Raw genomic sequence first — 57671 nt, 5'->3', positions numbered from 1 at the left:
CACTTAAAGAAGCAAATATTATGGTAAAAGGAAAAAATGCGCAAGGAGTTCTGAAATATCTTTTCTCTCATAATCCAAGCGATTTGAACATGATAAATATGTTGATTGAAGAGTATTTTAAAGGATTATGTGAAAATATTTCCGCTCAAATAATTCACTTTTTGAAAGAAATAGTAAATTGCATCCGTTCGGGAGGAAAAGGTAATATCCCCCCTTATAGACTTTCTAAAAAAAGCTATGGTTTCGGTATAAAAATAGAAAATTTCAGGGATAGTGGTATTTATAATTTAGTTCATAAGAACGATCCAACTTGCTATGCTCAATTCAGCTGTGATACACAAAATCATGAGTCGAAGTTAATTATAAAATATTTAACCCCTATACTTAAACATAAACTTGAAACTATGCTTAATGAAGGCTTTTTTGATGGATTAGCGACAAATTATTTTAAAATTACATTTATAGGCGAAATAGAGCCATTAATTGAAAAACGCATTAACGAAAGTTATCTCAAAGAGCAGTTAGAAAAAATAGATGAATATCTTCAACAACTCGAAAAATCCGATCTGTATGATGTGACGCTATTGTCTATATTATTGAGAAAATATTTAGATACTTCCTGCCTTATTCAAAAATCTTTTACCGATAGGATTCTAGCGTTATTAAAAAAATATCTTTATTCAGGCGATGAAGGTATAGAACACCATACGTGGTCTTTAATACCGACTTATGGATACTCTCAAACAGATTTTGCTAACGAGCTCAAACTCATTTCAGCTCAATATTTGTGGGAAAATTATCGATATGATTATGCTATAATGGAAATTAATGAGCTGGTTCAACGAGGATACCTTCCAGCAATTTATCAAAAAAGAGCATGGGAAAAAAAATTCATCACCGATGGATATAATAATTATAATTATGCTAATCAATCTGAAATAATGTATGATTATGAATCGTTGATAGAACAAGATATTTTTTGTGAAACGGATGCTATTATCGCTCGAGCCATGCCTGATGGTAATATCTATTTACGCTTTAAGTCAGAAAGTGAACAAGCATATTCAGAGGCACTTGATTATTTAAATAGCTTAATGGCAAAAGGCTATTCAAAAATATTTGAGGGTTATTGGCTAAGAATTTATTTCGTCGCAAAACCTCAATTCTACAGTGCATTTAACAATATTATTGAAGAATACCCAGCATTAGCCAGTGACTCTCATGCTTTTTTCCGCAAAGCAGCCATGTACGAAAGTTTACATGATAAAATACGAAAATTTGTTGAATTAACAATGGAGAAATTTCACCATTGTTTAGATCTCCAAGATGAAGATAATTCTGTCGCAGGCACATTCGCTGCCATTGCTTTGGCAATGACGGATGTGAAACATATGGATATGGCAATAAAATTTGCACTTGAGACCGATGATGAACACGAATTTTTGGCAAGTTATTTTGGCAAAATGTTGCAAGACATTGGGGGATTACTCCAGAAACAGCGGTTGCGATTGCATTATTGCAATTGAGCTATCAAGAACAACCTAATTTATCCAGTCAATTTTATAAAATACCGCAAAATCTTGCGGCGCTGACTGATTATTTTAATAGTGATGATATCCCTCATAAAAGTCGTAAAATTATTACTCTCGCTTCGAGCCTTTTTGGTAACGAAAAATATAGCTTAAAAAAACTAAAAGAGTTGTTTAGTGATGCGACTGATCCATTGGCAAAAGAAATTTATGCTGATTTTCATAATTTAGTTTTAGACGCTCTTAAGGAGGAAGGAGAAGGTAGCGGTCAGCCAATTATTTATAATATTTCACCTAAACCAGAAAGCGATTCCGAATCGCTAATCATTAATGAGCAAGATTTTATCGAAAATCCACCTTGTATCATTACACCATTGCAAGCTAAAAAGCGCGGGTTTGATGTTAGAGAATTGGAAACTTATGATTCCCCATGGAGAGCAGTAATTTTTGCCCCATTAACGATAACTAATCCTTACATTTTCGATGCTATTATCCAATATTGTAAGGTGCAAAATGACATAGGTACTCGCTCTGTTATCCTTTGGGGCGCTGAACAGGCATACTGTTTTGGTAAAAAGGTTGTGATTGATTTTAGTGGCACCCCCTATCAAGTGGGTATGGGAATTTATGGTAAAAACCAAGCTCAGCTAATTTATGGTGTAATGGATTTTGCAAAGATTGCTGTTGCAATGAACAAACAAGCGCCCGATAAAGAGAAGTTATACGCACTAAGAAAACAACACTATTATTTCGATAGTCCCAAAGGAAGCCCAAACATTGATAAATCCAAGCCCGGTATAATGTATTTGGATGAAGCTTTAGGCGCTGGGGTTTTTAATGATAATAATTATCGGGCAATCAAACAGCTTGAAAAAATCACCCCAGATATGGGCGAAGTGTATGATGCCTCACTGCTGTTTATGGCACATATGCAGCAGAAAAAACTAGATTATGCCATGGAGAAACTGCAAAGAAAACTCGATACTACTGAACTAAAACAGGTATACCAAACAGCACAAAAACGCCTGCCACAATATCAAGAATACTGGCAGAAAAAGTTAGCGAAATTATAAAAACGCTAATGAAATTAAAATTGATCTCCTTCTGGGCTTACAGGGCTAGGAGGAGGTCAAATAAAGGCAATATTTGATAATTTTCATATATTTATTCCCTTGTTTATCTTTCTCTTAATTTTTATCATAGTTTAATTAAAACTTATATCTAATAATGAATTAATCCTAAATTGTGATGATTTTTTTAGCGATATATAACTCTTATAGTTCTTTTCAGTAATCAAGAAAAAGGTGAAAAGGAAAAGATCAGTAAGATCATAGTTACTTATGGGTATACTAGTAGTTGCAGCAAAACATACTAATCCCAACACTGCCTCATTAATACCTAATGGATATCTAATACCCCTAACTGCAGAAAAACTATTATTCAACGTCCGATTTCAGCAGTTGTTAAATGTTATCCGACAAAGTATGTGATTATTATTTTTATAATTTAAACAACTTTATCTTGCTCCCATTGAATGCTTTGCAGAACTGGGGCAACAATTTTCTGCTTCTTAAAATTATCACAAACAAAAATTTATAACATTAATAAAATAAGCATATCTTATTAAGATTTCTGTATTTTCATTTTGAAAATGTCTTGACAAGTGTTTGTACCTTGGTTACTCTAACAATAGTTAGATATCTAACTATTTTCTTGTGAATTATTAGATACTCAACAAATAAAGGAAAATTTGATCTTATGAATTTAGAGAAAAAATATAAATCTTTAGCAAAAATCATTAATAAAGATAATTTAGCTAATAAATTGGCAGTAGATGCATGTTTTAGTTTACTTTCAGCTGCTAATAAAATTGATAAAGAATGTGCCTCAAGGTTAGGAGATTATCAACTTTCAGAAGGTCGTTTCATGGTATTAGTTTTATTACTTGAGTACGAAGTACTTTCTCCACAAGAAATTGCAAAATTAAGTGGAGTAACTAAACCAACTATAACTACGTTCATATCTTCTCTATTAAAGAAAGGATTGATCAATAAAACTGAGGCCGAAAGTGACGGTAGAAAAATGAATATTACATTGACAGCGGATGGTCGTGAACTCATTACTAAATTATTTAAATCCCATAGCCAATGGATTACTAACATTACAAATGAACTGACTAATTCTGAAATGGAAAATCTTATATTTTTATTAAATAAAATGTTTCAGCATAAAGGGGATTGACAACTTTTATCATTTGAAGGATGGCTATTATACTTCAGTAAGGAAAAATTCTTTTAGCCGTTTCACATTTAAATAAACAGTCTGAATGCAAGGATAATTTAAAAAATAAATAGAGTGTAGGTATTTAGAGTTTACCAGAAAAACAATGGGTAATTATTACATGGTGATATCTAACCCTTAATTAATAAAGAATTCATTATGTTTCTTAAATTATTAACTTTCATTGCAAGGAAAGTTTTTTTGCCCAAATTTTTATGGCTGTAAAAAAAACACCTCTTATACTTTTAAAGTTAAACAACTTGTCATGTTAGTAAACAGCAGAGTTTAAAGCTTGAACCAGATTATAGAACGACACTCAATTAACACAACGTTTTGTTAAAAAGCACTACCTACAATTGATAAACAAAAGAAAGGAATATAATTATGAAATTAAATGAAAAATTTAAACATATTCAAGAAGAAATGGCGCAACAATTACCTAGCGATATTTTAAATATCTTCGGAAAATCACTACAAGACCTTCTAGCACAAAAATTAGAAACTAACGCACTTAAATTAGGAGATATTGCTCCAGATTTTACTTTACTTGATACAAACGGTTTACCTGTTTCGCTTTATGATGTCTTGAAAGATCATCTGGTAATACTTAGTTTTTTCCGGGGTAACTGGTGTCCATTTTGTATAGCAGAATTAAGACATTATCAAGAGGCTATAAACAACGATAAAATAAAGAGCAGTACAGTTATTGCCGTTTCACCTCAAACAGTTAATTACAATTCTCAAGTTTCTAAACAAAATGATCTTCAATTTAAGATACTATGTGATCAAGGTAATAAGATTGCTGAAAAATATGGACTTGTATTCGTACTTCCTGAAAACGTCAGAGATCTTTATAAGAGTGTAGGTGCAGATTTAGAAATATTTAATAATGATAATACTTATAAGTTACCTATTCCTGCAACTTACGTAATTGATCAAAACAAGAAGATTATCTTTGCTTCGGTTGATGCAAACTATATGGAAAGAGCTGATGTCTGCGATATCGAATTTAAATAATGATTGTATAGCTCATTAAGCTCCTAGGTTATTCGTCTACCTTCTTATAATTTAAATAGTTTTACTTTTGATAAAGATTTACGTGAAATTAACTCAAAACGAATATTACCGTTAGCAACAGTATTGTCATTGATGTTTGATTAATAAATGCAGGACAAAAGCATCAGATTTATGATATTGAAGCTGATTAAAAAATTTAAAGATCGAATACGACTGGATCACTCTGTTATATTGGAAATTGAAAACGTAATATCATTTTTAAATTTTAATTTTTGTAGACTTTAAAGGACTATACTCGAAGTAATATTGGAGCGGGAAACGAGGTTCGAACTCGCGACCTCAACCTTGGCAAGGTTGCGCTCTACCAACTGAGCTATTCCCGCTTATTGAACTCTTCGAAAGAAGAGGTGTGCATTATACAAAAATTTTGATAACTAGCAACCTCTTTTCTGCACTATTTTTTATTTTTCCAGCTAAGTGTTTCAAAAACACCAAAAATAAAAAGTCTAATTGCTTTAAATTTGTCCTCTTGTTTTTCTTGATTAGTCATTGTTGTCTGCAAAATCAATGCTTGTAAACCATGAATAATAACAAAAGCCGCTAAGCCAACATAGGCAACAACATTTGCAGGTTTTGGATAAGGGAAGATCAAATTGAATAATAAAAATAACCACATGAAAGCGTAGATAACTTTACCAACAAATATAAACATATTAACTGTTTTCTCTAATAAAAAGATAACTATGAACCTGACCAGCTGTTTTTTCTCGATGTAGATGCCAATTACTCGGAATCTTGTTTAACAAGTTTAACCCAATTTCGGCCTCAATATAAATATAACTATTATCATTAAGCCAATCATTATCCTCCAATTGACTAATTGTTGTGGCGACTAATGATTGATGAAACGGCGGATCAATAAATACTATATCAAATTTCTTATGTGCTGGCTTCGAGAGCCAAAGTAACGTATCAGTATGAAAAACTTCTATACCTTCCGCAACAACAAGCTGTTTGTTTTTAATTAATTGATTGGCAACTTGCTTATCTTTTTCCAGCATAGTGACATTTTTAGCGCCTCGAGAAGCAGCTTCAAAGCCCAGAGAGCCACTTCCTGAAAAGCAATCTAAACATTCACTATCATGCATAACAGGCATTAACCAATTAAACAAAGTTTCTTTGACACGATCTGTTGTTGGACGCAAACCCTGTTTGTCCAGTACTGATAATTTGCGTCCACGCCATTTTCCAGCAATGATTCTTATAAAACCATTCATATTGTACCCTTGATTAGAATAGTTCCGTTGTACCGCCTTGTGAATCAGTGACACTGGTACCCACTTCTTGTGTTGCATAAGTAGTTGGCTCAGTACCTTTTATAAAGTACTCAGACATCGTTTTGGAACCAGATTGTGGTAATAATCCTGTTCGTTGATCAATAGTGACGCTAACAACATTAGCAGGTTGCTTATCTTGCACAACTGGAACATCTTGTAGCGCAACTTTCATATAATCAACCCATACCGGATTAGCAGTCACAGCACCGGCTTCAGCACGATATGTGCGCCCTAGTTCGCGGCGATGATCATCAAAGCCCATCCAAACAGTTGTCACAATGTTACCACCGAATCCAGAAAACCAAACGTCTTTTGAAGCATTTGTTGTACCGGTTTTACCACCGACATCTTTTCTACCTAATGCTTTTACCCGCCAAGCTGTGCCATTCCAATCTGAGCCACCAAATACAATTGAGCGCAGGCCATCTTTCATAATAAAGGCTATTCCACTGTTAACAGTGTGCGGTGCATATTTTGGTGTAACATTTGTTGAGTTTTCACCATTAATATCAGGTAAAATAAGATTATCTTCTGGATTAAGGTTCGCTTGTTCAGGTTCCTCGTTGCCAGATTCATTTGATTCATTTTCAACATTATCTAACGATACAGGCATGGTTCCAATTGCGATATCATCATTATCACAATCATGACAAGCAATGAGTGGTTGATGCTGATAAATCACGTCATTACGATCGTCGTATTCTATTCGTTCAATTAAATATGGTTTGATTAAGTAACCACCATTAACAATGACCGAATATGCCCTAGCAACTTGTAATGGCGTAAAGGATGCTGAACCTAAAGCTAACGATTCATTGTATGAAATATTTTCTTTAGGAAATCCAAAACGCTCTAAATAAGTTGCCGCATAATTAAGTCCAACTGCTCGTAATGCTCTAACCATCATTACATTTTTAGACATGCCTAAACCAATTCGCATACGCAGTGGACCGGCATAAGTTGGTGGTGAATTTTTAGGGCGCCAAGTTACACTTCCGGTTGTTCTAACAATTGGCGCATCATTAAGCAATGTTGCCATTGTTAAGCCTTGTTCTAACGCTGAAGTATAGATGAAAGGTTTAATGTTAGAACCTAACTGACGAAGAGCTTGTGTAGCACGATTGAATTTACTGAGATTAAAATCATACCCACCAACAATCGCTTTAATTGCACCATTATCAGAATCTAATGAAACCAATGCCGCATTAACCGCTGGTATTTGCGCCAGTTCCCAGATATCGTTATTTTTTTTAACCCAAATAAGTTGGCCTGCTTTTAACACATCAGTGACTTTTTTAGGTGATGCGCCTTGTCGTGTATCACTAATAAAACGTCGTGCCCACTTCATTCCTTGAAAGTTAATGGTGATATTACTTTTATCCGTCAAAACTGCCGTTGCTTGTGTATCATTAGATTCGGTGACAACTGCTGGACACATACCAACATGACAAGGGTATTTGTTTAAAATAGCTTGAATTTGCTCAGCATTCCATGGCGTTTCATTTTTTTGCCATAACTCTTTTTCCGGCCCACGATAACCGTGTCGAATATCGTAATCAACGATATGTTTTTGTACAGCTTCGTTAGCTGCTACTTGGTCGGTTTTGGATATCGTTGTATAAACTTTATAACCATCTGTATAAGCATTCTCCCCAAATTTGTCATACATAAATTGTCTTGCCATTTCAGCGACATAAGGAGCGGAAAATTCAATTTGAGGTTCATGATAACTAACGTTTAAAGGTTTTTTAATTGCTTCATCATATTCAGCTTGAGTAATGTAAGATTGATCTAACATTCGCCCTAATACCCAATTACGTCTTGTTAAGGCACGTTCTGGGTGCGCAATTGGATTGAAAGCAGATGGTGCATTAGGTAGCCCTGCAAGCAACGCTGCTTCATCAACAGTAAGCTGATCAGGTGTTTTACCAAAAAATGTATAAGACGCTGCCCCAACACCATATGCTCGAGATCCAAAATTAATCATGTTTAAATACAACGTCATGATCTCTTCTTTGGATAATTCTTTTTCCATACGTATAGCTAAAATCATTTCTTTAACTTTACGGGCAATACTTTTTTCAGGCGTTAGGAAGAAATTTTTCGCAACTTGTTGGGTTATCGTACTCCCACCTTGTGAAAAGCCATGTTGGGTTACCCCAATGTACATAGCTCGCATAATACCAATAGGATCGATACCGAAATGCTCGTTAAAACGTGCATCCTCAGTTGCAATAACCGCATTTACAACTTGTGGAGGAATTTGGTTATACTGTAAAGGCGTTCGGCGACGTTCACCAAAAATAGCAATTAATTCTCCGTCTTTACTTAACACTTGCATTGGAGTTTGTAATTTTACGTCTTTTAAGGTAGCTACATCCGGTAAATCTTTGGAATAATAAGCATACCCAGCTATGCCTATTATTAAGCCACAAATAAATAGCGCGAAGAAAATTTTCAGAAAAAATTTCAAGATTTTAAGTAATATCACAAAATATTCCTATCCAATTGATTTTATTTCAAAAATAGTACAAGTATCTATTTTATATTGCTTTATATATTTTTAAACGACGAGTATATACTAGTTATGATAAAAGACGCAAAATAAAAACGAGTAATTATTATTTTAATCATGACAAATATTTACACCTGTTCAAGACATTGAGGTTATAAAGGTAACGTCGGTAAACAGGTTACTTGCTTTACACAATTAAAGCAGTTCTGCTTTGGTAGCGCTTAAATATTATCAAGTAAAAAAATAACTCGTTTCTGTGTATTATCTCACAATATTTATTGATATTAAAAAATTTCTAAAAATTATCTGACATCATTCCATTTTATTAGTCTTTTGAATTTCGATTATGTGGAGCACACAACTTAATATCTCTTACTTACAGATATATATGAGTACTGCATTTTATTGTTTATTAACCTGCGCTAGTTTAATAATATTTGCAAATACCGCTCTTAATGCCTATACGTTTGTCATTGTACTTCTATTAATTACTCAATGGTGGCGTAGTATTTGTTACTTTAGGACGATCAAAGGAGAATTAGCACTTTTTGATTATATACACCAAATTTACTGGCATAATCAACGCTGGCATATAATGCGTAAGCCCCTACTGTTTCGTTATGTGATCATTTTAAATTTAAAATCCCGCCATGACGGTAAAAGGCATACGCTTTTTTTAATGATTGATAACTTAATGCCTAATGATTGGCGAACATTGCATTACCATTTAAATATCATTGATTTAAGTTAAACAGATAGCGTTTCAATTTTTAATTGATAACAACTATTGTGATTTTTTTATCCAAAATTGGAAAGGTTTTGTTTCGATTTGTGAATTGATTAACTCATGATCCATATGTCGACAAAAACTAGGAATATCACGAGTCGTTGCTAAATCATCCGCAATAACATAGAGAACTTGCCCAACAGCAAGCTCTCTAATTGTTTTGCGGACCAACATGATTGGTTCGGGGCAACGTAAGCCCAATGTATTAAGCTCTTTATCAAATTTCATCATTTATAACTTTGCTTAATTATTTATAAAAATAGCTTTTCCAAGTAATGTGGCACAGCATCATCAGCATTTGAGCCAATAACTTCATGAGTTGGTAATAATGATTTTAACTCTGAACTACCGTCTTTCATAATACACCCCTTACCGGCCATTTTTAACATTTCATAGTCATTCATACCGTCACCAAATGCAATGCTATCATTAAGGGTAAAACCTAATTTTTCAACAACTTGTTTTAATGCACTACCTTTAGAAACATTTTCAGCCATAACTTCAAGGCAGTTGAGTGTAGAAAATGCGGTACTTACTTTATTACCAAATTTTTGCTCTATTCGATTTTTTAACTTCACTAAGTGAGGATATAAAGCATCATCAGTAGTGGTAAAATAAATTTTCGCAATATCATTGGTATCAAAATCATGTGGATTAAAAAACTGATAAGTAAAATGAGTATCTCTATGAAAACTCAATGAAAACTCATCTTCCTTATTGATCAACCAATTGTCTCCATGATAAATATGTGTGTAAACTAATGGATCATCAACACACTCTTTAGCAAGTTCACTTGCGATACTTGGCTCAATACTATGGCTGACGATTAAATTACCTGCACTATCATGAACTCTGGCACCATTAGAAGTTATCATAAAGGCATCAATTTCCATATTTTCTCGCATTTGAGCAACATCAATATGATGCCGGCCTGTTGCAAAAACAAAATGAATATCCTTATTGCGTAATGCTTGAAGAATCTTTTTCGTATAAGGTGATAAGCTATGCTCAGGAGTTAATAATGTGCCATCTAAATCAGAAGCTACAACACGAAACATAATATTTCTCTACTTTGGTAATCAATTGAAATCCTACCGATAAAACTGTACTTTGAAGCAATATAAAAGTAAATCAAAGTAAAACGGTAAAAATGAGATTGATTATGATACAACTCTGCTGAGATTTACTCAACTAATTGTGGTGTTATAAAGATAACTAATTCTCTTTTTTGCTGCTTTTTACTTTTATTATTGAATAAATTACCAATTATAGGCAGTTTACTTACTCCAGGCACCTTACGGGTATGACTGTTATTAATCTGCTGAAAAATTCCGCCTAACACAACTGTTTCACCACTTTTTACCATTACTTGAGTTTTGATTTCTTGCGTTTCAATTGCTAATGCTTCGCCACCATCTCGCCTTTTTATCGATTGCCCTGCTGTATTTTGGGTAATGAAAAGATCTAAAATCATTTTATCATCGGCAATAATTTTCGGTGTTACTTCTAAACCTAAAACCGCTTGTTTAAATTCAATTGATGTTGCCCCATTACTACCACTTGATACTTCATAAGGAATATCCGTTCCTTGTTTAATGGATGCTGTATTTTGATTAGCTGTGAGTAAGTTTGGGCTAGCAATAATTTCTAGCTGATTTTCAGCCTCTAAGGCAGATAGCTCTAAGTTGAGTAAACCGCCTGAAAGTTTAGCTAAATTAAATCCCACGGTAGAAGTTGCACTTGCTACATCAATCCCGACATCAAACTTATTTAAACCCAGCGAAGATCCACCCGAATATCCCCATTTAATTCCTAATTCATTCATGCTCTCTTCACTCATTGTCACAATATGCGCTGATATATGAACTTGAGAAATGGGTTTATCAAACGCTTTTACCAATTTTTTTATACCTTCAAAACGTTCAGTTATATCAGTAATAATCAGTGAATTTGTTCTTTTATCAATAACGGCTTTGCCTCGTGGTGACAATAATTCTTGCTGTTCTATTGCTTCAATTAAAGTCATTGGTTGCGCATGATTAACGGCGATAGACATTATCTCTAATGGTTGTTTTAACTGTTGTTCTTTCAGCTCTTGTTGTTCTCTTTCTAACAAAATCTGAGGGTCAACCGCTTTTGATACAAATAAAATATTGTCTTCTATTTGAGCTTGTAACTTAGCCGAATGTAAAACAATATCTAACGCTCTTTGCCAATCAATATTTTGTAGTTTGATTGTTTGTTTAATTGATACATCATCATCCAACACTAAATTCAACTGTTTATTGTCAGCCAAAGCTTGCAAGATAATTGCAACATCAGTTTGATAAAAGTTGATTGAAATGAAGTTGTTTTGTTGCTCATCAAGGGGAAGCTCGGTTTGTGCTGAACTAAGCGGTATGCTAAATAAGAAAAAAAGTGAAATCATAAAGAATTTTGAGATAACACTTTTCAATATTGACCTGAAATTAACCATTTCTATAAACCTTTTAGCTGATAAATAAAACATTATTTATGAATCGGCATGATCCATGTCACCTTATCGGGACAATAATGAGCTAGCTGAGCTTGCCAAAAAATCTTATTATGTTGCAAAGATTCAATTGACCATGGAAAAAGTTCATTGGGGATCAGATTGTCAGTTATAGCTAGCCACTGGTTGTCTTTAGTTAACCAGATCTGTCGATATTGATTATTTGATTGCTGGACCATACCAATAAACTGCCAATCTTGTATTTGACTAATTAGCATTTGAGTTTGCGCTTGACAGGTTAATCGATCGGATTGATGAAAGGGATCACGTAAAACTGCAATGACTAAGGTTGCATAGCTATTTATAAATAGAAACAATACTATTTTAAATGCGTTATTCTTCACTCTAATTCCTCTTTAAATGATAAAGTAAATGTTATTTGTAAATAAGTTTCTTGATTGGTAATTTTCAGATTCTGAAAATCTAAATAGAAGTAATTATCATCAAATGATGAAATTAAGCTGATAAAGTCAGCAAATTGACCATGTAATTGTATGTCCCAGTTAACCGTCGATTCAGCTTGATAACGTTTAAAGGAAATTAATTTTAATCGGTTAGACTCGAAAGCGAGTGCTAATTCATTTTCTGAAATAAAACTTAATAAACTCTCTTTGCTGGCTTGATAACGCCGTAATTTCGATTCTAATAATTCTATTTCGGCTTTCTTTTCGTGGTATAAATTGGCTTGTTGTTCAATCTGTTGCTTAATGTCTTGAATAAATAAAAAATATCCTATTAACACCACTGTTACTGACAACATAATGATGATTAAATACTGCTGCCAGATAGGTCGACTTAAAAAATCACTCATCATTTAGTTTAATATCCATTTCAAATGAAAGCATATCTTCATGATTGGTTAAAGTTATTATTTGGCTTTTACTTATATTTTCTAACTGCAATAACACCTGATTAAAATGGATAATTTCAATATAACTTAAGCTATGCCCTGTTATGGCAACATTTTGAGGGACATATTGATATGAATTCAACCAAACCATGTCAGGTAGCTTTTCGGAAAGTGTCAATAACGACTGTTTAATTTGCCGTTGACTTGGTGAAGGATTGGGTATGTAAGTTGACAATTCTGCCAAATACTGTTGCTTGACAAGTTGCTGCTTTGACAGCTTAGCTTCGTAATCATTCAGTTGAGTTTGCGCGTTTATCCACCAATAGATAAATTGACAGATAAGCACGCCAATGAGGCAAACCGTCATCATGGTTAGCTGGAATTTGTGCCGGCTTAACTTAGTTTGACGCCATGGTAAAAAATTGAAGCGAATATTGTCATTAACATAGCCGATAAAAACCAGATTCAATTCATTTTTGTCGAACAAATCAATCCAATAATTAACATCACTACGTTCACAGACTGTTACTTGAACGCTATTTTTGGGGCGCCTAAAATAAACATAATCAAAAAAGAGCTCTTTTGCTGAGCGCCCAAACAACTTATACATTGAAGCTTCAATATATAAAGCCAGTTCATTTGAGCTGAGTTTAACATCGGGTAGTGTCAATGTTTGTGACTGTACATAGCTTTCACTAAGATTTAGTGCATATTTACTCTGTTTAGGGTATTGGTTTTGTAATTTTGCGACAAATTGTTCAATCTCATCTAGCGATTGGTAATAATACTCCCCCTGCCCTTGATGATCGCTTACGTTTAAATGAGTTTTAGGCTTAACAAATTTATAACGCAAAATGTTAGGTTCAATATTGATAACAATACGGCTTTTATTAAAAATCATGATCGACTGTCTTTTTTTGAGCTAATGATATTTTTTTAATGCTAATGCTATTTAGCAAAATAAAAGCTTAAAAAAGGCATTTTTGGGAACTAACATCCAAAAAATGTTTAAAATTACACCGAACGGGGCTAATTTCGTAGAAATATAAAAAAAAAGGTTGACTGAAATAAGACGTGCCTTATAATGCACATCCACACGGTAAGGGTGATTAGCTCAGTTGGGAGAGCACCTCCCTTACAAGGAGGGGGTCACTGGTTCGAACCCGGTATCACCCACCAATCTTTACCGTGACGTTTTAGAAATAAAACATGGGGTGATTAGCTCAGTTGGGAGAGCACCTCCCTTACAAGGAGGGGGTCACTGGTTCGAACCCGGTATCACCCACCACTTTTGTTTACTTTTTCTATATGGGTTGTTAGCTCAGTCGGTAGAGCAGCGGACTTTTAATCCGTTTGTCGAGCGTTCGAATCGCTCACGACCCACCATTTTCTTCTCCTTATTTTTGCAACCAACTTGAAAAACATTGCCTTAAACAAATACTACGATACCTTTACGTCTCATATAACATAAAGTGATGAGATAAAAAATTCTAGCAACAAAAAGCGATTAAGGTAAAACAGGAAGGCAAGAGAGAATAGCTTGTAAAAACAGGATTACTATGGCTGGATAATCATCATCTACCACAGTAAATATTTAAGTATGCGTTAACTTCCTAAAAAGACATACATGATTAATCGATAAGCAATATAAAACATTACTAAACCAACGATACAATCTAATATCACCCACATTCTTTTTTGTTTAAATAATGGGGTTAAAAGTCTGGCACCATAACCAATTCCAAAAAACCAAAGAAACGAAACACAAACCGCACCAATCAAAAATGCCATTTTTTGTTCGCTACTTAATGTGCCGGCAATGCCACCAACAATAACAACCGTATCTAAATAGACATGTGGGTTTAGTAACGTCACAGCTAATGTCGCAAGCACAACTTTCATTAGGCTATTATTTTTATTATCTTGCGATTCAACTTGCATGCTGCTTGTCCCTTTTAAGGCACTTTTAAAAGCATTATATCCGTACCAGATTAAAAATATTGCGCCTAATATAGCAAGTATATTGGTGATTAATGGATTGGCACTGATAAATGAGCCCACACCTAAAATCCCAATTGACATTAAGGTAAAATCACAAATAAAGCAGATTGCTGACACAAAAAAGATATGATTTTTTAATAAACCTTGTTTTAGTACAAATAAATTTTGCGCACCAATTGCGATAATCAAGCTAGCTGAAATTAATGCGCCTCGCATTATCTCTGAAATCATGTTTTTATAACACCCTAAATAAATTGAAAAATATTAGCATATTATTACCAGCTTAAAAAGGTGACTCAACGACAATTTCAATGATCAAAATGCGTTACTTTTTCCAATCAGTCAAGAAGCGTTGATGACGATTAAATAATAACATGACACCACCAACAATAAGCCATAGTAAGCCGACGATTTTTGCATCGTTATCAATATTTAGTAGTACCGGTAATAAAACTAAAATACCAATAACAGGTAAAATAATATCGAAAATCAAAGAAGCCACACCATTATGACCTTTAACGAATTTAAAATAGCCTATCACTGAGACATGTAACATGATAAATGCCGTCAATGCCCCTATATCGACAAAAGAAACTAACGTAGGGAGTCCTCGAACACTATTTGCTGCAATGGCAGCTATGCATAAATTAAAAGTGGCAGCAAAAACAATAGCGATTGTTGGCACGCCCGTTTTCTTTCCTACTTTAGATAATATTGAAGGTAAGCGTTTATCTCTGCCCATACTAAATAATAAACGACTAGCAGCAGCTTGCCCAACCATAGCAGCGAAAGAAGCGCCAATTGCTTTCATTAACCCTAAAGCCCAGCCAAGGTAAATACTAATCTCATCGTTGACGATAGTGTAGTATGCCTTTCCTTGTAATTCTGGATGATTATTTAAATATTCCGGCGTATAAGGGCTGAGTAGCGCGCCGATATAAATTTGTAAGACAAACAAGCCACCGGCTAAAATTAGACAGCAGATAATCGCTTTACTTACTAAACTCGGTTTACCACTGTTCTCTTCGGCAAAAGCAGCAATCGCATCAAAGCCTAAGAAAGATAAAACTGCCACTGAAACACCAGAAAATAGGTTTCTCCAAGTAAATAGGTCGCCGCCAATTAATGGTTGTAGCCAATCTCGTTTAATTCCCGTGGTTGCCAGTATCCAGATACCGGCAATGAGCACACAAGCCAGTACCGTGATTTCAAGTATTAATATAATTAAGGTGATTTTTGCCGATTTTTTAAAACCAATAAGGTTTAAACAAGTGGTGACAACCACAGCCAAAAAAGTCCAGATCCATACAGGAATTTCAGGAATTAGCGCATTGAGCGAGATACCGCTAAAGAGATAAGCTACCGCAGGAATAAACATGTAATCGAGTAACAACAACCAGCCAACCAAAAATCCCGCATTAGGATGAATGCCGGCTGAGCAATAGGCATAAACAGCACCAGCATGAGGTAATGCCTTAACCATTCTCGCATATGAACATGCCGTTAATGCCATAACAAGTGTTGCCACTATGTATACTAAGACAACAGCACCATCTGTCGACGCATCTAAAATACCATACAAACCAACTGGCGCAGCAGGTCCAATAAAGAGCAATCCCAAGATCACCAGATCTCTAAATCGCATGGTTTTATTTAACTGTTGCATAATCATTTCCATATATAGATCAATTGAAGTGATCAAAATGTTAAATGATTATTAAAATAATGACTAATATCAACTTGTTATAAATATATAACCATTTGATTTAAGCATGGTTCTTAACATGACGCTCTAATTTCATAGCTATAAACCATTTTTGCTGTTTTTCCCAGCATAATTGATGCACTACAATATTTTTCTGAGGCAAGCTTTAAAGCTTTTTCAACAGACTCGTTTGTAATATTTTTTCCGCTTATAACAATATGAAAACGAATTTCAGTATAAACTTTAGGATGAGTCTGTGCTTGTACTTTTTCGATATCAATCCAAAAATCAGAAACATCTTGTTTGGCAGTTTTCAAAATAGCGAGAATATCATAAGACATACAGCCAGCAGCGCCATGTAGAAGTAGCTCCATGGGGCGTGCGCCTCGATTTCGTCCACCATGCTCAATGCCACCATCCATGACTAAAGCATGACCACTTGCTGTTTCACCAATAAAACCAAAGTCATCAATCCATTTCAAACGATCTTTCACTTTTTTATTCCTTCTATATCAAGTTAATGGTTAAAGTTTAAGTACTAACATAATTTATTTTATTAATTATGTCACTGATTTACTGATGATGTTGCCATTAAGTTAGCTTACTGCTGTTATATTTATAAAAGTATTAATTGAAAAAAAGTAATAAATGCAATTAATATAGGATAATTCATTCAATGCTCACAATAAATACTCAGTTGTTTTATCTATTGTTTTTCATAATGATTAAAAACTTAAACAGCAATTAATAGGCATTATTCAAAGGCTTTATTATGATTCTTGAATTTTTGATCTTAATTTTTATCGGCGCAGTAGCCGGGCTATTAGCGGGTATGCTTGGTATTGGTGGAGGCGCATTAATTGTTCCGGCTCTTATTTTCTCCCTTGATTATTTCGATATTGGTGGGCATTGGACGAGCCATATCGCTGTGGCATCATCGTTAGCGACAATTATCGGCACGAGTTTGTCTTCCAGTTGGTTGCATAATAAAAATCATAATATTGAATGGTCAATTTTAAAGAAAATGGTGTTAGGTTGCATTATCGGAACGATTGGCGGTTCATATTTGACGCCTTACATTCCCGGAATGTGGCTAAGAATGATATTTGTTATTTTTCTAACTTATATAGGTTTAAAATTTATTTTTAAAACTCGCAATGTTGCTAACAATCAGACTAATGAAGTGGCTTTATTGGGTAATCATATTTATGTTATTGTTGGTGCGCTTATCGGTATTTTTGCTGCGCTGGTCGGCATTGGTGGTGGAATTTTAGTTGTGCCCTTTTTGAAAAAATGTGGCGTTAATATGCGTAAAGCAATCGGCACCTCAGCAGCCTTTACACTACCTGTAGCAATTGGCGGGACAATTGGCTATATCATTGCGGGCTGGAATATTGCTGATTTACCGCCTTACAGTCTTGGTTTTGTCTATTTGCCGGCTGTTATTGCTATTATGTTGGCAAGTATACCCATGGCCAAAGTGGGGGTGCAACTTGGGGAAAAATTATCAATCGATAAGCTAATTAAGTTTTTTGGGGTATTTTTGCTGTTAATTGCAGTTAAATTATTGTTATCTTAAAAAAGCATAATTGTTTGATAAAACGAAACGAATTTAAAGCAAAAAAGGTCGCAATGCGACCTTTTTAAGTTCAATAGTGCTTACTAGCAATTGCTATCTAGCATCTTTAACAGCTAAACCTAAATGCCATACTGCCATTGCATAATGCGTGCTGTGATTATAACGGGTTATCACATAAAAATTCGGTAAACCATACCAATATTGATAACGATCACCCATATCAAGGCTTAATAAGCTCACTTCTTTATGCCCATCGATTGAACTTTGCGCTTTCAGCCCTGCTTTATTGAGTTTCTCTACTGAATATTTAGTACTAAAGCCTGTTTCTAAAGAAGGAGCTTGACCATCAGCTTTTACCGCCACTTTTTTATCTTTTTGCCAGCCGTGTGCTTTAAAATAGTTGGCAACACTTCCAATTGCATCTACCGGATCCCATAAATCAATATGACCGTCGTTATTGAAATCAACCGCATGATTTCTAAATGCTGACGGCATGAACTGACCATACCCCATTGCACCAGCAAATGAGCCACTTAAATCGAAAGGATCCACTCCTTCATCCCGACACATAATTAGATAATCTTCCAGTTCGTTAGAAAAGTATTGAGCACGTCTTGGGTAGTAAAATGCCAATGTAGATAAGGCGTCGATGATTCTCGTTTTACCCATTACTCTACCCCAACCGGTTTCAACACCGATAATACCAACAATAATTTCTGGCGGTACACCATATTGTTTATATGCTTGTTGCAACTCTTTATTGTATTTATTCCAAAAATCTACACCTTTAGGTAGATTACTTGGGGTAATAAATTTATTTTGGTAACGAATCCATGCACCATTTGGTCCCGTTACTGGCCCCGATTTTGGTGCTTGTTTATCCATTAAATTAATCACCCAATCAAGCTTATTGGCTTGCGCCAGCACATCACGTAATTGTTGGCGATCGAAACCATGTTTTTTCACCATTTTATCGATAAATTTTTCTTTATCTGTCGCTAATTGAGCGTTTTTCGGTTCAGGCCGATTATGATCTTTTTCTAAATAGACACCACCGGAGACATTTGAATGCCCGCGGTGCGCAACCATTGGTGACGTTTGTGTTTTCTGGCTACTACAAGCAGCAAGCGATAAAATCATAACTACACTAATAATGAGACGTTGCATAAATTATCCAAAATTAAATTAATGAAGAAATCGACAATATCATAAATTATTACTTGTTATTCAACAATATTCGGACAAGATTTTCCTTCCGATACTTGTTCAATATTGGTTAACGTTGTCTCTGAAATATTCAATAAGGCTTCTTGAGTTAAGAAAGCTTGATGACCAGTAAAAATAACATTATGACAGGCTGATAAACGGCGGAATACATCATCTAAAATGACATCATTGGATTTATCTTCAAAAAAGAGGTCTCGCTCATTTTCGTAAACATCCATACCTAGCGCACCGATTTTGGTCTGTTTTAAAGCATCAATTGCCGCAGTTGAATCAAGTAAACCACCACGGCTGGTGTTGATAATCATCACGCCATTTTTCATTTTGTTGAAAGATTCTTTATTTAATAAATGATAATTTTCTGGTGACATCGGGCAATGTAAGGTAATCACATCAGAATTTGCATATAATTCATCTAATTCGACATACTTTGCACCGAGTTGAACTGCTGCATCATTAGGATAGGGGTCGTGCGCTAATATGTGCATGCCGAAACCTTTTAAAATCCGAATGACCGCTAAACCAATTTTACCGGTGCCAATTACGCCGGCAGTGCGATTATGCATATTAAATCCGGTTAACCCGTCTAATGAGAAGTTAGCATCACGAGTACGTTGATAAGCTTTGTGTGTACGACGGTTCAGGGTCATCATTAAAGCAACCGCATGTTCAGCAACAGCTTCTGGTGAATAAGCTGGCACGCGAACAACGGTAATGCCCAATTTTTTGGCTTCAGCTAAATCAACATTATCAAAACCCGCACAACGTAATGCTAAAATTTTAACGCCATAATGGGCTAATTTTTGTAATACTTGTTTATTTACTTCATCATTTACAAACACACACACCGCATCGTAATCTTGCGCAGTCACTGCTGTTTTATGACTTAATTTGTGCTCATAAAACTCAAGATCGAATTTAAATTTTTTATTCGCAATTTCTAAGTATTCTTTGTCGTAATGTTTACTGCTAAATACAGCAACTCTTATTGTTTGTTTCATTTTACTGCCTCTCTTATAGCGTAACGGTTAATGTTGACTAGTTTGATTTTCCATTTTTATACTGAAACGTATACATTTTCTGAAACTTCTTGACAAACATAAAATTTGAATAGGTATTGAAAAATTGGTTACAGATTGGCAAAACTAGTTTTTAATTGATTCTTTACAGTAATAACGCTTTATGCCGGCTTTAGCAATTATTTTTTTTATTACTGTGTTATCATAGCACTTTGCTAAAAACTAACCAATAAAGTTAAATAATGAATGATACGCAACATTCCATTTTAAAAACTGTTTTTACCACTAAAATGCTGATCTGTATTTTTACTGGTTTTGCTTCAGGGCTTCCTTTTTATATATTATTACAACTCTTACCGGCATGGCTGGAAAGTGAAGGGATTAATATACAAACAATCGGCGTTTTTTCATTGACCCAAATTCCTTATATCTTTAAGTTTGTTTGGGCTCCATTTATGGACAGAATCTCACTTTTTGGCTTAGGTCGGCGACGAGGTTGGATGTTAGCGTCCCAGATGACATTACTAGCCTTTATTGCGATATTAGGTTTTTTATCGCCCTCATTAAATATCTGGTTAATCGCTCTTATCAGTTTTATTATAGCCCTTTTTTCAGCGACACAAGATATCGCACTTGATGCATTTAGGCGAGAGTTATTGCTGGATAATGAATTGGGTCTTGGCAATAGTATCCATACCAATGCTTATCGTATTGCAGGCTTAGTACCGGGTACATTATCGCTGATATTATCCAATTATTTGCCATGGAATAGTGTATTTATTATCACTGCACTTTTTATGCTTCCGGCTATTATCATGACTTTAATGGTTAAAGAGCCCCCTAATCAAGCACCGAAAAATCAAAGTATTGAAGATATTATTACCAAACCATTTAGCGAATTTATTACCCGTAATGGTTTAAAATCGGCCATGTTAATTTTAGCCTTCATTTTTCTCTATAAATTAGGGGATAGTATGGCTACTTCGTTGGCAACACCTTTTTATTTAAAAATGGGCTTTAGCCGTTTAGACCTAGGCTTGATTGCCAAAAATTCATCGTTATGGCCAAGTGTATTTGGCGCCTTAATCGGTGGTATACTGATGATTAAAATTGGCATTAACCGTGCGCTCTGGTGTTTTGGCGTAGTTCAAGTTGTTTCTATTTTTGGTTTTATTTGGCTATCTATTGAAGGGCCATATACAGTCATAAATTTAGAACAAAAAATTTCATTAGCTTTAGTTATAGGGTTTGAGGCATTAGGAGTAGGTTTAGGCTCAGCAGCATTTGTTGCATTTATCGCCAAAACGACAAATCCTCTTTATACAGCAACCCAATATGCTTTATTTTCCAGTATTGCATCAGTCCCCAGAACATTAATTAACTCAACCACCGGATTTATGGTCGCCTATTTAGGATGGACGACATTTTTTATTTTATGTGCAATTTTAGCTATACCCGGTATGTTATTATTATTTAAAGTTGCCCCATGGAATACAAAATCTCAGGAGAATAATAATGGACAAATTAACTCAAGCATTTAATTTTAGACACGCATGTAAAAAGTTTGATACGACTAAAAAAATAAGCCGTGAAGACATTGAATATATCTTAGAAGCCGGGCGACAATCTCCTTCAGCATTTGGGCTTGAGCCTTGGCACTTTGTTATTATCGACAATGACAAAATAAAAAAAGAGTTGCGCACGGTGTGTTATAATCAGGAGCAAGTCACAAGTTGCTCACATTTTGTTATCGTGCTTTATCGTAAAGCAAATAATTTCACGCTACAAAGCGAGTACTTTCGCCGAACAGTTGCACGCACACTACCCGATAGTGATGATCAAACAGCGATTGATAACACCTGCCAATCAATTATAAATTTTTATAATCATGGATTAGCCAATGGCTTAACGATTGATCATGCTTGTGAAATGCAAGATTATATCGCTTGCGCTAATATGTTAACAGCAGCGGCCTATCGAGAAATCGATTCTTGCACAATCGGTGGATTCCAATATGACGGTATTGTTCAAATATTAGAAAAATATATGCCTAAATTTAGCGCTGAAACCTTTGGTATTGGGCTTTGTTTGGCTTTTGGTTATCGTATCAATGAGCCAACCGAGCACGTGCGTTGGTCTCTTTCTGAAATCACAACCCACTTATCTGAATAATTGATAGGTGACTTTCCCGGTCGTCGCAAGGCGACTCGGAAAGACTCATCAATGTCCAATAACCGATTTCAATTTTAAGTTATTAATGACCAATTCATACATACGCTAAAAATCTATAGCTCAACATAATATTTCAATTTTCTGGCGAAAATGGTTAATAATGTCAAAACAATAATGGCTCTGGCATAAGTTGTTTTGGATTGTAAATATGACTTTTGTTTTTAAGCCTATATCACTTCCTTTAATTACAGCCGAAGAGCCAAATAGACGGGTTAGTAAAACTTTATGTTTGGAAAAGTAGAGATGAATCTTAAATCTAAAAAATAAATCAAATTTATGTTGTTAATCAATTACTATTGCCCTAGCCTATTGCTGCAATAATCATTTTTTTTGCACGAAAGAGCTTGATAATGTTAGACTTATCAACCACTAATCGTTTCAATTTTGCTTAATAATGCCGGAATGTTTGAAAGGAAGGAATTAACATAATGAAAACTAAACATGCACGTTTATTAATACTTGGTTCTGGCCCTGCCGGTTATACAGCTGCTGTCTATGCCGCACGCGCTAATTTATCGCCAGTACTCATAACCGGTACGCAACAAGGCGGTCAACTTACCACCACGACAGAAATCGAAAACTGGCCAGCAGGCGCTCCTGAATTAACCGGCCCGGAATTAATGGTAAAAATGAAAGAGCATGCAGAAAGATTTAATACTGAAATTATTTTAGACCATATAGATCGGGTTGATTTTAGTCGCAAACCTTTCAAACTTTTCGGCAGTGAAACCCAATACAGTTGCGATGCACTTATTATTGCAACTGGTGCATCAGCACAATACCTTGGCTTACCCTCAGAAGAAGCGTTTAAAAGTAAAGGCGTTTCAGCCTGTGCAACTTGTGACGGATTTTTTTATCGAAATCAAAAAGTCGCTGTTGTTGGTGGTGGTAATACAGCCGTTGAAGAAACACTATATTTGGCAAATATCGCCAGCGAAGTCCATTTAATTCACCGCCGTGGTAGCTTTAGAGCTGAAAAAATCCTAATGGATCGATTGGCTGAAAAGGTCAAAGAAGGCAAAGTTATTTTACATACTCATCAAATTGTTGATGAAGTACTTGGTGATAATATGGGCGTAACGGGTGTAAGACTGCGAAGCACGCAAGATCCTAACTTAACCGAAGAGTTAGCGGTATTAGGTCTATTTATTGCAATTGGGCATAAACCCAATACCGATATTTTCGAAGGTCAACTTGAATTGAAAGATGGCTACATTAAAGTTAAGTCGGGCACACATGGTAATGCAACCCAAACAAGTATAGAAGGAATTTTTGCCGCTGGCGATGTAATGGATAATATCTATCGTCAAGCGATTACTTCGGCAGGAACAGGCTGCATGGCCGCCTTAGATGCTGAACTTTATTTGGATAATATTAAGTAAATAAAACAGTCCATGTCATTAGATAAAAAACGTCAAACTTACTTACTTGGCTGGTTGAAACAACACGCAAAAAAATACCAATCAAATCTGCGTGCCTCGATTTTAACCGGCTTTATCTTGACTCTTTTCATGATTGCTCAAGCTGCATTGCTTGCCACTATTTTACAAAAAATAATCATTGAACAAGTCAATTTCTCAGAAGTTTTAATCTACTTCTTGCTATTAATTGTCATCCTATTAGCGCGAGCAATATTGATCTATTTTCGGGAAAAAATTAATTTTGCTTTGGGCAGAAAAGTGCGTAATCAAATTCGGCAGGATTTAATTAATCAATTTGAAGCACTGGGTCCAGCTTATTTAAATCAAAGTACCACTGGTGCCTTAAGTACTTTAGTTATTGAACAAGTTGATAATCTGCAAGATTTCTTTGCGCGTTATTTACCACAAATGCGATTAGCCAGTATGGCGCCTATCATAATTTGTATCGCAATTTTACCTTTTAATTGGGCTGCTGCGGCTATTTTATTTTGCACTGCCCCACTTATCCCAATCTTTATGATTTTGGTTGGTATGGGCGCTGCCGATATTAATCGCCGGCACTTCAAAGCATTAGCCTATTTAAGCGGACATTTTTTAGACCGGTTAAAAGGTTTAAGCACTATCCGATTATTCAATCAAGGTGAAAAACAGGCGAACGAAATTAAAAAAGCGTCAGAAGATTTTCGAGTTAAAACCATGCAAGTGCTTAAAATGGCATTCTTATCTTCAGCCGTTCTAGAGTTTTTTGCCTCTATCTCAATAGCTGTTGTGGCAGTTTATTTTGGTTTTTCCTATTTAGGCGAGTTCGATTTTGGCTCATATAGTGGCAGCGTAACCCTCTTTGCCGGTTTTTTTGCCTTAATTTTAGCACCTGAGTTTTTTCAACCATTACGCGATCTTGGTACCTATTATCACGCAAAAGCTGAGGCGATTGCCGCAGCAGACAATATTGAAACTTTTTTAACGCAAAAATCAACTAAACAGCAATTTGATAATGCTACAGCAACAATTGATTTTAATGATTCGCTACAAACCATTGAAGCAGATAACTTAATTGTGTTATCAAGTGAGAATAAGCCGATTGTTGGTCCATTATCTTTTACGCTTAAAGCGCCGTTTAAATTGGCTTTAATCGGTACCAGCGGTGAAGGTAAAACGTCGTTGATGCAGGTGTTATTAGGATTTTTACCCTATCAAGGCTCATTAAAAATTAATGGAATTGAGTTTAATCAGTTAACATTGTCAAGTTGGCAAAAGCAGATAAGTTGGATTGGTCAAAATCCTTATTTAATTAACGGCTCAATACGTGAAAATATTTTACTTGGTAATCCAAATGCCACCGATCAGCAGCTGGCATCTGTCATTTCACAAGCTCAATTAGCGGAAGTTATCGCTAAATTACCCAATGGATTAGATACTCAAGTGGGCGAAGATGCCATTCGTTTATCGGTAGGGCAAGCACAACGTATCGCACTGGCAAGAGCGATGCTAAAACCATGTCAATTACTTATTCTTGATGAGCCGACCGCCAGTTTAGATAAACAAACGGTGCAAAATTTAGAACATCATAATATTGCAACAAACAGTATAACAATTACTCACCAAAATGAGGATTTGCATTCGTATGATTCAATTTGGCAACTTTCTAAAGGGCTTTTACATTGTCATATCAAGGAGAGTTTATGATAGCAACATTACGCCCCTATATTGCACTTTATAAACACTATTTTTGGCAAATTTTACTCGGTTTGTCGTTGTCGATACTTACCCTTTTTGCCAGCGTATTTTTACTTTCGTTATCTGGCTGGTTTTTAGCCTCTACGGCTTTTGTTGGGGTCGCTGGACTCTATACTTTTAACTATATGCTACCGGCTGCTGGGGTACGTGGCGCTGCAATCACTCGTACAGCTTCACGTTATATGGAGCGGTTAGTTGATCATAATACGACTTTTCAAATTTTGTCCTATTTAAGAACGCTAGCTTTTCAAAAGATTTTACCTCTTAGTGCAAACCAATTATCTCAGTACCAACGTGCCGATTTACTCAATCGCTTTATTGTCGATATCGATGCGCTTGATCACTTATATTTAAAACTTTTCTCACCGATTATCACTGCTCTAATCACTATTGGCGTGATGTTTATTGCACTTAGTCAGATTAATCTACCTGTTGCATTAATTATTACCATTGTGCTGACACTTACTTTACTGGTCGTGCCGGTGGTTTTTTATTATGCAGGTAAGCAATTAGGTGAAACACTTGCTAAGCAACAAAGTGAATATCGCTTATTGCTGATCAATTATTTACAAGGACAAGCTGAGTTGACACTATTTAACGCTCAGCCTCGATACCGGACTAAATTAGATCAATTAGAATCAAGCTGGCTAAATAACCAGCAAAAACAGTCAGCATTAATGGCATTATCAAGCGCATTAGTCCTACTTATTACCGGAATTTTAACACTGCTCGTACTGTGGTTAATTACTCAATATACCCTATCACCTATAGTTGCGCTATTTGTGTTTGTCTGCCTTGCCAGCTCGGAAATTTTAGCTCCAATCCCAACTGCCTTTATTTTCTTAGGGCAAGTATTAACTTCTGCGAAACGTACAACAGCAATATTTAACCAAAAACCGGAAATTGAATTTATCCCGCATGGGCAATCACTGGATTTAAGCACTGCTAAAGTGCAATTTGATAACATCAGTTTCAGTTACCCTAATCAACCATTTGCCGTATTGAGCAATTTTTCATTAACCGTCAATGCCGGTGAACATGTTGGCTTAATAGGCAAAACAGGCTGCGGAAAATCGACTTTGTTAAATTTAGTTACCCGCAGTTGGCAACCCGATGCCGGGCAGATCTACATCAACGATGTCGCAATTGATGAGCTCGATGAGCCAACGCTTAGACAGGCCATTGCAGTTGTTCCGCAAATTATCACGATTTTTAGCGATAGTTTACGTCAAAATTTATTAATTGGTAACAGCTCAGCTTCTGATCAGCAGTTAATAGAAGTCTTACAGCAAGTTGAGCTCGATAAGCTTCTTACTACTGAGCATGGTTTAGATTTACCCCTTGGACAGGGTGGGCGCTCGCTATCGGGGGGCGAAATTCGCCGCATCGGTATTGCCAGAGCACTACTGCATAATTCACCATTAATATTAATGGATGAACCGACAGAAAGTTTGGATCAGCACACTGAACAACAAATTATTCAATTAATTAAACAGGTTTGCCATGATAAAACATTGCTAATGGTCACGCATCGTTTGACTGATAATCCGTTATTTGATCGAGTCATTTCGCTCTAATGGAATAAAATGCAAAACAGCGGTTTTATACTTTAACGTATAGTAAATCTGAAACTTCTTGTCAAAAAATGATTGCTTAGGCTGATCTGCTCGCTATTTTTAAAAATATGCTATACTAGCGCTTTATTTATTCGAATAGAGAGTTTATTTTGCAACAATCGTTACAAGATTTTATTATAGATAAAATTGATGATCTAAAAGGTCAAGATATCGTAACTCTTGATGTACGTGGTAAATCAAGTATTACTGATTATATGATTATTTGTACTGGCACATCTAATCGTCATGTAGCATCAATCGCCGGTCATTTACTTGACGAAGCGAAGAAACACGGGCACCTTGTATTAGGTAGTGAAGGCCAAAACGATGCCGATTGGGTCGTGGTTGATATGGACTCAGTTATTGTACATATCATGCAAGAACAGAGCCGCCAACTTTACGAACTCGAAAAACTTTGGAGTTAATGGCGTGAAAATACAGCTTATTGCTGTTGGCAATAAAATGCCGAGTTGGGTCATTACCGCCTTTGATGATTATCGTTCTCGATTTCCTAAAGATATGCCATTAGAGCTTATTGAAATACCAGCCGGCAAACGTACTAAAAATGCTGATATCGCCCGTATATTAGACAAAGAAGGCGAGCTTATGTTAAGCGCATGCGGCAAAAGTAACCGTATTGTGACTTTGGACATTCCGGGTAAACCTTATACCACCCACAATTTAGCTGAGCAGTTGGAGCGCTGGAAAACAGACGGTCGAGATGTTAGTTTATTAATTGGTGGCCCTGAAGGTCTATCACCTGCATGTAAAGCTGCAGCTGAACAAAGTTGGTCACTCTCACCACTTACTTTACCACATCCTTTGGTGCGGGTGATTGTTGCTGAAAGCTTGTATCGAGCATGGAGTTTAACCACTAATCATCCTTATCATCGGGAATAAGAGCAATAAAATGAGCGCAGTTATTTTAGATTTGCAAATTGCCACCGAGCATAATGAAAATTTACCCACCGAGCAGCAGATTATGCAGTGGTTGGAAGTCATTTTGCCACAATTTATGGAAAATGCTGAAATTACCATTCGTATCGTTGATGAGCAAGAAAGTCAGCAATTAAACAATACTTATCGTCATAAAGACAAACCAACTAATGTGCTGTCTTTCCCTTTCGAGTCACCGATTGAAATTGATATACCTTTGCTGGGCGATTTAGTTATTTGTAAACAAGTGGTTGAAGCCGAAGCGAAAGAACAACACAAATCATTATCTTCACATTGGGCACATATGATCGTTCATGGCTGTTTGCATTTATTAGGCTATGATCATATCCTTGACGAAGAAGCTGAAGAAATGGAAAATATCGAAATTGATATTATGAATCAATTAGGATTTGATAACCCTTATCAACCAATTGACTAAATAAAATTTTTAATATTACTTCTATCAACTAAATAGAATCTTTAAAACAACAAGACAGAAAGGAAAAGAGCAAATGAGTGATGACAATCACCGGAGCCCAAAAAAAGGGTTTACTTTATGGTTAAGTCAGTTATTCCATTCAGAACCAAAAGATAAAGAAGAACTGATTGAAGTGATTCGTGAAGCAGAAGAAAACGAGCTTATCGATCCTGACACCCTTGATATGATTGAAGGTGTAATGGATATAGCCGAACAGCGAGTTCGCGATATCATGATTCCCCGCTCTCAAATTGTAACAATTAAAGATAATTATACACTTGATGAATGTTTAGATATTATTTCTGAACATGGTCACTCCCGATATCCGGTAATTAGTGAAGATAGAGATCATATTGAAGGTGTTTTATTAGCCAAAGACTTACTTATCTATATACGCCAAGGCGTTAATGATTTTGATTTAAAAAAGATCTTAAGACCAACTGTAGTTGTGCCGGAAAGTAAGCGTGTCGATCATATGCTCAAAGAGTTTCGTATGCAGCGCTACCATATGGCAATGGCGATTGACGAATTTGGCGGGGTATCGGGACTTGTCACTATCGAAGATATTTTAGAGCTTATTGTCGGTGATATTGAAGATGAATACGATGAAATTGAAGATCGTGATATCCGTCGCTTAAGCCAATCGGTTTACACCGTGCGCGCACTTACACCAGTTGAAGATTTCAACGAAATTTTCGCCACTTCATTTAGTGATGATGAAATGGATACAATTGGTGGATTGGTGATGCAACATTTCGGTCGTTTACCTTTACGTGGTGAAAGTATCACAATTGACGGCTATCAATTTAAGGTCACAATTGTTGATAGAAGACGAATAATTCAATTACATGTCACCATACCTGATGGCGCAACCGTGCCAAATTTAGAGATGCCGGAGCATGCTTAAACAGATTTTATTCAGTCTAGTATTCGGTGCCATTGCTGTTTTTAGCTATGCGCCTTTTCACATCTGGCCTTTGGCGTTTGTGTCATTTGCCGGACTGTTATGGTTAATAGCAAACAAATCCAAAAAACAAGCTTTAGTTCTAGGACTTTGCTGGGGTATTGGATATTTCTCAGCTGGCATTCACTGGATATATTTCAGTATTAAACAGTATGGCGAACTCCCCTCCTTTATTGCCGTTATTATTTTAGGTTTTTTAGTTTTATATTTATCACTCTTTCCAATGCTGTTTGCTTTCCTTATTCGCTCAGCTGATAGAGTGGCTAAACCATTTACGTTTAAACAACTGGTACTGATAATGCCAATTGTTTGGCAAATAACCGAATTTTTACGTGGTTATATTCTTACTGGTTTTGCTTGGCTACAATTCGGTTACAGCCAACTTGATAGCCCATTACGGAACTTTTTTCCAATTGTGGGGATTGACGGGCTTAATCTTATTTTCACCATTTTATGTGGATTATTAGTTTTTAGCTTACATAAGCTGATTAAAACAGTCCAAAAATGGCACGCATTTGGTGCAATTATTGCACTGTTAGTGATCTTAATTGCACCAATTTCACTCAAAAATATTCAATGGACAACTATTGATAATCAGCGTTCAGCCAATTTTGTTTTAGTGCAAGCAAACATTGCTCAGTCAATACGTTGGTCATCTGAGCAACTGAATAATACATTACTAACCTACGCTAAGCTGACCGAAGACAACTTAGATAAAAACAAAATTATTATTTGGTCTGAAGCCAGTATCACCGATTATGAACTCAACCAGCAACCCTATTTGCAATATATTGATAATCAAGCCAGAGCGAATGATTCAGAGGTCGCTGTAGGAATTATTGATTACCGCTTTAGTCAATTTGGAAACAGCCCAACTAGCGAAGTTTATAATAGCTTGATCGTGTTAGGAGAACCAAAACCTTATCAATATCCAACAACTAATCGCTATCAAAAACACCATTTAGTACCATTTGGTGAATTCACGCCTTTAGAATCCGTACTTCAACCTTTGACCAATATGCTCGATATTCCTATGTCCTCGATGCAACCGGGGGGAGTAAACCAACCGCCACTGACCATGAAAGGATTTAAATTTACCACTGCTATCTGTTATGAAATCATCTTATCTGATTTAATGTGGCAGAATTTCACGGCTGATACTGATTTTTTATTAACCGTTTCCAACGATGCGTGGTTTGGTGACAGCATTGGGCCTAAGCAGCATTTGCAAATGGCGCAAGCTAGAGCATTAGAGTTTGGTAGACCGTTAATTCGCAGTACCAATAATGGTATTACAGCGATAATAGACCATAAAGGTAATATCATTAAACAATTACCTCAATTTAAAACTGATGTATTAATCGACACGATTTCACCCACCACTGGTCTAACTCCTTATGCCAAATGGGGAAATAAGCTCTATTTTTTAATCATATCTTTAATGCTTATCTCACTTTTTATAAAAAAACGTCATAATTAGTAAGACTGGCACAATTATTGCTTATATGTAATTGGTTTCTAAAGAAATTGGGTAAAAATCTATTGTTAAAATGCCAGAATCTGACGTTGTATCTAGCTCCAATTATCTACAAATAAATAGTAAAAAGTACTTTTATGCTAAAAAATAAGTTATAATATACGCCCTTTGTAAAAATATTAAATAAATTTAATATGATACAAATTAAACAGTAGGAGATGAGTATGAACAAGAAGACAAAATTAACCAAATTAGTATTATCATTTGCAATGTTAGGTCTAATTAGCGGATCAGCGGTTGCAGAAGAACTAACTGGTACTTTAGCCAAAATTAAAGATAGTGGTGTGATTGTTGTTGGTCATCGTGAATCTTCTATTCCATTTTCCTACTATGGTGAAAAACAAGAGGTCATTGGCTATTCACAAGATTATTCGAATCTGATTGTAGAAGCAGTTAAAAAAGAGTTAAATTTACCAGATCTAAAAGTAAAATATTTACCTGTTACTTCTAAGACTCGTATTCAACTACTTAATAACTACACTTATGATTTTGAATGCGGTTCGACCACTAACAATCTTGAACGCCAAAAAACGGTTGATTTTTCGAACAGCATCTTTATTGTTGGTACACGTTTCTTAGTGAAAGCTGATAGCGACATTAAAAGTATTGAAGATCTTAAAGGTAAAAATGTCGTTACCACAGCAGGTACAACTTCTGAAATTCGTTTAAATCAAATCAATAGTAAAGAAGGCTTAGGCATTCGTATTATTACGCCAAAAGATCATGGTGATGCATTTAATGCTCTTGAAACTGGTCGTGCAGTAGCATTTTTAATGGATGATGCTTTGCTTGCTGGTGAACGTTCTCGCGCAATTAACCCAACAGAATGGAAAATTGTTGGCGAACCGTTATCTTATGAATCTTATGGCTGTATGTTAAGAAAAGGCGATACTCAATTTAAACAATTAATGGATAAAACCATTGCTGATGCTCAAATATCAGGAAAAGCACTGGAATCATATAACAAATGGTTTACTCAACCAGTACCGCCAAAAGGCGCAAATATGGATCTGGAAATTTCACCTAAAATGGTTGAGCTTTTTGCAAATCCTAACGATAAAGCATTAGATTAATACTTTTCTTATTCTTTCTAATCCTGTGTACTAAATGTAATTGGCATTTAGTACATAATCTAATTTAGTGAATTAAATATATTATGAGTTTTAATTGGACACTATTTTTTGAACCCACCCCTTATGGTGACGGAATTTACCTAAACTGGTTGTTGGACGGTATTTTTGTCACAGTTTCATTAGCCGTTACCGCATGGATTATTGCATTTGTGTTAGGGTCTTTTGTCGGTATATGCAGAACATTGGACAACAAATTTTTAAATAAATTTGCCGCTGGCTACATTCAGCTGTTTCGTAATATTCCCTTACTTGTTCAAATGTTTTTATGGTACATGATACTACCTGAATTATTGACCGGGAGTTTAAAAACTTGGTTTATTTCGGGATTATCACCAAATATCAGTTCATTTATTACAGCATCAATTGCTTTAGGTTTATTTACCTCTGCTCGTATTGCTGAACAGGTCAGAACCGGTATTCAAACTTTGCCAAAAGGACAAAGATATGCCGCAATTGCGCTTGGTTTAACAAACCGACAAGCTTATCAGTACGTATTATTACCAAATGCTTACAGGCGTATTATTCCACCATTAACTTCGGAAATGACCAATATTATTAAAAATTCCTCTGTTGCATCAACCATTGGGTTAATTGACTTGATTGGACAAATTGATCGCATCAATGAATCGACCAATAGTATTGTTGAAATATTGTGTGGTGTAACAATTGCCTTTATGCTTATTAACTATGCTGTACTTACCATTATGCGAATTGTTGAGAAACATACTCGTTTGCCAAACATGAGTCACGGAGGATAATATGCAGTTATATACTTGGATTGCCAATATACCTTCACTGGTAAGCGATAATTATCATCTATTATTAAGCGGATTATGGTTAACGACTAAAATTACTTTGATTGCTGTTATTTTCGGCATTATTTGGGGAACAGTCTTAGCATTAATGCGCCTATCAAATAATAAATTTCTTAATATTTTTGCAAAATGTTATGTTAATTTATTTCGTTCCATTCCATTATTATTAGTATTGTTATGGTTCTATTTAGCGTTACCACAAGTAATAAAATTCGTCTTTAATCTGCCGCCTTATGCAGATGTACGAATTGTCTCAGCGATGATCGCTTTTGCCCTTTTCGAAGCGGCATATTATTCAGAGATCATTCGTGCTGGTATCAATGCAGTTACAAAAGGCCAATATCACGCCGCCTATGCACTCGGTATGACAAAAGGTCAGGCTATGCGTTTAATTATTCTGCCGCAAGCATTTAGATCGATGGTGCCACTATTATTAACTCAAGGTATTATCTTGTTCCAGGATACTTCGCTTGTTTATGTCATGAGTTTAATCGACTTATTTGGCGCAAGTGTGACGCAAATCGGTAATGTACAAGGTGGTACAGTTAAATATTCAATGATTATATTTGCAGCGGCAAGTTACTTTATAATTTGTTTTACTGCTTCACGTTTAGTTAATTATTTCAAGAAAGGGATAAGTCGATGATCTCCTTAGAAAATGTATCAAAATGGTATGGACAATTTCAAGTTTTAAAAAACTGTAGTACCAAAGTCGGTAAAGGCGAAGTTGTTGTTGTTTGTGGACCTTCAGGTTCTGGAAAATCCACACTAATAAAAACGGTAAATGGTTTAGAGCCAGTTCAACAAGGTAAAATCATTATTGATGGAACAGAAGTAACGAGCAAATCCACTAATTTAGCTAAATTACGTTCTAAAGTGGGTATGGTATTCCAACATTTTGAACTGTTTCCACATTTAACAATTTTAAAAAATCTTACGCTTGCTCAAATCAAAGTATTAGGTAGAGCTGAAGATGAAGCTCGTGATAAAGCGTTAAACCTTCTTGAGCGAGTCGGCTTACTTGCCCACGCAGATAAATACCCTGCACAGCTATCGGGCGGTCAGCAACAACGTGTCGCTATAGCTCGCGCACTTTGCATGGATCCAATCGTTATGTTATTTGATGAACCAACATCAGCGCTCGATCCAGAAATGGTTAACGAAGTACTTGATGTTATGGTTGAGCTTGCGTATGAAGGCATGACAATGATGGTTGTAACCCACGAAATGGGCTTTGCTCGAAAAGTTGCGCATCGTGTCATTTTTATGGATGCCGGTGAAATTATTGAAGATACCTCTAAAGAGCAATTCTTTACCAATCCTCAATCTGATCGTGCTAAAGACTTTTTAGCCAAGATTATTCACTAATCAATTACACAGGGCAAATTGCCCTGTTTTTTTATATCTCGCAATATTTGTAGTTTTTAGTTCGCCGTTTGGATTGTGCTACAAGCCTCAAAACGTAATATTACGATTGTTTATTTTCTAATAAATTAACTAATCCGCTATGTCTAACGGTTTGTGTTTTGATTGCTTGTGATAAGATCTGTTCATTAGCGTAAATGGATACAGATTTTTTAGCACGTGTAATTGCTGTATAAAGCAATGAACGATTGAGCAGTGGTGAATAATCGGTAGGTAAAATAATATTGACCTTATCAAACTCTGAACCTTGAGATTTATGAATCGTCATCGCATAAGCTGTTTCATGTTCCGGTAGTCGAAAAGGCGAAAATCCCTTAATCGATCCGTCAGCAAAAGGAAAATAGACTCGCAGTTTAGTATTATCATGTTCTGCCATTAACGTAATGCCAATATCGCCATTATATAAGCCTAACGATGAGCTATTACGCAAGATCATAATTGGTCGGCCAACATACCAAGCTTCTTTGTTTTTCAAATGAATTAATCTTTTTTCGGCTAACAGTGATTCGATTTGTTTGTTTAATCCTTCAACACCAAACATGCCTTCACGTACCGCGCAAAGTAACCGGTACTGAGCAAATTTTTCTAAAATGTCAGCAATATCATTATTGCCTCTAGGATTGATAGCAGTTAAATAACTTTTATAATGGTCAACACAATCATGCAATACTGCTTCATATGCGTGCTGGGAAGTTAAAAGGTGGTAATGAATATCATGAAATAATCTATCAGCTAAAAGCTTTTTAGCGGTGGCTACTTGCCCTTCTTTAACCGCATTAGCCAGTAATCCTATTCCGGATGATTCATTGAATCGATAGCTCTTTTGTAATAAACAAATACTATCGGTTATTATGGCCACTTGTTGACTCGATGGAATAGCATAACCCGTTAGTTGGCTTAATTGTTCTGCACGAGCGGGGCTATATCCGGTTGAGATAAATTCACATAAGTCACCAAATACTGCGCCGGCTTCAACTGAGGAGAGCTGATCTTTATCACCTAATAATATCAAGCGTGCGTTTTTAGGCAAAGCATCGATAATTCTTGCCATCATATTTAAATCAACCATTGATGCTTCATCTACCACTAACACATCAATATTCAAGGGATTATTTTTATTATAACTAAATTCACGATTATCTGCCTTCGCACCAAGTAATCGATGTAGCGTCACTGCTTCAGCTTTAATGTTTAAATGATCAAAGGAGAGTTGCGAAATAGCACGACTAAGTGATTCTGTCAGTCTTGAAGCAGCTTTACCCGTCGGTGCAGCGGTCACAATTCTTGCATTCGGTTGAGTTAAGACGATTCCGGCTAAAATTTTTGCTACCGTGGTGGTTTTACCGGTTCCCGGCCCGCCGGATATAATGGCAACTTTACGAGTCAATGCCACCGCAACGGCAACTTTTTGCCAATCAATAAAAGTTTGGCGGTCGGTAAAAAGTTGGTCTAATATTAACTTCAAATCAACATTGTTCCCTGAATTTTCAGTCAACTCATTACAATTAAAATACTGTGCTACTTGCTTTTCATCGTGCCACATTCGTTGAAAATAAAGTTTATTATCGATAAGAATAAGGGGGGAAAGTTTAGAGCCATCACTCACAACTTGTGTATGTTGAGCATGATCTAATGCATCTAGCCAATCCTTTGTTGTAGGTGAAGCTAAATCCAGCCAGACATCTGGCGCTATAGTTTGTTGGTTCAAGTTGGTAAGATCAAGGCAGACATGCCCTGACCTTACCTCTTTACTCAGTGATAGCACCAAAAAGCTAAAACGTTTGAGGATTAACTCATCATGCAACTTAGCTTTGTTAGTTAAAAACACAACCAAATGAATATCAAGCAAACTGATTTGGCTGTCTTGTTTAAATTGGTTTAACCACTGATTTAGCATACTTTGTTTCTGTTTTAATGAAATTATAACCCTATTATATCGTCAACTCGATCTTTAGGATAAGTCAGTTTGAAACTTAAATTTAGAGTTTTACTTTCACTTGGGTTTAACTTCAATTGCCACGAGAGTTTGCCTGTTGTTTGGTCATATTCGGCGCCATCATATTTGGTATCATTAAGTGATATAATTTTATCTCTAATTACCGGTAGTTGGTCATAAACCATAATATCTATCGGTAATGATTTAGCATTTTTTACATTTATAGTATAAGCATATTTTTGTGTAATATCGTTACCAAAAAATGAAGGTTTAGATGTTTCATTCACATTGCGATTACGTGAAACATAAATATTTTTATCATGTCCCAGAGCAATATCAAGTGTATCTGGCAAATCCTCAGTATTAATATAACTCTCACCAATATAATTACCCGCAAAAAATACTGTTAATTTACCTGGTAGGAGATTAAGTTTTTCCCAATCTGCGACTTTTGCTTGCAAATAAACACCATTATCCAATTTTGGTAATGCAACATATTGATATTTTGCTTCAACTTCTTTAGTTTGCAAAGTTAGCATATTATTTTTAGAATTGGATTTTATAGTATTGGGTAAATTAACCTTAAAAATGGTATTAATACCTAAAGTATTAACCGTAACATTATTTACATTTGAATTAACTTGATTCGAATAACTGCTGTAACGATTGCTGTCGCCAAAGTCGTCAGCTGCCAGTTTTTTATACCCTTTACTGCTCACCGTTTCAATATACCATGGCAGGAAAAAAGGAGCAGTTATCCCTTTACTTGGATTAGATGTGGATAAAATAAAATCAACATCTTTCCAATCCAGGCCACTATTTTGATAGATATCAGCTTTATATGTTAAATACATTGGTGAATTTATATCATCAACTCGTACGTCATATGCAGGACTCCAACCAGCAACATTGGTGACATAAGATAATCTAATTGGTAAAGTGATATCTTTATTCGAATAAACCGTCACATTAATTGCATTAGTTGAGTTTTTGGTTGATTCTTCTAAATTCGTAATCTCCTCTTGGCATTTTAGAATTTGCTCTTTCAATTGGTCGATTTCTTTCTGTAATTTGTATTCTTCACTTAAAGCAGTAATTAAATTAGTTTTAATAAACTCCAACATATTTTTTAATTCAGTTACATTACTATTTGCCCCTTTTGATAGCAATTCCAAATGATTTCCACGTAAAAGAGTGACTTGTTCGGTTGTTGCTTGCAGTTGAATTTCAGTGTTATCGTATTTTTCTTGTAACTGTTTTAACTTTTCAAGTAATGGCTTTGCATCATCGTTTTGTTTATTATCAATATAATTTTCATTTAATGACGTTGATAAAACTCTTACGTCATTATCGTCAAATCCTACATTAATGGAGTTAGCTCTTGTGCCATTTGCAATATTGGTTAAAACTAATTGATTTTCACCTTTTTTTAATGAGACCCTAGACTCTCCTTCCAATTCTGCACCTTTCAAAAATAATGTTACTTTATTTAGCGTCACATTATTATCTGCAAAAGCACTTCCGGAGAAGCAAGCGATCAAAAGCACAACTGTTTTAATTTTCATGTAATTCCTTTCCTTAAATATAATCATAATAATAAAGTTGATAAGAACATTTTTATCAACAAAATGAATAAAGAGCTAGAACACAAAATCATTGTATGTCTAATTCCCTAAAAACACAAAATCATTAATATTAATTATTTTTGTTTAATATATTGAACATTTAATAAAAATAATGTAAATTTTGTTACAAATAAAAAACAGAGAAGGAAACAAAATGAATAGCTTCAGTTATTTAAAAAAAGCAATAAAACGCAAAAATTTATCCCTACAAACTGTTGCTGATGCCTGTCAAATGACAAAAGGTTATTTAAGTCAACTTGTTAATGACAAAATTAAGAATCCTAGCGCACAAAAACTACATTCACTTCATCAGTACTTACAAGTCGAAGAATCCGCCAAAGATAAAAAAATTGGTGTTATTTTTGGTAAATTTTATCCTTTGCATACCGGACACATCTATCTTATTCAACGAGCAATTAGTCAAGTAGATGAACTTTACGTTGTTCTCTGCTCTGATACTAACCGAGATATGGCATTGTTTGAACAAAGTGCGATGTCTCGCCAACCAACAATTAACGATAGAATTCGGTGGCTGTTACAAACGTTTAAGTATCAGAAAAACATCCATATAGAGCTTTTAGAAGAAGACGGTATTCCTGCTTACCCTAACGGTTGGCATCAATGGAGTGAACGTGTTAAAAAATTATTTAGAGAAAAAGGCATTAAACCTAACTGTGTCTACTCGAGCGAACCGCAAGATGTTGCGATGTATAAAGACTTATTTGATTTAGAGACAGTGCTAATCGATCCTACGCGGCAATTTATGCAAGTGAGCGGCACTCAAATCAGGCGAGCACCATTAAAAAATTGGCAATATATTCCAACTGAAGTAAGACCCTTTTTTGTAAGAACTGTCGCAATACTAGGTGGTGAATCAAGTGGTAAATCAACCTTGGTCAATAAATTAGCAAACGTATTTAATACTACCAGTGCTTGGGAATACGGCCGAGATTACGTTTTTTCTCAACTTGGTGGGGATGAAAGAGCTTTACAATATGCCGATTATGATAAAATTGCGCTTGGTCACGCTCAATACATTGATTTTGCAATAAAACATGCAAATAAGGTTTCGTTTATCGACACCGATTTTGTCACCACTCAAGCCTTTTGTAAAAAATATGAAGGCAAAGAGCATCCTTTCCTACAAGCAATGATCAACAACTATCGTTTCGATTTGGTCATTTTATTGGGCAACAATACCCCTTGGGTCGCAGACGGTTTACGACATTTAGGCAGCCCAAAACAACGTAAAGATTTTCAACAATTGCTTATTACATTGTTAGAAAAAAATAATATTAACTATATTCAAATAGATTCACCCGATTATGAAGAACGTTACTTACGCAGTATCGAATTGGTTAATCAACTTATTAATGATGAAGAGTATTAATTATGAATAAATTAAGCCAAATAGTTATATCAGTAGGACGCAACAAGTTATATCCGTACTTTTGTATACTTTGTGTCACTATCGCCTTTTTATTTACCGACCCTTTTGAACAATTAGATTTACGTTACTCTGTTTCTTACATCGGTGCTGTGTGTGGTTTATTATGTGTTATTTTATTAGCCAAACGTAAGAATATGGGCAACGTTGTTGGAATGCTGGCTGTGATGGCTGAGTGTTGTGCCAACTTTTTAGGTGGCAATATCGGGGCTGGGTTACCAACATTTTATTATTTTGGTTCACATATTTATGGCTTGTTCACTTGGAATAAAAATCAAGACAATAATGACAAGGTCAAAGTACGTTCGTTAAATGAACACATATTTCTTTGCTCCATAATTTTCCTGATTGCTGCTGTGTTTTTCAATGTTTATTTGACCAACACATTAAGTGTTGATAACACAATCTATCAACTTATTACCAACAGTTTTATTTTTGGTTTAGGCGTGGTTGCTCAGTTACTGTTAATGATGCGATATGCTTTTAACTGGTATTTATGGGTAATATTAAATGTGTTAGTCATTGGATTAAATATTTATACCAATAATATTGTGATAGCGACCCAGTATCTGATTTACTTATTTAATGCGATTTATGGTATCTGCGAATGGAAATTATCAGAACAAAAAAATAGCTGATTTAAGTTAATACTGCTAGCGATACTCAAAAGAAAAAAGTACTAACACTAAAAGAGTAAAAACTAAGTTATTAGCATAGTCATAAAAGCCATCATTCTAACTGGTGGCTAGTTTATGCAATATCGCCTTTAACTAATGGAACAAACCTTACATCCCCCATATTTTTAGAAATAAAGTTATCACCATCACGTTCAATCAATTGCAAAATCTGCTTATTCTCACCAACAGGAATCACTAGTCGGCCTTTATTAGCGAGCTGTGCTAACAAGTTTTGCGGAACTTCTGAAGCGGCAGCTGTAACAATTATGCCATCGAATGGTCCTCTTTCTGCCCACCCTAACCAGCCATTACCATGACGTGTTGAAATATTATGAATATCAAGTTGCTTTAAGCGACGCTTAGTGTTCCATTGTAGGCTTTTAATTCTTTCAACCGAACATACATGATCGACTAATTTAGCTAATATTGCTGTTTGATAGCCGGAACCTGTTCCAATTTCAAGGACTTTAGAATTTGGCTCTAATCTAAGCAGTTCAGTCATTCGGGCGACAATATAAGGCTGAGAAATAGTTTGACCACTACCAATTGGCAGTGAACGATTATCGTAAGCTTGATGAGAAAGCGCTTCGTCAACAAATAATTCACGCGGAATTGAAGCAATTGCACTCAAAACACGATTATCTTTTATCCCTTGCTGCTTAAGTAATTTAATTAAAGACTGCATTTTCAAACTTTGCATTTGTGTTACTCATTTCTTATTATCAATTCACGTATCACACTTGTTGCGTAACTACCAGATGGCAAATAAAAACTAATTTCAAGGCTATGTTCTCCCAGCCATTGCCAGTTTAATTGCTCCGGACGTAGTAATAATGATCGTCTTGCCGTTTCAAGACGCTCTTTTTTAAACAGATCAGCAAAATTAGACCATTTGTTCAAACAGCTTTGCTCAAATTGTAAAGCAACACCTTGCGTATTTAAAGATGAGTCACCAACCATTGGAGCAGTAATATTGATCTCTCCTTGTTGCAAGCGTTGTTGTAATGTTGCTATTTCATCCGCTTTAGAAACAAACCAACTGCCACGATTGGCAAGCTGCAATATATCACCTTCAAGCACAGTTTGATGAATGTTCTGTTCAATTCGTTGACTAACAATATCATTAAAGATAGCACTACGTGCCGCAGACAAATAAAAACTACGTTTCTTTCTATCTTTAACCGATATTTCTCCTTGTGCCCATTTGATAGCTTGTTCAATATTATTTTGGTCACGCCCAAATCGTTGTTCACCAAAATAGTTAGGAACGCCATGTTGTTTTATTAATGCTAGTTTTGTTTCTATCTCAGCATGCTGACTTAACTCTTTTAAAATAATCTTAAAATGATTGCCCTGTAAAGCACCAATCTTGAGTTTTTTGTTATGTCGAGTCACTCGCTTTATCTGACAACCCGCTAAGTCAAAATTGGTAAAATCGGGCGTTTCTTGTCCTGGCATATGTAAACTAAACCATTGTTCAGTCACTGCCTGGCGATCTTTTAATCCAGCGTAACTTACTTGTTTAGCGGCAATACCAACATATTTTGCCAATTGCTCTGCAACAAAAACCGTATTGCAATCTCTTTTTTTAAGATAAACAAGAACATGTTCACCTTCCCCAGTAAGCTCAAAGCCTAGCTCTTCTTGAACAATAAAATCTTCATATTGTTGCTTATAAATTCCAGCTGTGGTTGGTTTCCCATAAAAATAATTTAGTTCTGCTAACACGTATAATGCCTACTTTTAGGTTGGATTTTTTGTTGATTTTTTTATTAACAATACTGCCGCCTCACAAGCTATACCTTCTTTACGACCGGTAAAACCTAATTGCTCAGTTGTGGTTGCTTTTACACTGATTTGATCATAATGAACGTTAAGATCTTCAGCAATGTTGACTCGCATCTGATCAACATATGGGCGCATCTTAGGCTCTTGAGCAATAATTGTTGTATCCAAATTCGCAAGCTCAAAACCTTTCGCTTGAATAATTGAGTAAACCTCTTTTAATAATATTCGGCTATCAATGCCTTTATATTTAGAATCGGTATCGGGAAAAAGTTTACCTATATCACCTAAAGCGAGTGCACCAATTAAAGCATCAGTAATGGCATGTAAAACGACATCACCGTCAGAGTGTGCAATTAACCCATATTGATAAGGAATATTAACTCCTCCTAGGGTAATCGGTCCTTCACCACCAAATTTATGCACATCAAATCCATGACCTATTCTCATATTTTACCTATTTTAAATCTGCTTAGTTAAATAAAAAGAGGCTAAGAGTAAATCTTCTGGTCGAGTTATTTTTATATTATCTCGACGGCACTCAACCAATAAAGGATGGCCACCACAATACTCAATAGCTGAAGCTTCGTCAGTTATTGCCACTTGATGAGTTAAAGCTTTTTTTAAGCAAGATTTCAACTCAGCGGCTTTAAATAATTGTGGCGTTGCCGCTCCCCATAAAAAAGTACGATCAATTGATTGCTCAATGATTGTATCATTATCTTGATAAGCTCGTTTAATGGTATCACTAACACGAGTTGCTAAGATGCCGCCTTGTTGTTGTCTTGTAACTGTTTCAATCAAACGAGTGATATCTTGGTGAGCAACACAAGGTCTTGCTGCATCATGCACTAATGCCCATTGATCATCATGTAGTAATTGTAAACCAGCTAAAACCGAATCCGCTCGGGTTTTACCGCCAATAGTGACACTAATTTTCGGATGCGATGCAATTGACAGTGTATTAAATAATTTATCCTTAGAACTAATAACAACAATAATTTTGGCTATTTGGGGATGTGTTAATAATTTATTTAACGTATGTTCTAAAACTGTCATTGTTCCTATTTTTAAATATTGTTTAGGTGTTTGGCTATTCATACGGGAACCTATACCCGCAGCAGGAACAATCGCAATAATATTACTTGTATTTGTCACGTAAAGCCTTATTGTTGTTGAGTGTTAGAATCAATGATAATTCGATAAAAATATTCGTCTGGTTTAACCATTCCTAAATGACTGCGTGCTCGCTCTTCTACCGCCTCAAAACCACGCTGTAAATCATTAATTTCAGCAAACATTTGTTCATTGCGGCTTTTCAATTTTTCATTTTCCTGATGAAGATTGGCTAACATCTGCAAGTTATCTTGATAATCATGAATATTATTCTTACCGTACCATAATGAGTATTGCAAGTAGCCCAGCACGATCAATAATATTAATGGTAGTTTCCATCTCATCATCTGTTTTCCCTTAACCTAAATACATTTAACAGGTTTAGGTAGACCTGCAAGTTTTGTCGCTTGTTTTGCAGGACCATCCGGAAATAATTTATACAAATAACGGCTGTTGCCTTTTTCAGCACCAAATTTTTTTTCCATAGCTTTGACTAAAGCTCGAATTGCGGGAGAAGTTTTATATTCTAAATAAAATTCACGAACAAATAAGATAACTTCCCAATGTGCATCAGTTAATTCAATCGACTCTTTTTCAGCTAATTGAGGTACTAAATCAGCAGTCCAATCCTGCCAATTTTTTAAGTAACCTTTATCATCAGTCTCAATTTGCGTTAACATTTTTTCAATACGTTATTTTATTTGCGCTGTATTATACTCAATTAATTTGATTCCAACACTATTTTTGATGAGCAAAGCATCATCAAGTGCGCAATTTTCACAAAATATGATGAAATTTAGAGCGATCAACAAAAAATATTAAAAAAGCTATTTACAAATAACTCCGTCTCCTTTAATATTCACAGCCATTGCGGAAGTGTGGCTGAGCGGTTGAAAGCACCGGTCTTGAAAACCGGCGAGGGGCGACCCTCCCAGAGTTCGAATCTCTGCGCTTCCGCCATCTTTCGATACTAACATGTCAAAATATAAAGCTTTTACTCATATCGAGAATCCATACTAAACTTGTCAATAATTATTCTGACAGAAATAGCCCAAATTTTACTTTCTAAATCAACTTTGTAGCTTCAAAATCAAATGCTATGAATCAGTAAAACCCGTTTCGATATGATTAACTCCTAAGGTTTCTAACTCTAGAGCTAATTAAAATTTCTGTTTTGTATTCATTGCGTTTTTTGGCACCAATTTCCTAGCACTTAACGTTGTATCCAATATAGATATTTCTTTCATTCTTCCCTCTTTTTAATTCAATACATACCAGTATGTATCTAATCGTATAGATAAAACTTGCATACAAACCAAATAAAAATATTTAAATATCAATATTTAAAAGGATTTAATTAATTATTGCTTTTTAAACAGTGTGGTGTATTATCATCTTACATACATACTAATTGGTATGTTTTATTAAAATATAAATGTAAATGGAGATAATTATGATTAATGTAGCTATTAATGGTTTTGGTCGTATTGGACGTAGTTTTATGCGTGCATTGTTTGAGAGTTCGCATAATATCAAAATTGTTGCGATCAATGATTTAGGTTCGATTGAACAACTAGCACATCTTTTAAAATATGATACGGCTTTTGGACGTTTTGCCAAAAGTGTCGAAGTAAAAAAAGGCTTATTGGTGATTGATGGTCATGAGATCGTTGTATATCAAGAGCGTCATCCTGAAAATCTCCCATGGGCTAAACACAACATCGATATTGTACTGGAATCAACAGGTGTGTTTAACGACGGGAAAAAAGCTCAAGCCCATATCAAAGCTGGGGCTAAAAAAGTTCTTATCTCTGCACCTGCATCAAATGTTGATTTGACTATTGTTCAAGGTGTTAACAACCACATGTATAATAAAGATGAACATCACATTATTTCAAATGCCTCATGTACAACAAACTGTTTAGCTCCTTTAGTAAAAGTACTACATGAAAATTTTGGTATTAAATCCGGTTTTATGACAACTATCCATGCTTATACGCAAGACCAAAATCTTCAGGATGCTCCACATCGTGATATGAGGCGAGCGCGTAGTGCTGCTCAAAATATCGTTCCTACATCAACAGGTGCTGCGCAATCAATTGGCATAGTCATCCCGGAGTTGAATGGAAAATTAGACGGTGGATCTGTTCGGGTTCCGGTAATTACAGGATCAATGATAGATCTTACTTTAAATCTAGAGAAAGAAGTGACAGAACAACTAGTAAATGATACTATTAAACAAGCAACTAGCTCTAAAACAATAGATGGTATTCTCGTTTATATAGAAGATGAAATTGTTTCATCTGATGTTATTAAAAATCCAGCTTCATCTATTTTCGACTCTAAGCTCACTAAGGTCATCGATGGCAAATTACTCAAAGTTGTTAGTTGGTATGACAATGAATGGGGTTTTTCAAATCGTTTAGTAGATACTATTTTACAGATTAAATAAATAATTATAATCATACCATCAACTGGTGGTATGGTGTTTTATGGTGAAAATGAATAATAAACAAAATTCTAAAGAAAAGTTGATCAAAGCTATGGCTGAGCTCCTATTAGAAAAAGGTCTAGCTGCTACTAGCCCAAGAGATATTTTGACTCGTGCTGAAGTCGGTCAAGGTAGCCTCTATCATTATTTTAATGGTAAAGAGGATCTGTGCCTATATGCAATAAAATATAATGTCGATCAACTGATAAGTTTTAATGCTTCAGTGCTAAATACAGATAAAAAAGCATATAATAAACTCTCAGATCTGTTATTTAAAGCTCGTAATATAGATAGAGGATGTGTGGTTGGTCAAATGGCTCGAGATAGAGCTATTATGGAAAACAAAAAGTTAGCGTCAGAGGTTAATCGTGGATTTGAGTCTATGAAGAAAACGCTAGAAAGTCTTATAAAAATTGGAATTGCTGATGGTAGTATTTCTAATATTCTTGCACCATTAGAAGCAGCAACACTCTTAATGTCTGCTTTGCAAGGTGCTTATATTTCTGCAAAAGGATTGCAAGATGACTCCTATTTTCATCTAACTATTAATACATTATTGAAGATATTTACTCCATAACTTCTTTTTTCAATTAGATTTGTTTCTATACTTACCATTTATCAATTTCACAAATTATCAGCCGTTGATTATATGATAGCGCTTCATTCTAAAGTGAACAGCTCTCATCTTTGTGGTTTAGATAAATTCTAGGAGAAAATTTTATAGTTACTTTAAATATAGCATTCTTATTTGCCCACTGAATTCCTATCCAACAACTCCAACACTAAATTAATAGCATCTTGTTCAATCTGATCATTAAGATTCTTATCATTTTTATACTCCACACCAATATTAATAAGTCCTTCAAGAATCACCATCAGTTTATTTGTCAAAGACTCTTTATCAGAATAATCTTCAAGTTTTGAATAAATTAGACCTCTAACAAATTCTTTATGCTCTTTAAGTATATCTGATACGCAAGGCAAGGTTTCATGCATTTCCTCTACTGCTCGCATGAATAAGCAGCCGTTATAATCCACTTCGGAAAACCATTTTTTATGCCATTTAAATATTCCCAAAATAGCATTTTTTCCATTAAGCCCAGTAATAGAATTCACAAGCTTTGAACGGAATATTGAGTCTCTATGTTTTAATACTTCCACTATAAGTTTATCTTTACTTCCAAAGTGATTGTATAAAGTGGTTTTAGAGCAGCCTGACATATCCCTAATTTCATCAACGCCTACACTCGAAAAACCAGTTCGATAAAACAGTTTTTCAGCAGTCTTTATAATTAATTCATATGTTTTTTTCAAAATAAATCACCTAAATAAATTGCAAAGTGAACAGATCTGTACTACTATCAATTTTGTGTACAGATCTGTTCATATTTTCTATTCATATATTATAACTTATAAGGAAAACAATTAATGAAATTCTTTCTTTGGGGTAGTGAAAAACTACCTAATAGACCTAAATTACTTGATTTATTTCAAGGACTGTTAGGCGGAACTTTGGCAATTTTAACTCTGGAATATCTGACTATCTATTCTGGTAGCTATTTTATTATGGCTCCGTTTGGAGCTTCATGTGTTATCTTATTTGCTGTTTCTCAGTCTCCTCTTGCACAACCAAGGAATGTAATTTTTGGGCATCTTATATCAGCATTTATTGGTCTTATATTTTTGAAATTATTTGGTGATTCAATTTTTATTACTGCTTTAGCGGTGGGTTGTGCTATTGCAGCAATGCAATTCTTAAGATGTGTACATCCACCAGCAGGCGCTAATCCATTGGTTATATTGTTAACAGCAAATCAGGTTAATTACGATTTCAACTTTTTGTTGTTTCCTGTGCTCTCAGGTTCCCTTTCTTTAGTAATAATAGCCTATGTGGTTAACAATCTACTATCAAAAAGTAAGTGGCCAGTTTATTGGTTAGCATTTTTCAATAATAAAAAGAACGAGTAATAAATATGCCTTTAATTGAGATAAATATTTATTGGATAGCTTAGCAAAAGGTGCAAAGACTATAGCTAATAGTGATGTCGATGCAGCGGTTAACATTTCGGAAAAGACAAAGCAGTAACACTGTTGTTTTAAATAATTTTTAAAATAGCTCGCGCGAATATTTACATGTTAGATTGAATAAAATTCAATCTCCTCTATTTCTTGAGATAAATAGGCATACATTTGCAAAAATTGTATATTTAAGTAATTTGATAGATGACTATAATTTTCCTCATATTAAATTTTATTCATATTTGATTAAAGCCGATTAATTTTAGGTTTTAATCAATATAAAGAGGAAATAAAAATGATAAAAAAAATGGTTATGGCAACGGTTGTTTCAGCCTCATTAGCTGGTGGTGCAGTCGCTGAAAATTATCGAAAAAATCCATTTACATTGACTTATCAAGGTGCGATTACTGAAAATATAAAAGGTAAAGTTAATATCCATCCTGTTACTTATCAACTTCATGGCATCAAAATAGTTGCTAATATTTATACCCCTCCTAATTATGACCCGACAAAAAAATATCCTGTAGTAGTTGTTGCTCATCCAAATGGTGGAGTTAAAGAACAAGTCGCAGGGCTTTATGCTCAACGCTTAGCTGAGCTTGATTATATAACTATTGCAGCTGACGCTGCTTATCAAGGTGGTAGCGAAGGTGAGCCACGTTATGTGGATAAACCAGCTAATAGAATTGAAGATATTCATGGTATGGCAGACTATATAAGCCAATACGCAGGTGCCGATACCGATCGAATTGGTTTGCTTGGAATCTGCGGTGGAGGCGGTTATTCAATCAAAGCTGCACAAACTGATAAACGGTTTAAAGTTGTGGCTACATTAAGTATGTTTGATTCAGGTTTAGTTCGCCGTAATGGTTATATGGATTCTCAGTTAGATACTATTCAACAGCGATTAAAACAAGCTACTGATGCAAGAGCTCAAGAAGCCGCTGGGGGTAGTGTTATTTACGTTGGTGGAGATAATAAGTTAACTAAAGACCAAATTGCGAGTTTGCCTTTCGAACTCTATCGTCAAGGAATGGAATATTATCAATATACTCACGCCCATCCAAATTCAAGTTCTAAATACACTATGAGCAGTTTACTTGATTTGATGCGTTTTGATGCGGCCAGCAATATGGATCTAATAAATCAACCATTATTGATGATGGCTGGTAGTAAAGCTGATTCTTTATATATGACAGAAAAAGCGTTCAAAGGTGCTACGGGAACAAAAAACAAAGAACTCTATCTTATCCCTGACGCAACACATATCGAAACCTATTGGGTACCTAAATATGTTGATCAAGCTGTAGATAAATTAATTCAATTTTACGATAAAAATCTCTAAACATTAATTCTAATACATTTTAAAAACGGTACAAAGTGTTCAATTTTTTGTAACGATGAGTGAGTTACAATGCATTGTACCGTCTATTTTACAGGAACAACGATATGTTTAATAAGTTTCGAATATTTTTTGCCAGCATTCTGCTGGCAATATTTAGTAGTGGTTCAAATGCCAATACTTTACCGGAGAGTGAAAGTTCAACTCTTACACCAAAACAACAAAGTATTATATTAATTGCTGCTTTAACCGCTCAAGGTGATTTGGAGTCATTAGCTGCGGCATTAGATGAAGGGCTGACTTGCGGTTTAACAATTAATGAAATAAAGGAAATATTGATTCAAATGTATGCTTATACAGGTTTTCCTCGTAGTTTAAATGGTATTATTACTTTTGAAAAAGTTCTTAAAAGTCGTCAAGAAAAAGGGATTTATGATGAGATTGGCGTAGAACCTAATCAAGTTCGTACAGACAAAAGTAAATACGAGATAGGCAAAGAAAATTTAGCCTTACTAACTGGCGTCCTTCCATCTGGTCATTCAACTGGTTATGCTGCATTTGTGCCTACCATTGAAGTTTTTTTAAAAGAGCATCTATTTGCAGATATTTTTGAACGTGGTGTATTAGATTATCAGACTCGTGAATTAATAACGGTATCTGCCTTAACCAGTTTAGGTAATGTAAACACACAACTCAAATCACATATTAATGTGAGCATGTATAATGGTATAATTGAGTCACAATTACGAGATTTAATTGCTTTAATTAATAATCATATTGATAAAGATATAGCCAACAATGCAACAACAGTGCTTAATCAAGTCTTGAGCAATCGTCAACAATAACTTCAATCTGGAAAACAACATGAAAAGTACATGGCTAACAACACTCTTTTTATTTACTTTCAGCTTTAGCACTCCTAATGTTGTAGCTAACGATCAGGAGGAAATTAAGGTGGATGATAAGATTTATATTATTCGACATAACATAAATACAATGGTTAAAGGCTCAGAAAATAATTTTACCGGATATGTCACTATCTCACCATTAATTACAGCTAAAGATCCATTAGATAAATCCGCTGGATATGTTACTTTTCAAGCAGGTGCAAGAACCAATTGGCATACTCATCCTAATGGCCAGATGCTAATTGGCGTAGAGCCGGTAAAGGACGTGTTCAAAAATGGGGTGATGACATAATTGAGATTAATCCGGGTGAAGTTGTATGGGTACCTGCTGGCGTCAAACATTGGCATGGAGCATCACCTGACTATTATTTTACCCATTTTGCTCTTGCCGATATTGTCGATGGTAAAAGTAGTAATTGGCTTGAAAAAGTAACTGAATCACAATATCAGAGTAAATAAAATCAACTAAGGTTTAGGATGAAAATCATCTAAAACACTCAGTTGTTAATGCCGTATATTCATTATTCGTATATGTTTATCTCTTCAATTTTATTTTAAATATTAGCTATTCAATTAAATAATGAACTAGTTAGTTCAATAATATTGCACTGATAAGTTAACACATCTTTCATATAATCATATAGATGAAAACAAATAAAATCTATCAACGACATCGTTATCCTGTTACTATTATTTGCCACTGCCTATAGCTATATTATCGTTTTACGTTAATTTATTGAGATATTGAACTTATTATGATGACAAAAGGTATTGCTGTGACTTATGAATCCATTAGTTATGGCGCATTGGGTTTGGAACGCTTAATTCTAAACGAATTAAAAAGACTAAACAGTATGTGTTTATATGGATAAAGTCTTTTGCAAGATCAACGGTAAACGTGTTTATTTGTGGCGTGCCGTTGACCAAGATGTGAAAACGATTGATGTGTTAGTTCAAGAAAAAAGTATTAAGAAAACTTTAACTAGGGGAATAACCAATAGGTTTTAAAGCTATATCAAACCAATTAAAATAATACATTTTTAATGTACCGTATCTGGCTCAACAATATTGCCAATAATCGAGCTAAAAACTCGTGCTAACCAACAAGGGTTAGAGAAAAGAAAATGCGTAAATTTAAATTGTTAAAACATGCATAGTGATTCTTATCGTGCTTTGGAAATATTTATGATCATTTCAACTGTGCAAGGCTCCTATGCTCGACTAAAATATTAGGATTTTAGTTGAGCAAAGATTTAAGGAATAGGATATTGTTACTCAAGTTGTACCTAAAATTCTGAATTGGAGATTAACTGCAAAATTAAAATTCATTATTGAAAGTTAATTTGACAGTACCTTCTTATTTTCCAGTTCATTGAATCATATTTTCAGCTTTTTTATTTCATCCTTATATTCATCTATAAAACAGGACATGACATTTATTAAATAAGAATCAAAAGTATCATCATAATCAGGCGGAGAAAAACTTAGACATTTTGAATTTATTCTATTTTTTAACAAAGTAATTGATTTGTTTTTGGTTTTATTTTTTTCATTAAACGCTATGATCCTATTTTCTAATAAACGTTGATAATGGCTATATAAATCAAAATAACAACTACAATAGTAGCCTTCTTCGCATTCATTTAAACATGAATCATCAAATTGTTTATTAGAATTTTCCGAAAATTTATTATTCGAAATTGCACTAAATTTATCAGGATAAACAATTTTAAATTGATCATAATATCGGTTTATTAACATTTCTTTAAGAATAAATTTCTTATTTTTGCTATCAATTTTATAATGTTTCCAGAGTGTAGGCGAAATACCTTCTTCTGTTTCTGTTAACCATAAAGTATAAATATCGCCGTTGGATGAAATATAATAACGTTGATAAGCAACCCAACCTCCACATGCACTGCTACCATCATTCATATAACCATAAAGTTTAATCTTATCTTTCACCTGATGGTTATGAATTAAAGATAAAATTATGTTGTCACTTGATAAACTTATTTCAAGCTGAAAATTATCATCTTTGTATACAATGGGATCTTGCTCAATTAAATTAAATACATTTCTATAATCAAATTTAATAGAATTTAAAGGACAACGGCGTTCTTCCTCATCGTGCACATCACTATCATTCCAATACTCGACACTCCTAGAACAATCCTCTTCTAATTTTTGCATATTTACATTTTTAAAGAAGGGGTCTCCTTGATAACTTTTATTGATATTATATAATGCACCATTTGCATAAAAACTAACCAAACATAAAATAAGATACAATAAACCTTTCATAAATTAATCTTCCATTACCAATCTTTGAAAAATGAAACACAGCGTGAAAGAGACAATTACTTAAAGTTGCGTCATTTTTCACGCCAAATAATCTGAAAAACAATCTTTCCGCACAGTATTTGCATTAAAAATGACGCTTAATATCATCAAAGCTTATAATACAAATATGGTTATCGCTATAATTTTTGGGGTAATTTCTTTTTTGAAGTTAACTCATTTTTCTTTTAATATTTATTGAGAATTCGACATATTAAATGGGTGTTGTCATATATAACATGTTTCTTGATCCTATTTAATATAAATAAGAATTATGAAGAGTAACTTTGTTAATTGAAAATATTGTTCTCATGCTAAATACTACTCAAATTCACCATTTTTATTAATATAAAACTGATAATTATTTTTTTTACTGGAGTCCTCTGTTATAACTAACTCAATAACCATATTTTTATCGATATTAAACTCAATTTTTTGGTTATGATTGGGTGAATTATAATAAACCGGTAACATATCTTTTACCTGATGATCCTTAACAGTAACTAAATAACCTATACCATAATAGCTATCTGAATTCCCATCCATTTGCCATCCAATATCATCATGCCCAGTAAAAAAATAAACATAATTTTCAGTAACATTAGGTAAGCGAACATAGTATCCAGCTAACGTCTGGCAGTAAGTCGGATTTCCTCTACCTTCTGGTTCAAAATTATCCGTAATATAGCTAAAATTATTACTATTAATAGGTAGAGCCAAAGGTAAATTTAACTCAGCTATTTCATTGGAAATAGAAGCTATTTTTTGAAAACAATTATCGGGAATAGTGGGATTATAGTTAGTTTCAATGTTTGGAAATTGTTTACTACTGATTAAGTCAATTTTTCCATTATCCAAAATTTGTAACTTCTGCTCTGTCAGTTTTTGGTTTGTTAAATACATAGCATTGACTTCACTATATCTGACAGTTTCTACAGTACTTTTAATATTTAAGGATTTATCAATGATAAATGTACGCCATTGATGATTATTATTAACCATATTTGCTATTTTTTGAGAGGATAAAACTTTACCTTGCTTGGAAATATTCAATAAAACAAAATCATTTGATGACTTAATAATAAATGTGTCAAATATTTTCTTTGTTTCTAATTTAATGTAAATTGCATCATTCAAATTCAAATTATTTTCTTTGTAAAAATTCGTTAAAACAGGATTATCTTTAACAAAATAAGTGAATAATTTTATATTATCCGTAAACTCATAATCTATCTTAGCATGATTAAAAAAATAACCTTCATTACTAATTCCCCTCTCAGCTTTATCCCATAAACTAAAATCGAATGGTAAAGGTGTTTCGATTAAAATTTGATGTTCTTTTTTTAAATTTGCCACAGCAGTGTTATGACAAACAAATATAAATATTAGAATAAAGAACAAAGATATTTGTTTTTTTGTTTTCAACTTATTTCCATAAAATCTTCAAATTCAACTAGTTAGTTTTACATATTTCGGATAGGAATAATTTCATCAAAACGCTTCAATTATTTGCATATCCACAAAATCAGTTTCTTCAACATCCATATATTTCGCTTTTTTTAAGTTTGTTTTATTTTTTATTTAATTATTATTGTTTTTTTCTTCAATGTATCCATTATCGTTTAAATAGTAATGATTAATTGTTAACTTATTATCATATTCAGTTGTAACGGTAATGATAAAATCTTTTGAGATGTTAAAATGCGTTTTCTCAATCATATCTTCATTGTATCCTGACTCATACCACTCTCCTTCAACATATAATTCTGAGCGGATTTGATGATCTTTTATTGTTATTAAATATAACCTATACGGGAAATCGCCACAATCCATTGGTACTAATAACATATCAATACTATTTTTTGATGGTAAAGGTATATAACGAAAATCTATTTCACAATTCCATAATTCCAAATCTTCAACTTGACAACTTTCCATATTTGTTTGCTTATACTTTGAATTTCTATGACTTTTATTTAATGGTAAACGATCTTCACTTTTTACAAAACAAACATTTTTGTTACTGTGACGGAAAATTTTATTTGAATCTTTTTCTATATACGGTTCTTGCGCATAAGTAAAAAAAGAAATTATATAAAATAACAAACAAATCAATAAACATTTATTTTTCATATACTTATTACCCATTAATTATTAATGATACTAGAGGTTTGCCATTTAATGTTTCTGAATCTTTACAAAAATATTCATCTTTTAGGAAAATTTGATCAAATTGCCGTACATCATAGTGCACCCAGCTTTTTGCACCTTTTTTCGCAGACTCCAAATTGAAGATATTATTTTGTCCAGCTAACCAATCCCACTTAGCTCCTAAATATTTATTAAAAATATCTTTTCTCAACTTATCCATATCTTCGCATAATCTTGTTCTAAAACCATTTTTATTAAAATGTATATCTAAAGCTTTACCTTTATGGTTTGTAGTCCGTCTATTTTTTTGAAGATTTCTATCATAGCATCTATATCCCGATGAAATTTTTCTGAAACTATAAACTGAATTTTCTTTTTTTAAATAAAATATTACAGCTTTTAGTGCCCATAAAAGTGATCTATGTATATCAGGATATTCATATCTATGCGTTGATTCTAACTGTGCTCCATAATACAGATCTTTATGTCTATTTTGACCAAATCCATCACACAAACCACATGGACAAAACATTTGTTGATCATCAGAAGAAGGCTTCTTTACCCATTCATCGCTTGGTAAATCGTATTCAACAGAAAATTCATCAATTGCCGTTATTACATCCATATCAACAACACCCGTTTCTTCAACTTTCATATAGTCACGTTGAAACTGTTTGCTCATGTTTTCCGTTCTTTCCGTAAACTTATCAGTCGGGACATTGCCACCAAAACCGGCAAGGCGGATATTGATTTCTCGAATTATTTCATCTTTATCGCCTTTTTGGAAAAGAATCTTATTATCAGAGAAATAATTTATCATAGATACAGGATGCATAAACCACACCCTTCCATTTTGACTCAAGGTGGCTGGCGTTGATGAAGTTTCTGTTTGTTGCTTTGAGCTGTCTTCTGCCTCTTTCATTGCCGGGCTATAATCTTTTAAATCGAGTTTAGCCATTTAATCTACACAACTTTAGCCGATAGTTCACAAACCTAAAATTTTCTTATGAGGTAGCAAAACTTTAACGATGACATTCTTAATCTTTGTGACATTTTACAACTCTTTGTCTATCACGATATTTACATGAAATCGATTCCAATAACTTGAAGTGCCCACTATTATCTATTTTATAATGTCTCCATTTTTCAATATATTGTGTATCGTGATCACCAACATAATTTAATAACCAAATATTTTTAAAATTTTTATCAATATAGTAATTCTGTGAAAAAGCAGCCGATTCTAAAATTTTTTCTTTAAAAATTGATAACTTATCTATTAATTTATTATTTTTTTCAATATTCAAAAATATTTCGAAATCAAACTCTCCATGCTGCTTTTTAGTTAAATTGTATCGATATTCTCCTTTTTGATATATCTCTTTCTTTTTGTTAAATAAAGTGTCACTAACTTTACCAAAATATTGACCTAATTCGTTTAAATCACATTCATTGGCAAAGTAAGAATTATAATAAGATCCATCATCGGGAAAATCACACTTCTTATTCATTTCCTCTACAATTTTTTTATTTGTCAACATGGGATGACCAAACCAACTAAATTCCCGATTTGGTATCTTATAATTAAATCCTCGATAAGTTATCGGAGATTCATTATTTTTTTTCAATTGCTTCGAAAATATTAATAAGTAATCTGACTTAGTTAGAAAAACAAAATAATTATCGATCTTTATTAAATCAGTTAAACCCTCTTCCAAGCATAATTTATCTTCATGATTATTAGGAAATTTTATTGCCTCAAATTGATCTCCTAAAAGGATCCCTTCTTCTGAGAAAATTTTTTTATATTTTTCTACTTTTTCTGGAGTTTTCCAATAAGATAAAGGTGTAGTAAGATTTGTTGATGTTTCATAGTGAATAAGACAAATTGTATCAACTATAATATTTCCATCAATTAATATTAGTTTAATTCGCGGATACTTTTGCGTTAAAAATTCTCTGCTATAACCTGATTTATTACCAGAAACAGAATTTTTTGAAACTTTATAATAATCCCAAATATCCGGTGATTCATTTGAATGAACAATACCTATAGAAAAAATAAACAATAAAATCAGTGTTAAAAAATTTTTTTTCATTCCCTTTAACCTTCTAATTTAACTCTTCGATTATCCAATTATTTTAATGGTATTAAAATCAAAATTTTCTGTATGCAAATGGCTATTATGTAATCTGTATCCATTTACTGCTCCTGATATATCTTTAAATAAGTCATAAATATCTTCTCCTATTCGAAACGTTCCAAAATGGAATTTAGCCAAAGCCTTAACAAATTCTTTATCTTTTTCCCAATCAGTTAAATTTTTAACTTTTCTAATGTATTTTGTGGCAATACTCAGACCATTTACATGTAAAGAACTAGGAAAACAAGAGCCTTGTTCATAGGCACTACCCGTTACTATAATATTTTCTTTAATCTCCGCCAGAGCGCCTATAAAACCTGCCAGTAAGTCTGAATTTATATATTTTCGATAAGTTTCTTTAAGTTCATATTTTATAATTACACCACTACTTTCATAGTTAAGACTATCCAGCATTCGAACCATTTGGGCTTCTTCCTCCAGTTTTTCATATTTTTTCCATACTGCTTTTTTTTGACTTTCATGATATCCATATTCAGCAATATTCCCATTAGTCATAGTTAGTCTTTCATAAATACTTATACCTGCTTCTTTTTTTATCCATTCATGAATATCACCATTTGTGTATTTCGCCCTAGCCACAATATACCCATCGCTAACGTTAGTTTTAATTTCATTCACAGTTCCATGATCTGGATATTTAAATGTTCCTGTAGGATGTTTTGTAAACTTTTTCTTATTAATGGTATGCCATTCACAAAAACAAATTTCATGTTTATTATCATCTTTATCATGATAAACATATTTGTATTTTTGTTCATAGCCTATTACGATTTCTTGTGGAATATACTTCACGATTTTTCCATCATGATAGATATGATAAGTCACAATTCCCGCTCCAGGAAAATAATCCACCATTGCGACGGGGTAAATAAACCAAGCTTTGAGATGAATCGATATAAAACAGATTAGGTGTATTAACTTTTATTATTTTATTTATAATTTATCTAAATGTGCACAACCCTCAAATATTTCACCTTTATAGTCGATAAAAACTTCATA

At 34.3% G+C, this 57671-nt stretch carries 58 protein-coding genes and 5 tRNA genes (1 of these 63 running past the window's edge); 33 read left to right on the top strand and 30 right to left on the bottom strand.

The genetic code is table 11. The annotated features are described in order from the left end of the window. The 4 genes from J3U42_RS10795 to J3U42_RS10780 all read left to right on the top strand — a co-directional run. Nucleotides 1-1526, top strand: the 3' portion of a protein-coding gene (locus J3U42_RS10795; RefSeq protein WP_267336446.1) for a DUF6138 family protein. The gene continues 682 nt to the left of window position 1, outside the view; the window shows 1526 of its 2208 coding nt (coding positions 683-2208); its start codon lies off the left edge, out of view; its stop codon occupies nucleotides 1524-1526. Next, on the top strand, nucleotides 1523-2602 hold the full coding sequence (locus tag J3U42_RS10790; protein WP_267336445.1) for a hypothetical protein: 1080 nt from the start codon (nucleotides 1523-1525) through the stop codon (nucleotides 2600-2602). Before J3U42_RS10795 ends, J3U42_RS10790 begins: the two co-directional genes overlap by 4 nt. A gap of 685 nt (nucleotides 2603-3287) precedes the next feature. Next, the gene (locus J3U42_RS10785; RefSeq protein WP_267329291.1) at nucleotides 3288-3770 is read left to right on the top strand and encodes a MarR family winged helix-turn-helix transcriptional regulator; all 483 of its coding nucleotides are present in this window, start codon (nucleotides 3288-3290) and stop codon (nucleotides 3768-3770) included. A 423-nt stretch (nucleotides 3771-4193) separates the two neighbouring features. Then, nucleotides 4194-4826, top strand: a complete 633-nt coding sequence (locus tag J3U42_RS10780) for a peroxiredoxin-like family protein (RefSeq protein WP_267329290.1) — start codon at nucleotides 4194-4196, stop codon at nucleotides 4824-4826. Nucleotides 4827-5133: 307 nt separating this feature from the next. On the opposite strand, the gene J3U42_RS10775 is transcribed toward J3U42_RS10780, so the two are convergent. The 4 genes from J3U42_RS10775 to J3U42_RS10760 form a co-directional block, all read right to left on the bottom strand. Continuing rightward, a tRNA-Gly gene (locus tag J3U42_RS10775) sits at nucleotides 5134-5209 on the bottom strand. Nucleotides 5210-5280: 71 nt separating this feature from the next. Continuing rightward, the gene (locus J3U42_RS10770; RefSeq protein WP_267329289.1) at nucleotides 5281-5538 is read right to left on the bottom strand and encodes a DUF1145 domain-containing protein; all 258 of its coding nucleotides are present in this window, start codon (nucleotides 5536-5538) and stop codon (nucleotides 5281-5283) included. Nucleotide 5539: 1 nt separating this feature from the next. After that, nucleotides 5540-6103: a 16S rRNA (guanine(966)-N(2))-methyltransferase RsmD gene (gene rsmD / locus J3U42_RS10765; RefSeq protein ID WP_220219165.1), complete on the bottom strand. Its 564-nt coding sequence runs from the start codon at nucleotides 6101-6103 to the stop codon at nucleotides 5540-5542. Between the two features lie 13 nt (nucleotides 6104-6116). Then, the gene (locus tag J3U42_RS10760) at nucleotides 6117-8654 is read right to left on the bottom strand and encodes a penicillin-binding protein 1A (RefSeq protein WP_220219164.1); all 2538 of its coding nucleotides are present in this window, start codon (nucleotides 8652-8654) and stop codon (nucleotides 6117-6119) included. A gap of 370 nt (nucleotides 8655-9024) precedes the next feature. Here J3U42_RS10760 and J3U42_RS10755 point away from each other — a divergent pair, with 370 nt between their 5' ends. Further along, entirely contained in the window at nucleotides 9025-9429 is a 405-nt protein-coding gene (locus tag J3U42_RS10755) for a protein YgfX (protein WP_267336444.1), read from the top strand. Nucleotides 9430-9462: 33 nt separating this feature from the next. Here J3U42_RS10755 and tusA read toward each other — a convergent pair whose 3' ends face one another. From tusA to J3U42_RS10725, 6 genes are all read right to left on the bottom strand, one after another. Further along, nucleotides 9463-9696, bottom strand: a complete 234-nt coding sequence (gene tusA / locus J3U42_RS10750) for a sulfurtransferase TusA (protein ID WP_416380459.1) — start codon at nucleotides 9694-9696, stop codon at nucleotides 9463-9465. Between the two features lie 20 nt (nucleotides 9697-9716). Beyond that, entirely contained in the window at nucleotides 9717-10523 is an 807-nt protein-coding gene (locus J3U42_RS10745) for a Cof-type HAD-IIB family hydrolase (RefSeq protein WP_220219162.1), read from the bottom strand. A gap of 125 nt (nucleotides 10524-10648) precedes the next feature. Next, nucleotides 10649-11941, bottom strand: coding sequence for a secretin N-terminal domain-containing protein (locus J3U42_RS10740; RefSeq protein WP_267336443.1), 1293 nt, complete (start codon nucleotides 11939-11941; stop codon nucleotides 10649-10651). A 32-nt stretch (nucleotides 11942-11973) separates the two neighbouring features. Next, the gene (locus tag J3U42_RS10735) at nucleotides 11974-12342 is read right to left on the bottom strand and encodes a hypothetical protein (protein ID WP_267336442.1); all 369 of its coding nucleotides are present in this window, start codon (nucleotides 12340-12342) and stop codon (nucleotides 11974-11976) included. Then, complete coding sequence (locus J3U42_RS10730; RefSeq protein WP_267336441.1) at nucleotides 12339-12812, bottom strand: hypothetical protein; 474 nt, start codon at nucleotides 12810-12812, stop codon at nucleotides 12339-12341. The genes J3U42_RS10735 and J3U42_RS10730 overlap by 4 nt, the downstream gene beginning before the upstream one ends. Beyond that, entirely contained in the window at nucleotides 12802-13749 is a 948-nt protein-coding gene (locus J3U42_RS10725; protein WP_267336440.1) for a PilN domain-containing protein, read from the bottom strand. Before J3U42_RS10725 ends, J3U42_RS10730 begins: the two co-directional genes overlap by 11 nt. A 202-nt stretch (nucleotides 13750-13951) precedes the next feature. Between J3U42_RS10725 and J3U42_RS10720 the strand changes: the two genes are divergently transcribed. From J3U42_RS10720 to J3U42_RS10710, 3 genes are all read left to right on the top strand, one after another. Continuing rightward, nucleotides 13952-14027: transfer RNA gene (locus tag J3U42_RS10720), tRNA-Val, on the top strand. 33 nt (nucleotides 14028-14060) lie between these two features. Beyond that, nucleotides 14061-14136 (top strand) — tRNA-Val (locus J3U42_RS10715). Between the two features lie 22 nt (nucleotides 14137-14158). Then, a tRNA-Lys gene (locus J3U42_RS10710) sits at nucleotides 14159-14234 on the top strand. Between the two features lie 219 nt (nucleotides 14235-14453). Here J3U42_RS10710 and J3U42_RS10705 read toward each other — a convergent pair. The 3 genes from J3U42_RS10705 to J3U42_RS10695 all read right to left on the bottom strand — a co-directional run bounded on the left by J3U42_RS10705 (nucleotide 14454) and on the right by J3U42_RS10695 (nucleotide 17048). Continuing rightward, nucleotides 14454-15080, bottom strand: a complete 627-nt coding sequence (locus J3U42_RS10705) for a LysE/ArgO family amino acid transporter (protein WP_220219157.1) — start codon at nucleotides 15078-15080, stop codon at nucleotides 14454-14456. Nucleotides 15081-15174: 94 nt separating this feature from the next. Next, nucleotides 15175-16515: an APC family permease gene (locus J3U42_RS10700; protein ID WP_220219156.1), complete on the bottom strand. Its 1341-nt coding sequence runs from the start codon at nucleotides 16513-16515 to the stop codon at nucleotides 15175-15177. Between the two features lie 113 nt (nucleotides 16516-16628). Next, entirely contained in the window at nucleotides 16629-17048 is a 420-nt protein-coding gene (locus J3U42_RS10695; RefSeq protein ID WP_267336439.1) for an OsmC family protein, read from the bottom strand. Nucleotides 17049-17326: 278 nt separating this feature from the next. On the opposite strand from J3U42_RS10695, the gene J3U42_RS10690 reads away from it, so the two are divergent. Next, the gene (locus tag J3U42_RS10690; RefSeq protein WP_267329281.1) at nucleotides 17327-18133 is read left to right on the top strand and encodes a sulfite exporter TauE/SafE family protein; all 807 of its coding nucleotides are present in this window, start codon (nucleotides 17327-17329) and stop codon (nucleotides 18131-18133) included. 93 nt (nucleotides 18134-18226) lie between these two features. Here the strand turns inward: J3U42_RS10690 and mltB are convergent, their stop codons facing one another. Both mltB and J3U42_RS10680 read right to left on the bottom strand, forming a co-directional pair. Beyond that, nucleotides 18227-19300, bottom strand: a complete 1074-nt coding sequence (mltB, locus tag J3U42_RS10685; protein WP_267329280.1) for a lytic murein transglycosylase B — start codon at nucleotides 19298-19300, stop codon at nucleotides 18227-18229. 56 nt (nucleotides 19301-19356) lie between these two features. After that, nucleotides 19357-20346, bottom strand: coding sequence for a 2-hydroxyacid dehydrogenase (locus tag J3U42_RS10680; RefSeq protein ID WP_220219620.1), 990 nt, complete (start codon nucleotides 20344-20346; stop codon nucleotides 19357-19359). A 272-nt stretch (nucleotides 20347-20618) separates the two neighbouring features. On the opposite strand from J3U42_RS10680, the gene J3U42_RS10675 reads away from it, so the two are divergent. From J3U42_RS10675 to J3U42_RS10610, 14 genes are all read left to right on the top strand, one after another. Next, complete coding sequence (locus J3U42_RS10675) at nucleotides 20619-21917, top strand: AmpG family muropeptide MFS transporter (RefSeq protein ID WP_267336438.1); 1299 nt, start codon at nucleotides 20619-20621, stop codon at nucleotides 21915-21917. Next, nucleotides 21892-22548 carry an NAD(P)H-dependent oxidoreductase gene (locus tag J3U42_RS10670; protein ID WP_267329278.1) on the top strand — a complete coding sequence of 219 codons (657 nt, stop codon included), beginning with the start codon at nucleotides 21892-21894 and terminating at the stop codon, nucleotides 22546-22548. Before J3U42_RS10675 ends, J3U42_RS10670 begins: the two co-directional genes overlap by 26 nt. A gap of 488 nt (nucleotides 22549-23036) precedes the next feature. Then, nucleotides 23037-23990: a thioredoxin-disulfide reductase gene (gene trxB / locus J3U42_RS10665; RefSeq protein ID WP_220219150.1), complete on the top strand. Its 954-nt coding sequence runs from the start codon at nucleotides 23037-23039 to the stop codon at nucleotides 23988-23990. Between the two features lie 12 nt (nucleotides 23991-24002). Beyond that, entirely contained in the window at nucleotides 24003-25715 is a 1713-nt protein-coding gene (cydD, locus tag J3U42_RS10660) for a heme ABC transporter permease/ATP-binding protein CydD (RefSeq protein WP_267336437.1), read from the top strand. Continuing rightward, nucleotides 25712-27343 carry a heme ABC transporter ATP-binding protein/permease CydC gene (gene cydC / locus J3U42_RS10655; protein ID WP_267336436.1) on the top strand — a complete coding sequence of 544 codons (1632 nt, stop codon included), beginning with the start codon at nucleotides 25712-25714 and terminating at the stop codon, nucleotides 27341-27343. Before cydD ends, cydC begins: the two co-directional genes overlap by 4 nt. A gap of 149 nt (nucleotides 27344-27492) precedes the next feature. After that, the gene (gene rsfS / locus J3U42_RS10650; protein ID WP_324099755.1) at nucleotides 27493-27807 is read left to right on the top strand and encodes a ribosome silencing factor; all 315 of its coding nucleotides are present in this window, start codon (nucleotides 27493-27495) and stop codon (nucleotides 27805-27807) included. A gap of 4 nt (nucleotides 27808-27811) precedes the next feature. After that, on the top strand, nucleotides 27812-28282 hold the full coding sequence (rlmH, locus tag J3U42_RS10645) for a 23S rRNA (pseudouridine(1915)-N(3))-methyltransferase RlmH (RefSeq protein WP_220219147.1): 471 nt from the start codon (nucleotides 27812-27814) through the stop codon (nucleotides 28280-28282). Nucleotides 28283-28292: 10 nt separating this feature from the next. Next, nucleotides 28293-28757 (top strand): rRNA maturation RNase YbeY, encoded by a 465-nt coding sequence (gene ybeY / locus J3U42_RS10640; protein WP_267329275.1) that lies wholly within the window; start codon nucleotides 28293-28295, stop codon nucleotides 28755-28757. 73 nt (nucleotides 28758-28830) lie between these two features. Continuing rightward, nucleotides 28831-29703: a CNNM family magnesium/cobalt transport protein CorC gene (gene corC / locus J3U42_RS10635; RefSeq protein WP_220219145.1), complete on the top strand. Its 873-nt coding sequence runs from the start codon at nucleotides 28831-28833 to the stop codon at nucleotides 29701-29703. After that, nucleotides 29696-31240 carry an apolipoprotein N-acyltransferase gene (gene lnt / locus J3U42_RS10630; RefSeq protein WP_267336435.1) on the top strand — a complete coding sequence of 515 codons (1545 nt, stop codon included), beginning with the start codon at nucleotides 29696-29698 and terminating at the stop codon, nucleotides 31238-31240. The genes corC and lnt overlap by 8 nt, the downstream gene beginning before the upstream one ends. Nucleotides 31241-31461: 221 nt before the next feature. After that, nucleotides 31462-32370, top strand: coding sequence for a glutamate/aspartate ABC transporter substrate-binding protein (locus tag J3U42_RS10625; protein ID WP_267329273.1), 909 nt, complete (start codon nucleotides 31462-31464; stop codon nucleotides 32368-32370). Nucleotides 32371-32453: 83 nt separating this feature from the next. Continuing rightward, on the top strand, nucleotides 32454-33188 hold the full coding sequence (locus J3U42_RS10620) for an amino acid ABC transporter permease (protein ID WP_267329272.1): 735 nt from the start codon (nucleotides 32454-32456) through the stop codon (nucleotides 33186-33188). 1 nt (nucleotide 33189) lies between these two features. Then, entirely contained in the window at nucleotides 33190-33891 is a 702-nt protein-coding gene (locus tag J3U42_RS10615) for an ABC transporter permease subunit (RefSeq protein ID WP_220219141.1), read from the top strand. After that, complete coding sequence (locus J3U42_RS10610) at nucleotides 33888-34613, top strand: amino acid ABC transporter ATP-binding protein (RefSeq protein WP_267329271.1); 726 nt, start codon at nucleotides 33888-33890, stop codon at nucleotides 34611-34613. The genes J3U42_RS10615 and J3U42_RS10610 overlap by 4 nt, the downstream gene beginning before the upstream one ends. A 100-nt stretch (nucleotides 34614-34713) precedes the next feature. On the opposite strand, the gene recD is transcribed toward J3U42_RS10610, so the two are convergent. After that, entirely contained in the window at nucleotides 34714-36567 is a 1854-nt protein-coding gene (recD, locus tag J3U42_RS10605) for an exodeoxyribonuclease V subunit alpha (RefSeq protein ID WP_267329270.1), read from the bottom strand. Nucleotides 36568-36590: 23 nt separating this feature from the next. After that, the gene (locus tag J3U42_RS10600) at nucleotides 36591-38171 is read right to left on the bottom strand and encodes a mucoidy inhibitor MuiA family protein (RefSeq protein WP_267329269.1); all 1581 of its coding nucleotides are present in this window, start codon (nucleotides 38169-38171) and stop codon (nucleotides 36591-36593) included. Between the two features lie 214 nt (nucleotides 38172-38385). Here J3U42_RS10600 and nadR point away from each other — a divergent pair, with 214 nt between their 5' ends. Together nadR and pnuC are read left to right on the top strand one after the other, a co-directional pair. Then, nucleotides 38386-39621 (top strand): multifunctional transcriptional regulator/nicotinamide-nucleotide adenylyltransferase/ribosylnicotinamide kinase NadR, encoded by a 1236-nt coding sequence (gene nadR, locus J3U42_RS10595; RefSeq protein ID WP_267336434.1) that lies wholly within the window; start codon nucleotides 38386-38388, stop codon nucleotides 39619-39621. 2 nt (nucleotides 39622-39623) lie between these two features. Further along, nucleotides 39624-40316, top strand: coding sequence for a nicotinamide riboside transporter PnuC (gene pnuC / locus J3U42_RS10590; protein ID WP_267329268.1), 693 nt, complete (start codon nucleotides 39624-39626; stop codon nucleotides 40314-40316). Between the two features lie 112 nt (nucleotides 40317-40428). Here the strand turns inward: pnuC and J3U42_RS10585 are convergent, their stop codons facing one another. Genes J3U42_RS10585 through J3U42_RS10560 form a run of 6 tightly spaced genes read right to left on the bottom strand, consistent with a single transcriptional unit; the run spans nucleotide 40429 to nucleotide 43936 of the window. Next, on the bottom strand, nucleotides 40429-41055 hold the full coding sequence (locus J3U42_RS10585; protein ID WP_220219135.1) for a protein-L-isoaspartate(D-aspartate) O-methyltransferase: 627 nt from the start codon (nucleotides 41053-41055) through the stop codon (nucleotides 40429-40431). 5 nt (nucleotides 41056-41060) lie between these two features. Next, nucleotides 41061-42083 (bottom strand): tRNA pseudouridine(13) synthase TruD, encoded by a 1023-nt coding sequence (gene truD / locus J3U42_RS10580; RefSeq protein WP_267329267.1) that lies wholly within the window; start codon nucleotides 42081-42083, stop codon nucleotides 41061-41063. Nucleotides 42084-42098: 15 nt separating this feature from the next. Then, nucleotides 42099-42590 carry a 2-C-methyl-D-erythritol 2,4-cyclodiphosphate synthase gene (gene ispF, locus J3U42_RS10575; protein WP_267336433.1) on the bottom strand — a complete coding sequence of 164 codons (492 nt, stop codon included), beginning with the start codon at nucleotides 42588-42590 and terminating at the stop codon, nucleotides 42099-42101. Between the two features lie 12 nt (nucleotides 42591-42602). After that, the gene (gene ispD, locus J3U42_RS10570; protein WP_267329265.1) at nucleotides 42603-43298 is read right to left on the bottom strand and encodes a 2-C-methyl-D-erythritol 4-phosphate cytidylyltransferase; all 696 of its coding nucleotides are present in this window, start codon (nucleotides 43296-43298) and stop codon (nucleotides 42603-42605) included. 8 nt (nucleotides 43299-43306) lie between these two features. Continuing rightward, nucleotides 43307-43603, bottom strand: coding sequence for a cell division protein FtsB (gene ftsB / locus J3U42_RS10565; protein ID WP_366915713.1), 297 nt, complete (start codon nucleotides 43601-43603; stop codon nucleotides 43307-43309). Between the two features lie 15 nt (nucleotides 43604-43618). Then, nucleotides 43619-43936 carry a TusE/DsrC/DsvC family sulfur relay protein gene (locus tag J3U42_RS10560; protein WP_267329264.1) on the bottom strand — a complete coding sequence of 106 codons (318 nt, stop codon included), beginning with the start codon at nucleotides 43934-43936 and terminating at the stop codon, nucleotides 43619-43621. Nucleotides 43937-44128: 192 nt separating this feature from the next. Between J3U42_RS10560 and J3U42_RS10555 the strand changes: the two genes are divergently transcribed. The 3 genes from J3U42_RS10555 to J3U42_RS10545 all read left to right on the top strand — a co-directional run bounded on the left by J3U42_RS10555 (nucleotide 44129) and on the right by J3U42_RS10545 (nucleotide 46324). After that, a tRNA-Ser gene (locus tag J3U42_RS10555) sits at nucleotides 44129-44216 on the top strand. A gap of 490 nt (nucleotides 44217-44706) precedes the next feature. Next, complete coding sequence (gap, locus tag J3U42_RS10550; protein WP_267336448.1) at nucleotides 44707-45708, top strand: type I glyceraldehyde-3-phosphate dehydrogenase; 1002 nt, start codon at nucleotides 44707-44709, stop codon at nucleotides 45706-45708. Nucleotides 45709-45757: 49 nt separating this feature from the next. Next, entirely contained in the window at nucleotides 45758-46324 is a 567-nt protein-coding gene (locus J3U42_RS10545; RefSeq protein ID WP_267336432.1) for a TetR/AcrR family transcriptional regulator, read from the top strand. A gap of 167 nt (nucleotides 46325-46491) precedes the next feature. Here J3U42_RS10545 and J3U42_RS10540 read toward each other — a convergent pair whose 3' ends face one another. Then, a complete protein-coding gene (locus J3U42_RS10540) occupies nucleotides 46492-47061 on the bottom strand; it encodes a TetR/AcrR family transcriptional regulator (protein WP_267336431.1) in 570 nt (189 codons plus the stop codon). Nucleotides 47062-47175: 114 nt separating this feature from the next. On the opposite strand from J3U42_RS10540, the gene J3U42_RS10535 reads away from it, so the two are divergent. From J3U42_RS10535 to J3U42_RS12445, 5 genes are all read left to right on the top strand, one after another. Then, nucleotides 47176-47715 carry an HPP family protein gene (locus J3U42_RS10535; RefSeq protein WP_267336430.1) on the top strand — a complete coding sequence of 180 codons (540 nt, stop codon included), beginning with the start codon at nucleotides 47176-47178 and terminating at the stop codon, nucleotides 47713-47715. Between the two features lie 364 nt (nucleotides 47716-48079). Next, nucleotides 48080-49111, top strand: coding sequence for an alpha/beta hydrolase (locus J3U42_RS10530; protein WP_416380460.1), 1032 nt, complete (start codon nucleotides 48080-48082; stop codon nucleotides 49109-49111). 104 nt (nucleotides 49112-49215) lie between these two features. Beyond that, nucleotides 49216-49953 (top strand): carboxymuconolactone decarboxylase family protein, encoded by a 738-nt coding sequence (locus J3U42_RS10525; protein WP_267336428.1) that lies wholly within the window; start codon nucleotides 49216-49218, stop codon nucleotides 49951-49953. A gap of 19 nt (nucleotides 49954-49972) precedes the next feature. After that, complete coding sequence (locus J3U42_RS10520; RefSeq protein WP_267336427.1) at nucleotides 49973-50308, top strand: hypothetical protein; 336 nt, start codon at nucleotides 49973-49975, stop codon at nucleotides 50306-50308. A gap of 572 nt (nucleotides 50309-50880) precedes the next feature. After that, on the top strand, nucleotides 50881-51024 hold the full coding sequence (locus J3U42_RS12445) for a DDE-type integrase/transposase/recombinase (protein ID WP_416380458.1): 144 nt from the start codon (nucleotides 50881-50883) through the stop codon (nucleotides 51022-51024). A 369-nt stretch (nucleotides 51025-51393) separates the two neighbouring features. Here the strand turns inward: J3U42_RS12445 and J3U42_RS10515 are convergent, their stop codons facing one another. The 6 genes from J3U42_RS10515 to J3U42_RS10490 form a co-directional block, all read right to left on the bottom strand. Continuing rightward, complete coding sequence (locus tag J3U42_RS10515; protein WP_267336426.1) at nucleotides 51394-52320, bottom strand: hypothetical protein; 927 nt, start codon at nucleotides 52318-52320, stop codon at nucleotides 51394-51396. Nucleotides 52321-52677: 357 nt separating this feature from the next. Next, nucleotides 52678-53781: a hypothetical protein gene (locus J3U42_RS10510; protein WP_267336425.1), complete on the bottom strand. Its 1104-nt coding sequence runs from the start codon at nucleotides 53779-53781 to the stop codon at nucleotides 52678-52680. 156 nt (nucleotides 53782-53937) lie between these two features. Then, nucleotides 53938-54489, bottom strand: coding sequence for a hypothetical protein (locus tag J3U42_RS10505; protein ID WP_267336424.1), 552 nt, complete (start codon nucleotides 54487-54489; stop codon nucleotides 53938-53940). A gap of 7 nt (nucleotides 54490-54496) precedes the next feature. After that, nucleotides 54497-55465 (bottom strand): peptidoglycan-binding domain-containing protein, encoded by a 969-nt coding sequence (locus J3U42_RS10500; RefSeq protein WP_267336423.1) that lies wholly within the window; start codon nucleotides 55463-55465, stop codon nucleotides 54497-54499. A 79-nt stretch (nucleotides 55466-55544) separates the two neighbouring features. Continuing rightward, a complete protein-coding gene (locus tag J3U42_RS10495; RefSeq protein WP_267336422.1) occupies nucleotides 55545-56606 on the bottom strand; it encodes a hypothetical protein in 1062 nt (353 codons plus the stop codon). Nucleotides 56607-56636: 30 nt separating this feature from the next. Then, nucleotides 56637-57464: a hypothetical protein gene (locus tag J3U42_RS10490; RefSeq protein WP_267336421.1), complete on the bottom strand. Its 828-nt coding sequence runs from the start codon at nucleotides 57462-57464 to the stop codon at nucleotides 56637-56639. Nucleotides 57465-57671 lie beyond the last annotated feature (207 nt).

Origin of the sequence: Gilliamella sp. B2923, from assembly GCF_026536565.1 — a bacterium.
Taxonomy (GTDB): Bacteria; Pseudomonadota; Gammaproteobacteria; order Enterobacterales; family Orbaceae; genus Gilliamella.
Note: the sequence above shows the minus strand (reverse complement) of the source record. Positions and strands in the feature narration are given on the sequence as shown.

Bases quoted from the DNA above. Each gene is read 5' to 3' on its own strand.
- ftsB (WP_366915713.1), bottom strand. From the start codon at position 43,603: ATGATGAGATGGAAACTACCATTAATATTATTGATCGTGCTGGGCTAC.
- J3U42_RS10700 (WP_220219156.1), bottom strand. From the start codon at position 16,515: ATGCAACAGTTAAATAAAACCATGCGATTTAGAGATCTGGTGATCTTG.
- J3U42_RS12445 (WP_416380458.1), top strand. From the start codon at position 50,881: ATGGATAAAGTCTTTTGCAAGATCAACGGTAAACGTGTTTATTTGTGG.
- ybeY (WP_267329275.1), top strand. From the start codon at position 28,293: ATGAGCGCAGTTATTTTAGATTTGCAAATTGCCACCGAGCATAATGAA.
- J3U42_RS10770 (WP_267329289.1), bottom strand. From the start codon at position 5,538: ATGTTTATATTTGTTGGTAAAGTTATCTACGCTTTCATGTGGTTATTT.
- J3U42_RS10545 (WP_267336432.1), top strand. From the start codon at position 45,758: ATGAATAATAAACAAAATTCTAAAGAAAAGTTGATCAAAGCTATGGCT.
- corC (WP_220219145.1), top strand. From the start codon at position 28,831: ATGAGTGATGACAATCACCGGAGCCCAAAAAAAGGGTTTACTTTATGG.
- J3U42_RS10610 (WP_267329271.1), top strand. From the start codon at position 33,888: ATGATCTCCTTAGAAAATGTATCAAAATGGTATGGACAATTTCAAGTT.
- pnuC (WP_267329268.1), top strand. From the start codon at position 39,624: ATGAATAAATTAAGCCAAATAGTTATATCAGTAGGACGCAACAAGTTA.
- J3U42_RS10675 (WP_267336438.1), top strand. From the start codon at position 20,619: ATGAATGATACGCAACATTCCATTTTAAAAACTGTTTTTACCACTAAA.
- J3U42_RS10755 (WP_267336444.1), top strand. From the start codon at position 9,025: ATGTGGAGCACACAACTTAATATCTCTTACTTACAGATATATATGAGT.
- cydC (WP_267336436.1), top strand. From the start codon at position 25,712: ATGATAGCAACATTACGCCCCTATATTGCACTTTATAAACACTATTTT.
- J3U42_RS10600 (WP_267329269.1), bottom strand. From the start codon at position 38,171: ATGAAAATTAAAACAGTTGTGCTTTTGATCGCTTGCTTCTCCGGAAGT.
- J3U42_RS10535 (WP_267336430.1), top strand. From the start codon at position 47,176: ATGAAATTCTTTCTTTGGGGTAGTGAAAAACTACCTAATAGACCTAAA.
- J3U42_RS10495 (WP_267336422.1), bottom strand. From the start codon at position 56,606: ATGAAAAAAAATTTTTTAACACTGATTTTATTGTTTATTTTTTCTATA.
- trxB (WP_220219150.1), top strand. From the start codon at position 23,037: ATGAAAACTAAACATGCACGTTTATTAATACTTGGTTCTGGCCCTGCC.
- J3U42_RS10520 (WP_267336427.1), top strand. From the start codon at position 49,973: ATGAAAAGTACATGGCTAACAACACTCTTTTTATTTACTTTCAGCTTT.
- tusA (WP_416380459.1), bottom strand. From the start codon at position 9,696: ATGATGAAATTTGATAAAGAGCTTAATACATTGGGCTTACGTTGCCCC.
- J3U42_RS10725 (WP_267336440.1), bottom strand. From the start codon at position 13,749: ATGATTTTTAATAAAAGCCGTATTGTTATCAATATTGAACCTAACATT.
- rsmD (WP_220219165.1), bottom strand. From the start codon at position 6,103: ATGAATGGTTTTATAAGAATCATTGCTGGAAAATGGCGTGGACGCAAA.
- J3U42_RS10780 (WP_267329290.1), top strand. From the start codon at position 4,194: ATGAAATTAAATGAAAAATTTAAACATATTCAAGAAGAAATGGCGCAA.
- J3U42_RS10505 (WP_267336424.1), bottom strand. From the start codon at position 54,489: ATGAAAAATAAATGTTTATTGATTTGTTTGTTATTTTATATAATTTCT.
- recD (WP_267329270.1), bottom strand. From the start codon at position 36,567: ATGCTAAATCAGTGGTTAAACCAATTTAAACAAGACAGCCAAATCAGT.
- J3U42_RS10745 (WP_220219162.1), bottom strand. From the start codon at position 10,523: ATGTTTCGTGTTGTAGCTTCTGATTTAGATGGCACATTATTAACTCCT.
- J3U42_RS10625 (WP_267329273.1), top strand. From the start codon at position 31,462: ATGAACAAGAAGACAAAATTAACCAAATTAGTATTATCATTTGCAATG.
- J3U42_RS10615 (WP_220219141.1), top strand. From the start codon at position 33,190: ATGCAGTTATATACTTGGATTGCCAATATACCTTCACTGGTAAGCGAT.
- ispF (WP_267336433.1), bottom strand. From the start codon at position 42,590: ATGAGAATAGGTCATGGATTTGATGTGCATAAATTTGGTGGTGAAGGA.
- lnt (WP_267336435.1), top strand. From the start codon at position 29,696: ATGCTTAAACAGATTTTATTCAGTCTAGTATTCGGTGCCATTGCTGTT.
- J3U42_RS10585 (WP_220219135.1), bottom strand. From the start codon at position 41,055: ATGCAAAGTTTGAAAATGCAGTCTTTAATTAAATTACTTAAGCAGCAA.
- mltB (WP_267329280.1), bottom strand. From the start codon at position 19,300: ATGCAACGTCTCATTATTAGTGTAGTTATGATTTTATCGCTTGCTGCT.
- cydD (WP_267336437.1), top strand. From the start codon at position 24,003: ATGTCATTAGATAAAAAACGTCAAACTTACTTACTTGGCTGGTTGAAA.
- J3U42_RS10705 (WP_220219157.1), bottom strand. From the start codon at position 15,080: ATGATTTCAGAGATAATGCGAGGCGCATTAATTTCAGCTAGCTTGATT.
- J3U42_RS10740 (WP_267336443.1), bottom strand. From the start codon at position 11,941: ATGGTTAATTTCAGGTCAATATTGAAAAGTGTTATCTCAAAATTCTTT.
- J3U42_RS10690 (WP_267329281.1), top strand. From the start codon at position 17,327: ATGATTCTTGAATTTTTGATCTTAATTTTTATCGGCGCAGTAGCCGGG.
- J3U42_RS10560 (WP_267329264.1), bottom strand. From the start codon at position 43,936: ATGTTAACGCAAATTGAGACTGATGATAAAGGTTACTTAAAAAATTGG.
- nadR (WP_267336434.1), top strand. From the start codon at position 38,386: ATGAATAGCTTCAGTTATTTAAAAAAAGCAATAAAACGCAAAAATTTA.
- J3U42_RS10730 (WP_267336441.1), bottom strand. From the start codon at position 12,812: ATGATGAGTGATTTTTTAAGTCGACCTATCTGGCAGCAGTATTTAATC.
- J3U42_RS10530 (WP_416380460.1), top strand. From the start codon at position 48,080: ATGGCAACGGTTGTTTCAGCCTCATTAGCTGGTGGTGCAGTCGCTGAA.
- J3U42_RS10515 (WP_267336426.1), bottom strand. From the start codon at position 52,320: ATGAAAGGTTTATTGTATCTTATTTTATGTTTGGTTAGTTTTTATGCA.
- J3U42_RS10525 (WP_267336428.1), top strand. From the start codon at position 49,216: ATGTTTAATAAGTTTCGAATATTTTTTGCCAGCATTCTGCTGGCAATA.
- J3U42_RS10500 (WP_267336423.1), bottom strand. From the start codon at position 55,465: ATGGCTAAACTCGATTTAAAAGATTATAGCCCGGCAATGAAAGAGGCA.
- J3U42_RS10620 (WP_267329272.1), top strand. From the start codon at position 32,454: ATGAGTTTTAATTGGACACTATTTTTTGAACCCACCCCTTATGGTGAC.
- J3U42_RS10670 (WP_267329278.1), top strand. From the start codon at position 21,892: ATGGACAAATTAACTCAAGCATTTAATTTTAGACACGCATGTAAAAAG.
- J3U42_RS10785 (WP_267329291.1), top strand. From the start codon at position 3,288: ATGAATTTAGAGAAAAAATATAAATCTTTAGCAAAAATCATTAATAAA.